At 60.7% G+C, this 57,252-nt stretch carries 49 protein-coding genes, 1 pseudogene and 1 riboswitch (1 of these 51 cut by a window edge); of the genes and pseudogenes, 20 read left to right on the top strand and 30 right to left on the bottom strand.

All coding sequences use genetic code 11. The annotated features are described in order from the left end of the window. Window positions 1-314, bottom strand: the 5' end (the start) of a protein-coding gene (locus tag ACWHXD_RS29180; RefSeq protein WP_032894775.1) for a 16S rRNA (uracil(1498)-N(3))-methyltransferase. It extends 406 nt beyond the left edge of the window; the window shows 314 of its 720 coding nt (coding positions 1-314); the start codon lies at window positions 312-314; the stop codon falls past the left edge of the window. 137 nt (window positions 315-451) lie between these two features. Continuing rightward, window positions 452-1,858: an adenosylmethionine--8-amino-7-oxononanoate transaminase gene (locus tag ACWHXD_RS29175; RefSeq protein ID WP_032894777.1), complete on the bottom strand. Its 1,407-nt coding sequence runs from the start codon at window positions 1,856-1,858 to the stop codon at window positions 452-454. 272 nt (window positions 1,859-2,130) lie between these two features. On the opposite strand from ACWHXD_RS29175, the gene ACWHXD_RS29170 reads away from it, so the two are divergent. Then, on the top strand, window positions 2,131-2,682 hold the full coding sequence (locus ACWHXD_RS29170) for a cytochrome b (RefSeq protein ID WP_032894779.1): 552 nt from the start codon (window positions 2,131-2,133) through the stop codon (window positions 2,680-2,682). 32 nt (window positions 2,683-2,714) lie between these two features. Continuing rightward, complete coding sequence (locus tag ACWHXD_RS29165; protein WP_032894782.1) at window positions 2,715-3,293, top strand: YceI family protein; 579 nt, start codon at window positions 2,715-2,717, stop codon at window positions 3,291-3,293. 187 nt (window positions 3,294-3,480) lie between these two features. Here ACWHXD_RS29165 and rhlE2 read toward each other — a convergent pair whose 3' ends face one another. The 5 genes from rhlE2 to ahcY all read right to left on the bottom strand — a co-directional run bounded on the left by rhlE2 (window position 3,481) and on the right by ahcY (window position 10,043). Further along, window positions 3,481-5,358, bottom strand: a complete 1,878-nt coding sequence (gene rhlE2, locus ACWHXD_RS29160) for an RNA helicase RhlE2 (RefSeq protein WP_044271888.1) — start codon at window positions 5,356-5,358, stop codon at window positions 3,481-3,483. Between the two features lie 222 nt (window positions 5,359-5,580). After that, a complete protein-coding gene (locus tag ACWHXD_RS29155) occupies window positions 5,581-6,384 on the bottom strand; it encodes a substrate-binding periplasmic protein (protein WP_098950143.1) in 804 nt (267 codons plus the stop codon). A gap of 63 nt (window positions 6,385-6,447) precedes the next feature. Then, complete coding sequence (locus tag ACWHXD_RS29150) at window positions 6,448-7,530, bottom strand: hypothetical protein (protein WP_032894791.1); 1,083 nt, start codon at window positions 7,528-7,530, stop codon at window positions 6,448-6,450. A gap of 79 nt (window positions 7,531-7,609) precedes the next feature. Beyond that, a complete protein-coding gene (gene metF / locus ACWHXD_RS29145) occupies window positions 7,610-8,455 on the bottom strand; it encodes a methylenetetrahydrofolate reductase [NAD(P)H] (protein WP_003194992.1) in 846 nt (281 codons plus the stop codon). 178 nt (window positions 8,456-8,633) lie between these two features. Then, a complete protein-coding gene (ahcY, locus tag ACWHXD_RS29140; RefSeq protein WP_003194990.1) occupies window positions 8,634-10,043 on the bottom strand; it encodes an adenosylhomocysteinase in 1,410 nt (469 codons plus the stop codon). A gap of 21 nt (window positions 10,044-10,064) precedes the next feature. Then, a riboswitch (S-adenosyl-L-homocysteine riboswitch) is annotated at window positions 10,065-10,171 on the bottom strand. 198 nt (window positions 10,172-10,369) lie between these two features. On the opposite strand from ahcY, the gene ACWHXD_RS29135 reads away from it, so the two are divergent. From ACWHXD_RS29135 to ACWHXD_RS29125, 3 genes are all read left to right on the top strand, one after another. Beyond that, window positions 10,370-10,774, top strand: a complete 405-nt coding sequence (locus tag ACWHXD_RS29135; RefSeq protein WP_003194988.1) for an acyl-CoA thioesterase — start codon at window positions 10,370-10,372, stop codon at window positions 10,772-10,774. Between the two features lie 100 nt (window positions 10,775-10,874). Further along, window positions 10,875-12,794 (top strand): patatin-like phospholipase family protein, encoded by a 1,920-nt coding sequence (locus ACWHXD_RS29130; RefSeq protein ID WP_138762891.1) that lies wholly within the window; start codon window positions 10,875-10,877, stop codon window positions 12,792-12,794. Between the two features lie 71 nt (window positions 12,795-12,865). Beyond that, window positions 12,866-13,756 carry a formate/nitrite transporter family protein gene (locus tag ACWHXD_RS29125; RefSeq protein WP_032894799.1) on the top strand — a complete coding sequence of 297 codons (891 nt, stop codon included), beginning with the start codon at window positions 12,866-12,868 and terminating at the stop codon, window positions 13,754-13,756. Between the two features lie 19 nt (window positions 13,757-13,775). On the opposite strand, the gene ACWHXD_RS29120 is transcribed toward ACWHXD_RS29125, so the two are convergent. Beyond that, window positions 13,776-15,065, bottom strand: a complete 1,290-nt coding sequence (locus ACWHXD_RS29120; RefSeq protein WP_238344579.1) for a cation:dicarboxylate symporter family transporter — start codon at window positions 15,063-15,065, stop codon at window positions 13,776-13,778. Window positions 15,066-15,099: 34 nt separating this feature from the next. Then, entirely contained in the window at window positions 15,100-15,513 is a 414-nt protein-coding gene (locus ACWHXD_RS29115) for a VOC family protein (protein WP_138762890.1), read from the bottom strand. A 92-nt stretch (window positions 15,514-15,605) separates the two neighbouring features. On the opposite strand from ACWHXD_RS29115, the gene ACWHXD_RS29110 reads away from it, so the two are divergent. Next, window positions 15,606-16,481 carry a LysR family transcriptional regulator gene (locus ACWHXD_RS29110; RefSeq protein ID WP_138762889.1) on the top strand — a complete coding sequence of 292 codons (876 nt, stop codon included), beginning with the start codon at window positions 15,606-15,608 and terminating at the stop codon, window positions 16,479-16,481. Here ACWHXD_RS29110 and ACWHXD_RS29105 read toward each other — a convergent pair. Beyond that, complete coding sequence (locus ACWHXD_RS29105; protein ID WP_138762888.1) at window positions 16,465-17,700, bottom strand: cation:proton antiporter; 1,236 nt, start codon at window positions 17,698-17,700, stop codon at window positions 16,465-16,467. The genes ACWHXD_RS29110 and ACWHXD_RS29105 overlap by 17 nt on opposite strands. A 103-nt stretch (window positions 17,701-17,803) precedes the next feature. Here ACWHXD_RS29105 and ACWHXD_RS29100 point away from each other — a divergent pair, with 103 nt between their 5' ends. Continuing rightward, window positions 17,804-18,637, top strand: coding sequence for an EamA family transporter (locus ACWHXD_RS29100; protein WP_032894898.1), 834 nt, complete (start codon window positions 17,804-17,806; stop codon window positions 18,635-18,637). 29 nt (window positions 18,638-18,666) lie between these two features. Next, window positions 18,667-19,053, top strand: a complete 387-nt coding sequence (locus tag ACWHXD_RS29095; RefSeq protein WP_003194977.1) for an MAPEG family protein — start codon at window positions 18,667-18,669, stop codon at window positions 19,051-19,053. 164 nt (window positions 19,054-19,217) lie between these two features. On the opposite strand, the gene mltA is transcribed toward ACWHXD_RS29095, so the two are convergent. Next, window positions 19,218-20,411, bottom strand: coding sequence for a murein transglycosylase A (gene mltA, locus ACWHXD_RS29090; RefSeq protein ID WP_138762887.1), 1,194 nt, complete (start codon window positions 20,409-20,411; stop codon window positions 19,218-19,220). 129 nt (window positions 20,412-20,540) lie between these two features. Between mltA and ACWHXD_RS29085 the strand changes: the two genes are divergently transcribed. Further along, window positions 20,541-20,990: a c-type cytochrome gene (locus tag ACWHXD_RS29085; protein ID WP_003194972.1), complete on the top strand. Its 450-nt coding sequence runs from the start codon at window positions 20,541-20,543 to the stop codon at window positions 20,988-20,990. Between the two features lie 6 nt (window positions 20,991-20,996). Here ACWHXD_RS29085 and ACWHXD_RS29080 read toward each other — a convergent pair whose 3' ends face one another. From ACWHXD_RS29080 to ACWHXD_RS29060, 5 genes are all read right to left on the bottom strand, one after another. Continuing rightward, on the bottom strand, window positions 20,997-21,392 hold the full coding sequence (locus ACWHXD_RS29080) for a DUF1090 domain-containing protein (RefSeq protein WP_032894900.1): 396 nt from the start codon (window positions 21,390-21,392) through the stop codon (window positions 20,997-20,999). Window positions 21,393-21,431: 39 nt separating this feature from the next. Further along, on the bottom strand, window positions 21,432-23,096 hold the full coding sequence (gene ligB, locus ACWHXD_RS29075) for an NAD-dependent DNA ligase LigB (RefSeq protein WP_192901659.1): 1,665 nt from the start codon (window positions 23,094-23,096) through the stop codon (window positions 21,432-21,434). Between the two features lie 95 nt (window positions 23,097-23,191). After that, the gene (locus tag ACWHXD_RS29070) at window positions 23,192-23,542 is read right to left on the bottom strand and encodes a DUF1090 family protein (RefSeq protein WP_032894904.1); all 351 of its coding nucleotides are present in this window, start codon (window positions 23,540-23,542) and stop codon (window positions 23,192-23,194) included. Window positions 23,543-23,753: 211 nt separating this feature from the next. After that, the gene (gene metK / locus ACWHXD_RS29065) at window positions 23,754-24,944 is read right to left on the bottom strand and encodes a methionine adenosyltransferase (protein ID WP_003194964.1); all 1,191 of its coding nucleotides are present in this window, start codon (window positions 24,942-24,944) and stop codon (window positions 23,754-23,756) included. Between the two features lie 19 nt (window positions 24,945-24,963). Next, window positions 24,964-25,959: an ArsR/SmtB family transcription factor gene (locus ACWHXD_RS29060; protein ID WP_003194962.1), complete on the bottom strand. Its 996-nt coding sequence runs from the start codon at window positions 25,957-25,959 to the stop codon at window positions 24,964-24,966. 260 nt (window positions 25,960-26,219) lie between these two features. Between ACWHXD_RS29060 and tkt the strand changes: the two genes are divergently transcribed. From tkt to fba, 6 genes are all read left to right on the top strand, one after another. Next, window positions 26,220-28,217: a transketolase gene (tkt, locus tag ACWHXD_RS29055; protein WP_034133964.1), complete on the top strand. Its 1,998-nt coding sequence runs from the start codon at window positions 26,220-26,222 to the stop codon at window positions 28,215-28,217. A 169-nt stretch (window positions 28,218-28,386) separates the two neighbouring features. Then, window positions 28,387-29,442, top strand: coding sequence for an erythrose-4-phosphate dehydrogenase (gene epd / locus ACWHXD_RS29050; protein WP_003194958.1), 1,056 nt, complete (start codon window positions 28,387-28,389; stop codon window positions 29,440-29,442). Between the two features lie 17 nt (window positions 29,443-29,459). Then, window positions 29,460-30,623, top strand: coding sequence for a phosphoglycerate kinase (locus ACWHXD_RS29045; protein ID WP_138762885.1), 1,164 nt, complete (start codon window positions 29,460-29,462; stop codon window positions 30,621-30,623). A gap of 31 nt (window positions 30,624-30,654) precedes the next feature. Continuing rightward, complete coding sequence (locus ACWHXD_RS29040; RefSeq protein ID WP_003194953.1) at window positions 30,655-30,882, top strand: hypothetical protein; 228 nt, start codon at window positions 30,655-30,657, stop codon at window positions 30,880-30,882. A 61-nt stretch (window positions 30,883-30,943) separates the two neighbouring features. Further along, window positions 30,944-31,276 carry an MliC family protein gene (locus tag ACWHXD_RS29035; RefSeq protein WP_032894907.1) on the top strand — a complete coding sequence of 111 codons (333 nt, stop codon included), beginning with the start codon at window positions 30,944-30,946 and terminating at the stop codon, window positions 31,274-31,276. 232 nt (window positions 31,277-31,508) lie between these two features. Beyond that, window positions 31,509-32,573: a class II fructose-bisphosphate aldolase gene (fba, locus tag ACWHXD_RS29030; RefSeq protein ID WP_003177554.1), complete on the top strand. Its 1,065-nt coding sequence runs from the start codon at window positions 31,509-31,511 to the stop codon at window positions 32,571-32,573. Between the two features lie 244 nt (window positions 32,574-32,817). On the opposite strand, the gene ACWHXD_RS29025 is transcribed toward fba, so the two are convergent. The 3 genes and pseudogenes from ACWHXD_RS29025 to ACWHXD_RS29015 all read right to left on the bottom strand — a co-directional run bounded on the left by ACWHXD_RS29025 (window position 32,818) and on the right by ACWHXD_RS29015 (window position 34,815). Continuing rightward, entirely contained in the window at window positions 32,818-33,396 is a 579-nt protein-coding gene (locus ACWHXD_RS29025; protein WP_138183513.1) for a hypothetical protein, read from the bottom strand. Between the two features lie 241 nt (window positions 33,397-33,637). Next, a pseudogene (locus tag ACWHXD_RS29020) lies at window positions 33,638-33,944 on the bottom strand (hypothetical protein); the annotation flags it as partial. Between the two features lie 205 nt (window positions 33,945-34,149). Next, window positions 34,150-34,815 carry a polysaccharide lyase family 7 protein gene (locus tag ACWHXD_RS29015; RefSeq protein WP_138762884.1) on the bottom strand — a complete coding sequence of 222 codons (666 nt, stop codon included), beginning with the start codon at window positions 34,813-34,815 and terminating at the stop codon, window positions 34,150-34,152. A gap of 312 nt (window positions 34,816-35,127) precedes the next feature. On the opposite strand from ACWHXD_RS29015, the gene ACWHXD_RS29010 reads away from it, so the two are divergent. The 3 genes from ACWHXD_RS29010 to ACWHXD_RS29000 are packed head-to-tail and all read left to right on the top strand — an operon-like array spanning window position 35,128 to window position 38,090. Continuing rightward, a complete protein-coding gene (locus ACWHXD_RS29010; RefSeq protein ID WP_138762883.1) occupies window positions 35,128-37,233 on the top strand; it encodes a putative bifunctional diguanylate cyclase/phosphodiesterase in 2,106 nt (701 codons plus the stop codon). A gap of 42 nt (window positions 37,234-37,275) precedes the next feature. Continuing rightward, complete coding sequence (locus ACWHXD_RS29005; protein ID WP_138762882.1) at window positions 37,276-37,776, top strand: M48 metallopeptidase family protein; 501 nt, start codon at window positions 37,276-37,278, stop codon at window positions 37,774-37,776. A gap of 17 nt (window positions 37,777-37,793) precedes the next feature. Next, on the top strand, window positions 37,794-38,090 hold the full coding sequence (locus ACWHXD_RS29000) for a winged helix-turn-helix domain-containing protein (protein ID WP_056782952.1): 297 nt from the start codon (window positions 37,794-37,796) through the stop codon (window positions 38,088-38,090). A 97-nt stretch (window positions 38,091-38,187) separates the two neighbouring features. On the opposite strand, the gene ACWHXD_RS28995 is transcribed toward ACWHXD_RS29000, so the two are convergent. Then, a complete protein-coding gene (locus ACWHXD_RS28995) occupies window positions 38,188-38,640 on the bottom strand; it encodes a GNAT family N-acetyltransferase (protein WP_098950154.1) in 453 nt (150 codons plus the stop codon). Between the two features lie 197 nt (window positions 38,641-38,837). Between ACWHXD_RS28995 and ACWHXD_RS28990 the strand changes: the two genes are divergently transcribed. Beyond that, a complete protein-coding gene (locus tag ACWHXD_RS28990; protein ID WP_138762881.1) occupies window positions 38,838-39,575 on the top strand; it encodes a substrate-binding periplasmic protein in 738 nt (245 codons plus the stop codon). A gap of 613 nt (window positions 39,576-40,188) precedes the next feature. On the opposite strand, the gene yccS is transcribed toward ACWHXD_RS28990, so the two are convergent. The 10 genes from yccS to betI form a co-directional block, all read right to left on the bottom strand. Then, entirely contained in the window at window positions 40,189-42,372 is a 2,184-nt protein-coding gene (gene yccS, locus ACWHXD_RS28985) for a YccS family putative transporter (protein ID WP_044271848.1), read from the bottom strand. Between the two features lie 143 nt (window positions 42,373-42,515). Beyond that, window positions 42,516-43,694 (bottom strand): BaiN/RdsA family NAD(P)/FAD-dependent oxidoreductase, encoded by a 1,179-nt coding sequence (locus ACWHXD_RS28980; protein ID WP_032897743.1) that lies wholly within the window; start codon window positions 43,692-43,694, stop codon window positions 42,516-42,518. A 156-nt stretch (window positions 43,695-43,850) separates the two neighbouring features. Beyond that, window positions 43,851-45,188, bottom strand: a complete 1,338-nt coding sequence (gene dbpA, locus ACWHXD_RS28975; RefSeq protein WP_232964675.1) for an ATP-dependent RNA helicase DbpA — start codon at window positions 45,186-45,188, stop codon at window positions 43,851-43,853. Between the two features lie 130 nt (window positions 45,189-45,318). Continuing rightward, window positions 45,319-46,746, bottom strand: a complete 1,428-nt coding sequence (gene mdtD / locus ACWHXD_RS28970) for a multidrug transporter subunit MdtD (RefSeq protein WP_032894917.1) — start codon at window positions 46,744-46,746, stop codon at window positions 45,319-45,321. Between the two features lie 36 nt (window positions 46,747-46,782). Then, complete coding sequence (locus ACWHXD_RS28965) at window positions 46,783-47,673, bottom strand: alpha/beta fold hydrolase (protein ID WP_138762879.1); 891 nt, start codon at window positions 47,671-47,673, stop codon at window positions 46,783-46,785. A gap of 197 nt (window positions 47,674-47,870) precedes the next feature. After that, window positions 47,871-49,187 carry a TldD/PmbA family protein gene (locus ACWHXD_RS28960; RefSeq protein ID WP_032894922.1) on the bottom strand — a complete coding sequence of 439 codons (1,317 nt, stop codon included), beginning with the start codon at window positions 49,185-49,187 and terminating at the stop codon, window positions 47,871-47,873. Next, window positions 49,187-50,629: a TldD/PmbA family protein gene (locus ACWHXD_RS28955; RefSeq protein ID WP_138762878.1), complete on the bottom strand. Its 1,443-nt coding sequence runs from the start codon at window positions 50,627-50,629 to the stop codon at window positions 49,187-49,189. Before ACWHXD_RS28955 ends, ACWHXD_RS28960 begins: the two co-directional genes overlap by 1 nt. Before the next feature lie 216 nt (window positions 50,630-50,845). Next, a complete protein-coding gene (betA, locus tag ACWHXD_RS28950) occupies window positions 50,846-52,540 on the bottom strand; it encodes a choline dehydrogenase (RefSeq protein WP_032894927.1) in 1,695 nt (564 codons plus the stop codon). Between the two features lie 171 nt (window positions 52,541-52,711). Continuing rightward, window positions 52,712-54,184, bottom strand: a complete 1,473-nt coding sequence (betB, locus tag ACWHXD_RS28945; RefSeq protein WP_032894928.1) for a betaine-aldehyde dehydrogenase — start codon at window positions 54,182-54,184, stop codon at window positions 52,712-52,714. Between the two features lie 110 nt (window positions 54,185-54,294). After that, entirely contained in the window at window positions 54,295-54,888 is a 594-nt protein-coding gene (gene betI / locus ACWHXD_RS28940; RefSeq protein ID WP_044271839.1) for a transcriptional regulator BetI, read from the bottom strand. 390 nt (window positions 54,889-55,278) lie between these two features. Between betI and ACWHXD_RS28935 the strand changes: the two genes are divergently transcribed. Continuing rightward, the gene (locus ACWHXD_RS28935) at window positions 55,279-57,213 is read left to right on the top strand and encodes a BCCT family transporter (RefSeq protein WP_238344580.1); all 1,935 of its coding nucleotides are present in this window, start codon (window positions 55,279-55,281) and stop codon (window positions 57,211-57,213) included. Window positions 57,214-57,252 lie beyond the last annotated feature (39 nt).

Below are 57,252 nucleotides of genomic sequence, written 5' to 3'. Positions count from 1 at the left end.
GCGTTGACGCCCAGTTCAGTGGCCTTCTGGATCGCCCAATCCATACGCTCGCCCCGGGACAGGCCCTGGCCGAGGTGAATGTGCAGGGGAGATTCGGCCTGGCCGGCAAAGCTTTCCGTGAGTTGCACGGTGACGCGTTTTTTACCGACTTCCAGCAAGGTGCCACGAAATTCCTGGCCAGAGCCGTCGAACAATTGCACGGCATCGCCCTCAGTCATGCGCAACACACGGCTGATGTAATGCGCCTGGGCTTCGGGCAATTCGTGATCACCGAGGCTCAGCGGGGTGTCGGTGAAAAAGCGGGACAGTCTCATGTCTGTTCTCTGCAGAGGTTGTTTATGTAGGAGCGAGGGGGACGTCTAGTTCTTGCTCGCGAAAAATGTACATCCGACGCAGCGGTGCGCCTGGAATGCCTTCGCGAGCAAGCTCGCTCCTACAAGGATTTGGGCAATCAGCCTGGGTCGCGGAAGCCTGGGTGAAAATCTTTCGGCACCGACACGCTGACCTTGCTGTTAGTGGCGATATCGATGCCTTCGCTGGCCACCTCGGCCAGAAAGTCGATCTGTTCGGGTGTAATCACATACGGCGGCAGGAAATACACCACGCTGCCCAGCGGCCGCAACAATGCACCACGTTCCAACGCGTGCTCGAAAACCTTCAAACCACGGCGCTCCTGCCACGGGTAGGCGGCCTTGGTGGCTTTGTCCTGCACCATCTCGATGGCCAGCACCATGCCGGTCTGGCGCACTTCGGATACGTGAGGGTGGTCCACCAAGTGCGCGGTGGCGGTGGCCATGCGCTGGGCCAGGGCCTTGTTGTTCTCGATGACGTTGTCTTCTTCAAAGATATCCAGCGTCGCCAACGCCGCCGCACAGGCCAGCGGGTTGCCGGTGTAGCTGTGGGAGTGCAGGAAGGCACGCAGTGTGGGGTAGTCGTCGTAGAAGGCGCTGTAGACCTCTTCGGTGGTGACCACGGCGGCCAGCGGCAGGTAACCGCCGGTAAGGGCCTTGGACAGGCACAGGAAATCCGGGCGGATGCCGGCTTGTTCACAGGCGAACATGCTGCCGGTACGGCCAAAGCCCACGGCGATCTCGTCGTGGATCAAGTGCACGCCATAGCGGTCGCAGGCTTCGCGCAGCAGCTTGAGGTACACCGGGTGGTACATGCGCATGCCACCGGCGCCCTGGATCAGCGGCTCGACGATCACGGCAGCGACGGTGTCGTGGTGCTCGGCCAGGGTCTGTTCCATGGCCAGAAACATGTTGCGCGAATGTTCTTCCCAGCTCATGCCTTCGGGGCGCAGGTAGCAGTCCGGGCTCGGCACCTTGATCGTGTCGAGCAGCAGCGCCTTGTAGGTCTCGGTAAACAGCGGCACGTCACCCACCGACATCGCGGCGATGGTTTCGCCGTGGTAACTGTTGGTGAGGGTGACGAAGCGCTTTTTATTCGGCTGGCCGCGGTTGAGCCAGTAGTGAAAGCTCATTTTCAGCGCCACTTCGATGCAGGACGAACCGTTATCGGCGTAGAAGCAGCGGGTCAGCCCTTCGGGCGTCATCGCGACCAGGCGCTCGGACAGCTCGATCACCGGCTGATGGCTGAAGCCGGCGAGGATCACGTGCTCCAGTTGATCGACCTGGTCCTTGATGCGCTGGTTGATACGCGGGTTGGCGTGGCCGAATACGTTGACCCACCAGGAACTGACGGCGTCGAGGTAGCGCTTGCCTTCGAAGTCTTCCAGCCATACGCCTTCACCGCGTTTGATGGGCACCAGCGGCAGTTGCTGGTGGTCTTTCATCTGGGTGCAGGGATGCCACAGCACCGCGAGGTCGCGTTGCATCCACTGGTTGTTCAAGCCCATCGGTGATCTCCTCGAAGCGGTCCTGCGGCCGGCGCAGGCGAAACAATCGCGCAAGCCTATGCAATGGTGGCTTGGCTCACAAGCCATTGTGGGGAAATTCGCGGTAAATGCAGGACGGTCTGTCACGTTTCTTGGGAATAGTCTTAATCCCTTGTTAATTTATTATGCATAGCCTCTTTATCGTATTTCTCGATATTTCAAAGCAAAATTTTCCGCTTTAATTCGATAGGTAAAGCGCTAGTCTTGGGCACAGTTCTTACGGGATTAAGTACATGCAGCTACGCAATTCGCCGGCCCGCTATGGTTGGGTCAGCATGGTTCTGCACTGGGGCGTCGCCCTGGTGGTGTTCGGTTTGTTTGCCTTGGGCTTGTGGATGGTCGGCCTCGACTACTACAGCGCTTGGCGCAAAGATGCGCCCGACTTGCACAAAAGCATTGGCATCACGCTGTTCGCCATCATGCTGGTGCGGATCGTCTGGCGCCTGGTCAGCCCGCCGCCACCACCGCTGACCAGCTATAGCCGCATGACGCGGATCGGTGCCGCATTTGGGCACGCATTCCTTTATGTTGGGCTGTTTGCCGTGATGATTGCCGGTTACCTGATTTCCACCGCAGACGGTGTCGGTATCCCGGTGTTTGGTCTGTTTGAAATTCCTGCCGTGGTTTCCGGTCTACCGGACCAGGCAGATACCGCCGGTTGGGTGCACCTGTACCTGGCCTGGGTGTTGGTGGTCTTCGCCGGCTTGCACGGCGTGGCGGCACTGAAACACCACTTTATCGATCGTGATGCGACCCTTACGCGAATGCTGGGACGCAAAGCCTGATGTTCAACCTCGACTCACAAGGAATAGAAAGCATGTTGAAAAAAACACTCGCTGCGCTGGCAATCGGTTCTGCCCTGCTGTCCGCAGGTTCGGCGATGGCCGCTGACTACAAGATCGATAAAGAAGGCCAGCACGCCTTTATCGATTGGAAAATCAGCCACCTGGGCTACAGCTACATCCACGGTACCTTCAAGGACTGGGATGGCACCTTCAGCTGGGACGCAGCCAAGCCTGAAGCCAGCAAAATCGCGGTCGACGTGAAAACCGCCAGCCTGTGGTCCAACCACGCAGAACGTGACAAGCACATCGCCAGCAAAGACTTCATCGATGTGGCCAAATTTGCCGATGCCAAGTTCGTGTCTACCGCCGTCAAATCCACTGGCGAAAAGACAGCTGATGTGACTGGCGACCTGACGTTCCACGGTGTGACTAAGCCTGTGACCTTCAAGGCCACCTTCAACGGTGAAGGCAAGGATCCATGGGGCGGCGAACGTGCCGGCTTCAACGCCAAGACCACGATTGACTTGAACGACTTCGGCGTGAAAGGCCCAGGCCCGACTTCGCAGACTGTCGACTTGGACATCTCGTTGGAAGGCGTGAAGCAGAAGTAATTTCTGCCTGGCAATAGGGGCCCTTGTGGGAGCGGGCTTGCTCGCGAAGGCGGTGTGTCAGTCGCCAGATACATTGACTGACACGCCGAATTCGCGAGCAAGCCCGCTCCCACATGTGATCTTTGTTGAAGCCAAAAAAATGCCCCGCCTCGAAAGAGGCGGGGCATTTTTTATGGCGTTTCGAAAATCAGCGGTTGCGAGTCAGCAGCGCTGGTTTCTCACCACGAGGACGGCCTGGCAGTTGGTCCAACTGCTCAGGTGTCGGGAAGCGATCCGCTTTCGACTCCTTGTGGATGATCTTCGGCGCCGGGCCACCACGCGGGTTTTGTACCGCAGGCTCGGACGAACGAGGCTGATCGTCACGGGCCGGGCGGCGGTTGTTGCTGCGCGAGTCTTCGCGACGGGCCTGGCCGTCACGCGGTGCGCCATTACGCGGGCCGCTGCGCTTGGCAGGCGGGGTACCGGTGGTGCCGCCGCTGCTGTTGCGCGGTGCGTTCTGACGACCGCCCTGTGGCTGGCCGCTACGTGGAGCGCCTGCACCCTGGGCCGGAGCCCCTGGGCGACGGCCACGGCCCTGAGCCGGTTTGGCCTGGGGTACGTAGTCAACGCGGTTACCGAAGTTATCGATATCGTCGTCAAGGAACTCGTCCGGGGCACGGTCGGCCGCGGCGCGTGGTGGCTGGCTCGGCTGGCGCTGTTCGCGGGCCGGGGTGCCTTCACGGGGCTTCTGCTCACGGGCCGGGCGTTCGCCACGGCTGCTGGTCGCGGATTTTTCCTTGCCCTTGTCCTTGCCTTTGTCGCGACGACCACCGCCACCACCGCCGCCGTTCGGGCCATCGCCTTTGGGGCCGCGTGGGTTGCGTGGGTTACGCACGTCTGGGCGTTCGCGCGCTTCTGGCTTCTCGGCCTCCACGGCGCTGGCATCGAAGCCCATCAGGTCGCCGTCGGCGATTTTCTGCTTGGTCATGCGTTCGATGCTTTTCAGCAGTTTTTCTTCGTCCGGCGCGACCAACGAAATGGCCTCGCCCGAACGACCGGCACGGCCCGTACGGCCGATACGGTGCACATAGTCTTCATCGACGTTTGGCAGCTCGAAGTTGACCACGTGTGGCAACTGGTCGATATCCAGGCCGCGCGCGGCGATATCGGTAGCGACCAGGATACGCACGGTACCGGCCTTGAAGTCGGCCAGGGCTTTGGTGCGCGCGTTCTGGCTCTTGTTGCCGTGGATGGCAACGGCGGTGAGGCCGTGCTTGTCCAGGTACTCGGCCAGGCGGTTGGCGCCGTGCTTGGTGCGAGTGAACACCAGCACCTGTTCCCAGGCACCGTGGGTGATCAGGTGCGCCAGCAGCGAGCGCTTGTGGCTGGCCGCCAGGCGGAACACACGTTGCTCGATACGCTCGACCGTGGTGTTCGGTGGCGTGACTTCGATGCGCTCGGGGTTGTGCAGCAGCTTGCCCGCCAGGGCAGTGATGTCCTGGGAGAACGTTGCCGAAAACAGCAGGTTCTGACGTTTGGCCGGCAGGCGGGCGAGGACCTTTTTCACGTCATGGACAAAGCCCATGTCGAGCATGCGGTCGGCTTCGTCCAGCACGAGGATTTCCACGTGGGACAAATCGACGCTGCCTTGGCCGCACAGGTCGAGCAAGCGACCCGGGCAGGCTACCAGCACGTCGACACCACGGGACATGGCCTGAACCTGTGGGTTCATGCCGACGCCGCCGAAGATGCAGGCGCTGACGAACTTCAAGTCGCGGGCATACAGCTTGAAGCTGTCGTGCACTTGGGCTGCGAGTTCGCGGGTTGGGGTCAGGACCAGTACACGCGGTTGACGCGGGCCGTGACGTTGGGATTTGTCCGGGTGACCGTTGGGAAACAACCGCTCCAGGATCGGGAGGGCGAAACCGCCGGTTTTACCAGTACCTGTCTGAGCCGCGACCATCAGGTCGCGACCTTGCAACACGGCGGGAATGGCCCGCTGTTGCACCGGAGTAGGCTCGGTATAGCCCGCTGCCTCGATGGCGCGGACTAAAGCCTCGGAGAGACCGAGGGAAGCAAAGGACATGAGTAATCCTGTTTTAGTTAGGGCTTGGCCCAAAGGGATAATCTTGCCGGGCGTGAATGGCGCTTAGGGGAGCGCAACCCCGTCCGGTCCTGCTGCGTCTGGCGGGCACTCCACCGGCTCGCGCGGGCCGCAAAGCTGCGCAGTAGCTGGGTTGGGTGCCGTTTTCAAGACCCGAGCGGCCGGGCGTAAGCCTGGCGGAAAGGCCGCAGTATAACAGAGCAATCACTGCGCGCTGCTTTCCTGCTGCTCAACGGCGTGTTCGGGGGCCGGTATGGGTGCCGTTTGCTCGTGCATCCGGCCATATTTAGCACTCAAGGTGGCATAGGCCGGCTCTTGCTTGAAGCGCTTGAGCTCGGCGGCAAAGCGTTGCACCAGCAGGTCCATGCCTGCGCCACGGCGTACCGCAAGAAATTGCTGCTGGCGACTGACCACCACCGACGCCTGGCTGACCTTACCTTCCAGGCCCAGCGCCTTGATCACGTAGTGCCCCACGCGCCGGTCAGTCACCACCATATCGACGCGCCCCAGCATGAGTTTGCCAAAATTGGCTTCATGGCTGGGCGCAGGTTCACGCTGGAAGGTGTTGGACCCACTGAACGCGTCGCCATAGAGGTAGCCGGGGGAAACGCCAACCGTCAGGCCACGCAGGTCGTCGAGGGCGGCGGCGGGGTGGGGGCGGTCGTTGGCATAGAACAAGACAAATTCGACTTCCGACAACGGCTCGCTGGGATAGAGCAGCAAGGCGTCGCGCTCCTGGCTGTGAAAAATATCCAGCGCGCCGTCGGCGTGGCCCTGCTCGAGCATCGCCAGGCAGCGCTTCCAGGGCAGGAACTGCCATTGCACCTCCACCCCCAGGCGCTGGAACACGATCAGGGTGGTTTCATAATCCAGGCCGGCCATGGTGCCGTTGTCTTCGTAGACATAGGGCGCCCAGGGTTCGGTGACAATGCGCAGCTTCTCGCCATGAGCGGCCAGGCTCAGGCAAGAAAACAGCACAGCGGTGAACAGCTTGAAGAGGACGGGCATACCCTGAGGTTACGACGCTGCCCACAGAAAGAGAAGCTCTGGCACGCGCATTGGCGGGCGGTCTTACTTCGCGGGAGCGTTCAACAGGTGTTCCTGGATCGCGGCGCGGCGTTCACCCAGAATCAAACGCACCACGGGGTTGGCGAACCAGTGTTGCAACTGGTGGGCATCAAGCGGGCGCTTCTGGCGTTCTTCCTGATTTTGTCGGGCTTTGTCCCACCAGACCGGGCCGCAGGCCTGGTCGAACTCGTTTTCGTGTTCGTAGCAGCCGTAAAGAATCTCGCGGATGAACTGTTGCTGATGCTTGGGCAACAGCAGGGTGATCAGCTTGTACATCAAACGCTGCAAACGCGGCGGGCGCGGCAGGTGCGAGGAGACCTGGCGCGTATCGGCCAGGGCTTGCGCACTGGTGGGCGCGCTGGCGTGCTTGGCGATCCACGCCTTGACCTTGGCCCGAAACAGCTGTTTGCGGCTCCAGTAATGGTGGATCAGGTCCGGGCACTCGCGCACCTTCACGGTGCGGTAGGCGGCGATGGACAGGCAGAACTCTTCCAGGGTGTAGGCGCCTTGGGCATGGGGGAACAGTTCATCCATCAACTCGATGGAGCGGTCGAGGATGTGCGCATCCTGTTGGGTCAGGCCCATGACGCCGGAGTTGAGGGTCATCATGTCATCGTCGGCCACGCCCATATCCAGCAGGCGCTGGCGCAGGGCGGTGTACAGGATGCTTTCGTGGTTGTCGCCGTACTTGGTGTAGAAGGCGTTGCACAACAGGGTGCCGGGCTGGACGCGTTCGAACAGGGCCATGGGCGAATGATGAAAGAAAGTGTCGGTGTCGATCAGCAGCGCCACCGGGGATTCTTGCAGCACTTGACGCAGCACCACGTGTTTGGTGCGAAAGTGATAGCCGTGAGGCTCGCTCCAGCGCTTGCGGGTGGCCTCGTCCAATGGGCGCACGCGCACCGGCAACAGGCGATAGGGCTCGGGGTTGTCGCTAAATACCTGGATGTCGATGTTCGCGTCCGGGGTGTCCTGCAGGAACGCCAGTGCGCTGGCGATGCTGAATACGGCTTCCTGATGGTAGGTGTCGGCGCCGAAGACCAGGTAAACCAGTTGCGGGCGGGACGTCGGGGGCACTGTATTCATGGACTGCGGGGTTCCGTGGGTAACGTAAAACGACAAAGGCCCTCGTCAGAACGAGGGCCTTGGTACAACCGGTCAAGCGTTAACGTGGCAGCTTGAGGTTGTTCCAGATGGCAAGGCTGGGTTCAGCCTGGTTCAGGGTATAGAAATGCAACCCTGGTGCACCACCTTGCAACAATTGCTCACACATCTCGGTGATGACCTGCTCGCCGAACGCCTGGATGCTTTTGACGTCATCGCCATAGGCTTCCAGTTGCTTGCGCACCCAGCGTGGGATCTCGGCGCCGCAGGCGTCGGAGAAGCGCGCCAGCTTGCTGTAGTTGGTGATGGGCATGATGCCCGGCACGATGGGGATGTTCACGCCCATCGCCCGTACACGCTCGACGAAGTAGAAGTAGCTGTCGGCGTTGAAGAAGTACTGGGTGATTGCGCTGTCGGCGCCGGCATTGGCCTTGCGCACGAAATTCTGCAAATCGTCTTCGAAATTGCGCGCCTGGGGGTGCATCTCCGGGTAAGCGGCCACTTCGATATGGAAGTGATCACCGCTTTCTTCGCGGATGAAACTCACCAGGTCGTTGGCGTAGCGCAGCTCTCCGCTGGCCATGCCCATACCCGATGGCAGGTCGCCACGCAGCGCAACGATGCGCTTGATGCCGGCGGCTTTGTATTGGGTCAGCAGGCTACGCAGGTCGGCCTTGCTGTCGCCCACGCACGACAAGTGCGGAGCGGCGGGAACTTTGACTTCACTTTCCAGCTGCAACACGGTGTTGATCGTGCGGTCACGGGTCGAACCGCCAGCGCCGTAGGTGCAGGAGAAGAAGTCAGGGCTGAAGCTGGCCAACTGCTTGGCAGTGGTCATCAGTTTTTCATGCCCAGCATCGGTCTTGGTCGGGAAGAACTCGAAGCTGTAGCGACGGTCTTGGGACATGGTCATACCCTTGGAAACTCGAAAGCCTGGAAGGCATACGCAATCGATGCGGGTGCCTGGCTTTCTGTGGGAGCTGGCTTGCCTGCGATAGCATCAGCTCGGTGTCACTGGAACACCGAGGCGTCTGCATCGCGGGCAAGCCCGGCTCCCACAGAAGAGCCGGCGCCAGCAAGGTCGATCAGTAGCGGTAAGCGTGCGGCTTGAACGGACCTTCAACCGTCACGCCGATGTAGTCGGCCTGGGTCTTGGTCAGCTGAGTCACCACGCCGCCGAAGCCGCGGACCATTTCCAGGGCCACTTCTTCGTCGAGTTTCTTGGGCAGTACTTCCACGGTCAGGCGCTCGGCTTTCTGGGCGGGCGACAGGTCGGCGTACTTCTGTTCGAACAGGAAGATCTGCGCCAGTACCTGGTTGGCGAACGAGCCATCCATGATGCGGCTTGGGTGGCCGGTGGCGTTGCCCAGGTTTACCAGGCGGCCTTCGGCCAGCAGGATCAGGTAATCATCGTTCTGCGGGTCGAAATCACCAGCGCCGGTACGGTGAACCTTGTGTACCTGCGGCTTCACTTCTTCCCATGCCCAGTTCTTGCGCATGAAAGCGGTGTCGATCTCGTTGTCGAAGTGACCGATGTTGCAGACAACGGCGCGCTTCTTCAAAGCCTTGAGCATGTTCGCATCGCACACATTCACGTTACCGGTGGTGGTAACGATCAGGTCGATCTTGCCCAGCAGGGCTGCGTCGATGCAGGCGGAGGTGCCGTCGTTCTGGCCGTTGATGAACGGCGAAACCACTTCGAAACCGTCCATGCAGGCTTGCATGGCGCAGATCGGGTCAACTTCGGAGACCTTGACGATCATGCCTTCCTGACGCAACGACTGGGACGAACCCTTGCCCACGTCACCGTAGCCGATTACCAGGGCTTGCTTGCCCGACAGCAGGTGGTCGGTGCCGCGCTTGATCGCATCGTTCAGGCTGTGACGGCAGCCGTACTTGTTGTCGTTCTTGCTCTTGGTCACCGAGTCGTTGACGTTGATGGCCGGGATTTTCAGCTCGCCCTTGGCCAGCATGTCCAGCAGGCGGTGTACGCCGGTGGTGGTCTCTTCGGTCACGCCGTGGACGCGGTCGAGGATCTGCGGGTACTTCTTGTGCAGCAGCTCGGTGAGGTCGCCGCCGTCGTCAAGAATCATGTTGGCATCCCAAGGCGCGCCATCTTTGAGGATGGTTTGCTCCAGGCACCACTCGTACTCTTCTTCGGTCTCGCCTTTCCAGGCAAATACCGGGATACCGGCAGCAGCGATAGCGGCGGCGGCCTGGTCTTGAGTCGAGAAGATGTTGCAGGACGACCAACGCACTTCGGCACCCAATGCAACCAGGGTTTCGATCAGCACGGCAGTCTGGATGGTCATGTGGATGCAGCCGAGGATCTTGGCGCCCTTGAGCGGCTGCTCAGCGGCGTACTTGCGACGCAGGCCCATCAGGGCTGGCATTTCGGATTCGGCGATAAAGGTTTCGCGACGGCCCCAGGCAGCCAGGGACATATCGGCGACTTTGTAGTCATTGAAATCAGCAGGCGTCATTACAGCGCTCATAGAGAGCCTCCATTCGTAGGGTGCGAATGGGCGCCGTTGTGCGTTTAGTATCAGGCCAGGGCAACCAGGCCGGACAACGCCCCATCCGAGCCTGACAGGTTGAACCTGCTGCAGCGCCCCTCGGACAGGTGGCGGGAGAACGGTATCAATCGAAGATGACCGTTTTGAAGCGGAGGCGATTATAGCCGTGTAAGCGGCACTTCCCAAGCCTTTCTGTCGGCGGCATGAAGATCGCGCATGGGCCTGATAGCTAATGGCTCATAGAGCTTGGGCCCTGGCTCTGCCATGATGTTGCCCATCATTTGGCAAGACGCTTTGGAGTGATCATGAACTTCCACACCCGCAAATGGGTAAAACCCGAAGACCTCAACCCCAACGGCACCCTGTTCGGCGGCAGCCTGCTGCGCTGGATCGACGAAGAAGCGGCCATCTACGCCATTGTCCAACTCGGCAACCAGCGCGTGGTCACCAAGTACATCTCGGAAATCAACTTTGTCAGCGCCTCGCGCCAGGGCGACATCATCGAACTGGGCATCACCGCCACCGAGTTCGGCCGCACCTCCATCACCCTGACCTGTGAAGTGCGCAACAAGATCACGCGAAAAAGCATCCTGACCGTGGAAAAAATGGTCTTCGTCAACCTGGGCGAAGACGGTTTGCCGGCACCCCACGGCCGTACCGAGATCAAGTACGTGAAGGACCAGTTCAAGGACGACAGTCTTCCCGAGTAACACCTACGTGGCGTGATTTTCTTTACCAAATCATTCCACATGGATCTATCCGAGGCTCTCTCATCACTCAGGCCTACACCCTGTAGAGAGAGCCTCGTGTATGAAAGTCTCCAGTTCTGTTGTGCAGAATCAGCCCCCTCAGCCTCAGACCGCCGGCCAGGACGTAAAGACGCCTCTGGTCAAAGGTGTGGGCGAGCGCAACCTGAGTATTTATCGTCACAGTGACGGGCGGGTGGAGGTGGTGCTGTCACCCCCGCCGCCCGCTCACTTGGTACTCAGTGGCGGTGGCGCCAAGGGCATCGCATTTCCAGGGATGGTGCAGGCGCTTGAAGAGGCCGACAAACTCAAAGGCGTCAAAGTGGTTTCCGGCGCTTCTGCTGGCGCCATTTCCGCCGCGCTGCTCGCCAGCGGCATGGATGCCAAGGCCTTTACGCAACTGTCGAATAACCTTGACCTGCCCAGCCTGCTCAATAGCAAAGACCCGGTCACGGCGTGGTTGCAGGAGGCCAGTTCCCAGATCGGCAAACTCGTCGGGAAAGTGCCAGGGCCGGCGGGTAATATCTCTCAACTGCTGCTGACGTTGCTGCCGCGCCTGCAAACCGAGGGGCAGCCGCTGGAAGACTTGATTCGTAATGAATCACGTAAGTCTGTTCTCGCCCATATCGCGGGTATGCCCGCAGCCAACCGCCCCCCGGAAGTCACCGCAATTGCCGAACGGCTCAGCGCTGGCGGTGGCCCCACTTTTCGCGACTTGGAGATCTTGAGCCGGCATATTCCGGCGATCAAGCAACTGAACATTACCGGCACGGGCATGTTCGACGGTCGCCCGCAGTTGGTGGTGTTCAATGCCAGCCTCACACCGGATATGGATATCGCCCGCGCCGCGCTTATTTCGGGGGCGCTGCCTGGGTTGTTCAAGAGCCCTTCCGAACAGGGCCACGGGTTTCAGGCTGCTTCAGAGGTCACGGCGTTTCAGGACGGTGGTTTGCTCCTCAATACCCCGGCGCCAGGCATTATTGAACGTTCTTTCCCGCAAAGCCCCCTGGGCAAGGACGAAGCCCTGATCGTCAAGTTCGAGTCTGACAAACCATCAGCGCCCCCCCAAAGCGGTGGTTTTTTCAGCTATCTGACCGACACGTTCACCGGCACGCCACACACCGCCGCTGAAAGCTATCAGGATGACCGGCTCAAAGCGTATTCGGAGCAAACCGTAACGTTGCCGTTGAACTCCGATAAAGGCGACTATCGCGGCCTGCTCGGTGGCACCGTCAACTTCACCATGACCGCCGAGCAGAAACAGCATTTGCAGGCCCAGGCCCGCCAGGCGGTGTCAGGGCACCTGCAAAAACGTGAGCTGGAGCGTGAGCGCCATGAATTCCCCTCGCTGAACGATGCCGTGATGGCGATGGATGATCAAATGCTCGCCAGCGCGCAGGACGAACTGCAAAAGGACCCGGCCGGCGCCGAGGCGTTGCGTTTTCGCAAAGACGCACAACAGGCGTTAAAGGCGTTGGACAGTGCGATTGCCGAAGCGAATCAATCCGACACGTCGCTGGTGATGACGCCAAAAATAGCCTCGGCGCTGCGCAATCTCGACGCCCTCGCCCGTAGACCCGAGGATATCGACTGGCTGGGCAAGCGCCTGAATGCGCCAGGCCAGCGTAATTTTCAGCAACTGCTGCAGGTGGGCGCCAAACGCGGGACGGGCAATGGCTCTGGCCTGTCCAAGGTGTTGAGCAGCGCCGTCACTGAAATGCAAAAACGCGATATCGGGGTGAAGGCAGCGAATTTTATCCGCGAAGTCATTTATCCCTCGCTATACCGCCCTGGTCAGCCGGCTGCCAACGTCGAGTTATTGCAACGCGCGGTGCGTGATTTGGGGGAGGCGACGACGCCGCACGAGTTCAACCGTGTGCTTGATGGCATCGTCAAACACTACCGGGCGCGCAATAAACCGTGGGGTAAACCCTTGAGCTCTACCACCGTGGAGCAGGCCAAGGCCTGGCGTATTCCGGTTTAGTTGCGGTGCCACTGAACAGCCATCGTCGCGGCGTGTCGTAGCTACAGGCACCCCTTGGACTCTGGTACATCATGGCCACTCAAGCAGACGGCAAGACCCCCAACCTGTCGCAGGAAGAGCAGCAGGACGTTGATGACAACCAGCCGCCTCGCGCGGCTGTATTACACGAAATTATCCGCACCCAAGGCGATCAGGAGCTGGAGCGCAATGTGGCCGCGCTGTGGTGGTCGGCGCTGGCCGCCGGCTTGACCATGGGCCTGTCGCTGATGGGTATGGGCCTGCTCAATTCGCGCCTGCCGGATGGTGAGGAATTCAAGGTGATCGCCAGCTTTGGCTATTGCGCAGGCTTTCTCGCGGTGATTCTTGCCCGTCAGCAGTTGTTTACCGAAAACACCCTGACCGCCGTGCTGCCGGTGATGAGCAAACCGACCCTGGCCAATGCCGCGCGCTTGTTGCGGCTGTGGACGGTGGTGCTGGTGGGCAACCTGTGTGGCACCTTGCTGGTGGCCTACGTGATGCTGCACCTGCCGATCTTCGATACCAAGACCGACCTGGCCTTCCTCGAGATCGGGCGCAAGGTCATGGAGAACGACCCTGCGCAGATGTTTGCCAAGGGCATCGTCTCCGGTTGGATGATCGCCACCATGGTCTGGATGATCCCGTCGATGGAGAGTGCCAAGGTGTGGATCATCATTCTGATCACCTACTTCATGGCGCTGGGGGACTTCACCCATATCGTCGTCGGTTCGGCCGAAGTGTCCTATCTGGTGTTTGCCGGCGAGTTGCCGTGGAAGGATTTCTGGCTGGTCTTCGCCGGGCCGACCCTGGCCGGCAACATCATCGGTGGTAGTTTCATCTTTGCGTTGATCAGCCATGCCCAGGTTCGCAGCGAGGCGTCCGTGCCTGCTGTTACTCAATCTCATACGCGGGCCAAGCCCCGTCAGGATAAGGACAAAGCCTGACATCACCCTGGCTGCCGCGTCAGGCCTTGAATGGCACGCTGGGAGGCTCGGAGGCCGGCGTGCTGTCGGGTGCCTTGAGCTGGCCTTCCCAGCGTGCGATGACCAAGGGTGCCAATGCGTTGCCCAGTACGTTCAGTGCGGTGACGGGCATATCCATCAGCCGGTAGATGCCTGCGATGATCGCCACGCCTTCCACCGGCAGCCCTGCGGCGGTCAAGGTCGCGGTCAGGATGATGAACATGAAGCCTGGCACGCCTGCCGCGCCCTTTGATGTCAGCACCATGATCAAGACCAGCATGCCTTGATCCGCCAGGCTCAAGTCGATGCCATACGCCTGGGCGATGAACAGCGTGCCCAGTGCGGCAAACAGCGATGCGCCATCCAGGTTGAACGAGTAACCCAGCGGGATCACCATGCTGGTAATGGGCCGAGGCGCGCCATAACGCTCCATCTTCTCGATCAGTTGAGGCATGACCGTCGCCGAGGCGGCGCTGCTGAAGGCCAGTAACAGTTCACTGCGTATTTCTCGCAGCAGGTGAAAAAAGCCGACGCCGGCCAGGCGTGCCACTGCCCCCAATACACACAGGGCAAACAAGAGCACCGCGACATAGGTGGTGCCGATCAGTTTGGCCAGTGGCAGCAACGCGCTGAGGCCAAAGCTGGCGACGGTGACCGCGATCAAGCCGAAAATACCTATCGGCGAGTAGTGCATAACCAGGTGGGTGACTTTGAACATGGTGTCGGAGACGCCCTGCATCACGCTGATCAACGGCGCTTTGCGCTCCTCGGGCAGCAACGACAAGGCACACCCGAACAGGATCGCGAAAAACAGCACCGACAGCAGTTTGCCCTGCGACATGGCCAGGACGATGTTGTCCGGCACGATCGCCAGCAGTATCTGGCCCAGGTTCTGTGGGGCGCCGCTGGAGGCCAGCCCCGTGGCCGGTGCCTGCAGCGTGCTGCCGAATTCGGCGCCCGAGCCCGGCTGCACCACATTGCCAACCAGCAGGCCGAAGACGATGGCGATGCTGGTGATGGTGAAGAAGTACACGAAGGTCTTCAGGCCGACGCGACCCAGGGCGGCCGGGTTGCCCATGCCGGCGATGCCGACGGTCATGCAGGCGAAGACGAGCGGCACGACGATCATCTTCATCAGCTTGATGAACAGGTCGCCCGCCGGTTGCAGCAGGTTGTCGATGAACCAGGCTTTTTGCTCGGGAAATTGGTTGAGCAGGATGCCGACGATTATCCCGGCAACCAGGCCGATCATGATACGGGTGATGAGGCTGGTGGGTTTTCTGACGGTCATGGCGGTGGCCCTTATTGTTGTGGTTGTCAGGGATTTACTGGGCGAACAATCCTTCGAAGTGCTTGAACCCTTTCACCTCGATGGGATTACCGCTGGGGTCGAGGAAAAACATCGTGCGCTGCTCGCCCGGTTCGCCGGCAAAGCGCGTCACGGGTGGGATCTCGAAGCGTGTGCCCAGGCGGGTGAGGCGTTCGGCAAGCGTTAACCACTCATCAAGTGGCAGCACCACGCCCAGGTGCGGCATCAGTACCCGGTGCTCACCGACCAGGCCGGTACGTGTAGTGGGGAAGGGCGTACCCAGGTGCAGTGAAAGTTGATTGCCGAAAAAGTCGAAGTCGATCCAGGTCGCGCTGCACCGGCCCTCGGTGCAACCCAAAACATCTCGATAAAAAATGCGCGCCTCGTCTAAGTCATAAACATGGTATGCAGCGTGGAAGGGTCTGTTCATGGCTGGCTCTCCAGATGGTGAGCTGTCAGGTTAAACAGGCGGTGCCGCCAGGGTAAAACGGGTTTGCCTTGGTCTGAGCGAAAGGAAAACTTATGGATGTTCGATTCCTGAGGAGCCTGGTCGCTGTCATTGAAACCGGGTCCATAGCCGCTGCTGCACGGCGTGAAAACCGCAGTGCGGCGGCGATCAGCCAGCGGGTCAAGGCGCTTGAGCGCACGCTGGGTTGTACGCTGCTCATGCGCACCGCACATGCCGCGTGGCCTTCGGACCAATGCTTGCTGCTTTTGCCCAGAATCCAGGCCGTCATTGAACAGGCGCGCCAGTTGCAGGAGCACCTGAGCCAGGACGAGTTATCGGGGGAGATTAACATTGGGGCCATTTCCACGGCGCTGACCGGCGTCTTGCCCGGACTGATCGAGCGGCTGACAGTGTCGGCACCCAAGTTGAGGCTGAAGATCACACCCGGCGATTCCAGAAGCCTCTATGAGAAGTTGCTCAACCAGGAATTGGATGCAGCGATACTGGTGCGACCGCCCTTTCAACCGCCCAAAGCCTTGTCGATGGCTTTGCTGCGTGCCGAACCCTTGATTCTGATTGCGCCCGCCGAGTGGGGTGCGCAGTCACTGGCAGCCTTGTTACGCGAATGCCCGTTTATCCGCTATGACGCTCGCTCCTGGGGTGGGCAGATCGCCCAGCGCTTTCTCGATGAACAGTCCTTCGAGCCCGAGGTGTTATGTGAGCTGGATGCGCTGGAAACTATCCTGATGCTGGTCGCCCAGGGGATGGGAGTATCGCTGGTGCCGCAGTGGGCGGGCATGCCCTGCAACGGCATCCGTGTGTTACCGGCCGGCGACCGGCTGTGCTATGCACGCGAGATGGTGGTCATGTACAGCTCGACACCGCGCCGCCCGTTGGCGATGCGGCATCTGCTTGACGTGTTGCGCGGCGCGGTTACTGCGGCGCAGTGACACGGCTGACAACGCGACCAATCGTCAACCCCTGCAACAGGATCGAAGACAGCACCACGATGTAGGTGATGCTCAGCAACAAGTCGCGCTCCGGGCCCAAGGGCAGGGCCAAGGCCAGTGCCACCGAGACGCCGCCACGCAGGCCGCCCCAGGTGAGGATGCGGATTGTGCCGCGTGGCACCGAGCGCCAACGGCGCAGCAACAGGATCGCCGGGGCCACGGTCAGCAGGCGCGAGAGCAGGATCGCCACCGCCAGCAGGCTGGCCGCGAACACGTGCAGCCAGTTGAATGGCAATAGCAGCAGCTCCATGCCGATCAGCGCAAACAGCAGCGCGTTGAGCATGTCATCGAGCAGTTCCCAGAAACCATCCAGATAGCGACGCGTCATGTCGTTCATCGCCAGCTTGCGCCCCAGGTTGCCGATGATCAGCCCCGCGACCACCATCGCAATCGGTGCGGACACATGCAGTTCCGAAGCCATGGCCGAGCCGCCGATCACCAGGGCGAGGGTCAGCATGACTTCGATCTGGTGCTGTTTGATGCTCTTGATCATCAGGTACACGAGGTAGCCGATCAGCCCGCCAAACAGCACGCCGCCAATGGCTTCGTGGGCAAACAGCATGGCCGTGGCGCCGACGGTGGGCGTTTCACCCAACTGCGCGATGCCCAGCAGCACGGTAAACACCACCACGGCGGTGCCGTCATTGAACAGCGACTCGCCGACGATGGTGGTTTTCAGCGGTTTGGAGGCATTGGCGGTCCGCAGCACGCCGAGCACCGCAATGGGGTCGGTGGGGGAGATCAGCGCGCCGAATAGCAGGCAGTAAAGGAAACTCACGTGCCAGCCAAACAGGGCGAAGATGTAGTACGCCAGGCTGCCGATCACCACGGTGGCGATCAACACGCCAAAGGTTGCCAGCAGGCCGATGGGCCAGCGGTAGCTGCGCAGGTCGTTCAAGTTGACGTGCAAGGCGCCGGCGAACAGCAGGAACGACAGCATCCAGTTCATCAGCAAATCGCCAAAGTCGATCTGGCCGATCAGCTGTTGGACGCGTTCCTCTAAACCTGGGTAGCCGAGCACGCTCAGGCCTTGCAGGATCAGCGAGAACAGCAGTGCAGTGACCATCACGCCGATGGTGGGCGGCAGGCCGATAAAGCGGAAGTTCACATAAGTGAGCAGGGTGGTGAGGCAGATGAAGGCGGCGACAAGTTCAAGCATCCGGGGTCCTTGGAGCAGGGAAATATAGGCGCACGGGGTGCGTCGAATCGGTGGTTAGTATAAACAGGTGCTGTTACATGACGTATCAATTAAGGAGGTTCGGGTGGTAGCGACAGCTCTGGTGCTGGTAGCGGCGCTGTTGCATGCGACGTGGAACACCTTGATCAAGTTCAGTGGCGAGCGCCTTTTGGTCATCGCCTGCATGGACAGCGTGGCGCTGCTGTTCGTGGTAGTGGCGGTGGGGTTCGTGTCCTTGCCGCCGCTGGACATTTGGCCGTGGATCGCGGCCTCGGCGCTGTTTGAATTGCTCTATCGCTATTTGTTGATCCAGGCCTATCGGGTGGGGGACCTGGGCCTGGTGTATCCGTTGATGCGCGGTTTGTCGCCGCTGGTGGTGCTGGTGCTGACGCTGGTGTTTGCTGGCGAAGTGTTGAGCACCCAGCAGATTCTGGGGATCCTGCTGATCCCGTTCGGCATGGTATGCCTGTTGTGGCAGGGCGGCGGCGGTGACCGGTTGCCCTGGTCGATGCTGCCGGTGGTGTTGCTGATCGGCCTGTGCATCGGCTCCTACACCTTTCTGGATGGGCAGGCGCTACGGCGCTGGTCGCATCCGCTGGATTACCTGGTGTGGCTGACGCTGGTCAGTGCGTGGCCGTTTCCGTTGCTGGCGCTGGTGCGCAAGCGTGCAGCCTTCAGCCTGTTCTGGCGCACCCAGTGGCGGTTGGGCTTGAGCGTGGGGCTGTGCGTATTGTTGAGCTACGCTTTGGTACTTTGGGCCATGCAGTTGGGCTCGATTGCCGAAGCCGCCGCGCTGCGCGAAGTCAGTGTGATCCTGGTGGTGCTGTTCGGCATGCGTTACTTGAAAGAACCTTTTGGCCGTCCACGGCTCATAGCCTGTGGGTTGGTGTTGATTGGCATGTTGGTGATGAAACTCTAACCGTCGGATAAAACTAAAAGGAATCGGTGATGACAGTCGCTTTATGGTGTGTGTTGATCGCAATTTTTCTGCCGTACATTTGCACCGGTGTGGCCAAGTTCAGTACAGGCAAGTTCGGGCCACGGGATAACCACGACCCGCGCGCCTTCCTCGATAGCCTGGAAGGCGTCGCCAAGCGTGCGCATAGCGCGCAACTCAACAGTTTCGAAGTGACACCGGCGTTTGCCGCCGCAGTGATCGTTGCGCACCTGGCCGGCAACGCCGACCTGGTGACGATCAACGTGCTGGCAGTGCTGTTTATCACCAGCCGCCTGCTGTACATCATCTGCTACCTGGCAGACTGGGCGATCTTGCGTTCGCTGGTGTGGGCAGTGGGTATGGCGCTGATTGCGAGTTTCTTCTTCGTTTCGATGTAAGTGGGGGGCGGCAAACCCGACTGTAGGAGCGAGCTTGCTCGCGAAGAACGTCAACGATTACGCGTGCTTGCTGAGTAAGCGCGGCGCCTGTGCGTTTTTCGCGAGCAAGCTCGCTCCTACATGGAATTAGGGCAAGTCCCTCCCACATTGATTACTAGCGGTTGTCAGGTTCCGGCAGGCGCATCCGGCACCTGGGGCAATGCCGCACCTTTGGGCCACAGCATCCAGATCTGCCCTTGCTGTTTCATATTTCCCGCCAACTCGCCTGCGGCATTGCCTGTGCCCCAGAACAAATCTGCGCGCACTTCGCCGGTGATTGCGCCGCCGGTATCCTGGGCTGCGACGGGGCGTGCCAGTGGCGTGCCGTCTGGCTTGGTGGTCGACAACCACAACAGGCTGCCCAGCGGAATCACCTTGCGATCCACCGCCACACTGTAGCCGGCGGTCAATGGCACGTTCAGCGAGCCGCGCGGGCCTTCGTTGCTGTCGGGGCGGGCACTGAAGAATACGTAGCTGGGGTTGCTCGCCAGCAGGTCTGGAATGCGCTGCGGGTGGGCCTTGGCCCAGGCGCTGATGGCGCCCATGGTCACGTCTTCTTTTTTCAGCTCGCCTTGCTCCACCAGCCAACGGCCGATAGGGCGGTACGGGTAGCCGTTCTGGTCGCCGTAACCCACACGCAGTTGACGCCCGCCGGCCAGTTGGATACGCCCCGAGCCCTGGATCTGCAGGAATTGCAGGTCCATCGGGTCGGTCAGCCAGGCGATCGGCTTGGCAGTGGAACCTTGGCTGTTGAGGGTGCTGGCATCGTCATACGGCTTGAGCACGCGACCTTCCAGGCGCCCGCGCAGGCGCTTGCCCTTGAGTTCCGGGTAGATGCTCTCGAGGTTGACGATGATCAGGTCATCCGGCACGCCGTATACCGGCACATGGGCGGTGGCGGTCTTGGTCAGGCTGCCGGGGTAGACCGGCTCGTAATAACCCGTGATCAAGCCGTTTGGCGTGTTGTCGGCCGAGCGCAGGCCGAAGACATCCAGGTGTTCCTTGAGAAAGCCGCGAACCGCCACGGCATCGCCCGGTACGCTGGCCGCGGCTGCACAGGTCGCGCCCCAGATCGGGTCGGCCTTGAGGCGCTGGCAGGCGCTGCGCCAGGATTCAAACCCGGCGAGCAAGTCGCTGTCGGAAACGCTCGGCAGGGCTTCCCACGGTGCGCTCACATAGGTGGCAACGGCGTGAGGCTTGGTTGGCTCCTGGGCAACTTCTTTGCCGGTGTCTTTACCGCCATCGCAGCCGGCCAGTAGCGCGAACATCGGCAGAGCCCACGCCAGGCGCCGGCCCCAGGGTTTGAAGATGACATTCATGTAGGTAGTTCCTGAAACGATTGCCCGTGCTTCACTGCATCCGGGCAACCCTTATTATTAATAGGGCTATTGGTCTTTGTAGGCGGTGCGAGGATACTGGCCGCCGTTTCCCGTGACCTTGAAGCCATGATGATGTTAAAAAAATTGACTGTTGTATTGCTGGCCTGCCTGGCGGTGTCTGCCTGTGGCGGTGTTGACCCCAATTCTCCCTTGGGCCAGCGCAAGGCGATCTTCAAGCAGATGCTCAAGACCGGTGAAGACCTGGGCGGCATGCTGCGCGGGCGTATCCCATTCGATGGCGCCAAGTTCGCCGAGGGTGCGGTCAAGCTGGATGCGTTGTCCCATGAGCCGTGGAAACATTTCCCGAGCGTGCGCGAAGAAGACCACACCAGTGCCAAAGATGATGTGTGGCAAAAACAGGCGCAGTTCCAGCAACTGGCCCGCGACCTTGAGGCGGCCACCGGTGAATTGGTGATCGCCAGCCAGGTGCAGCCTTATAAAGCCAGCAACCTTCAGCCTGCGGTGCAAAAAGTTGAAGATGCCTGCAGCGCTTGCCATAAACAGTTCCGCGATCATTGATCGGTTTTACTGGTCGAGTTCTTCCACCGCGTCTTGCAGCTCTTTGCGCGCTTCGGCCAGCTTCTCCTTGCGCTTGTTGATCTTGTCCGGGTCACCTTTTTTCATGGCCTTGTCGAGGTCGGCCTGACGGCGGCTGACATCATGCTTGGCGTCGAGCACCTTGTTTTCACGTTCTTTCTTCAAGCCGGCATCGGTGCAGTTGGCGGTGACTTCGGCCAGGGCTTTTTCCAGGCCGGCCTGTTGGTAGCTGTTGCCGTGGGCCTTGGCCTGTTCGATCTGGCTGCTGATGGCCTGGCGTTTGGCGGCGCAGCCTGTGAGGGGTTGCGCGTCTTCGGCGGCCAACAGTGGCGTGCTCATGAAGCCTGCGAGGGTCAGCAAGGCAAAGGGGGCGAGAAATTTCATATAAAGCTCCAGGTTCGCAATCAGGTGGTCGGGTGGTGTTCAAAACCCATCTACCCCGGCTGCGCGTAATGTTTCAGCCATGGCTTGTACCTGCGGGTCGCGAAAAAAAGCGCTGAGTTGCGCCGCGCGTCCCGGGCCGATGCCATCTGAGGCCAGCCAGGCTTGGGTGTCTTTGGCGACCAGCGTCTGCCAGTTGCCTTCCAGGTTGTTGCGCGCCGCTGGCGGTATGCCCAAGGCGCAGAGCCATTGTAAAAAAGGGCGTTGCCGGGCGCTTTGAATACTGTCGAGCATCCGTGCACGGGTACGCTCGCCTAAGCCCTCAATGGTAGCAAGCTCGGCCGCATCCAGGGTTAACCAATCGAGAAAGCCTGCGATTAGACCCGCCTGGATCAATACGTTCCAGGTTTCACGGCCCATATGGGGCAAGGCCAGGCCGTGTTTGCCGCTCAACCAGGTGAGGCGGGCGAGCAGTTGATCTTCGCAGCCGGGGTCCAGTTGCCAGCAGCTCAAGGCGTGGAAGTCTTGAGGGTCGGGGACCTGCACGTCCACGCGTGTCTTGTTGCGCAGGATGACTTCGTCCAGTCGCGGTATCACCTGGCCCGCCAGGCTGATCGACACATGATCGCCGGGGCGGATATCCAGGGCTTGCCAGCGCTTGAGCGAGCTGACGCTAACCCGGCTGATCTGCCGATCATCCAGCCGTACGGGCTCCAGTTCGAGGATTGGGGTAATCCGCCCGGTGCGCCCCACCCTGAACTGCACCTTGCGCACCAGTGCCAGTGCCTTGATGGCCGGGTACTTCCAAGCAACCGACCAGTAAGGCGCACTGGCTTGCCAGCGCTCGGCGGGCGCTCGCGCAGCCTGGTGCAGCACCACGCCATCGCTGGCGAAGGGCAACGGCGCGTTGTACCAATGGGTACGCCAATGCGCGGCTTCGCTGATGGTGCCGACGGGCTGGCTGTACTGTTGACTGTCGGTGAAACCCCAGCGCGCCAGGGTGGCCAGGCGTTCGGTGAAGTCCGTCGGGCCGTGGGGCCATGCCCAGACGAACAGGCCGATCCCGGCAGCCTCGGCATCGTTCAACTGGCGACGGTTCATCAGGCCGGCCACTTTGCTGCGGGCATTGAGCCCGCCCTTGAGCGATTGCACATGGTGGTCGAGGCGCCAATAGAGTTCGCCTTGCAGCACCACATCAACGGCGTCGGGCAGTTGCTGGACAATGCCGGGGATCTTGGCGGCGGAGGCCGACCAGTCGTGACCCAGCAGGCCGTCGCCCCGACTGATGAGCTGGTGCAAGCGGCCCTGGCGATACACCAGGGTCACCGCAACGCCATCCACCTTGGGTTGCACCCAGACATCCTGTCGAGTGCTGAGCCAGTCACTGACGGCCGGCTCGCTCGGCATCTTTTGCAAACCCGTGTGCGCGATCGGATGACGTAAGGTGCCGCGCGCCCTGGCCAGTGGGTTATCAGCCTTGGGTGTCTGCTGGCGGGCGCATTCCTGCCAATGCGCCAGGCGTGTGCGGGCCTGGTCGTAGAGCTCGTCGCTGATCAGCGATTGGCCCTGTCGATGGTAGCTGTCGTCCCACTGCTGGATTTGCCTGGACAAGGTTTCCAACTGTGAGTGAACGTCATCGGGGCAGGCTTCGGCCCAGGCCCAGGCCGGCAGGGCGCTTAGGAGAACAGCCAGTAATACGCGCATCATGAGCATCCTTGCTCGAAAAGGGTGCCCAGCCTAAGTGATCCACGCGCCCACAAAAAAGCCCCGACCGAGCGGGGCTTTTTACCGGGTATTTCTGTTTACTTGAACAGGCCGCCCAAGGCCTTCACCGCGTCGTTGTTTTCAGCCTTGGCCTGCTGCTTTTGCTGCTTGGCGTCGACTTTTGCCTGGCTGTCGGCGAGTTTGTTGCAAGCTTTGTTGACCTGCTCCAGCGCAGCCTCATACGCCCGCACTTTTAACAGATCGTTCTTGGCATTGGCCGCGTCGATCTTGGCTTGCAGGTCTTTGGGTTGCTGCTGGCAATCGCCGGCATTGCCGCCACCGAGCTGGGCACTCAGGGCGCCGCTCAGTGCGTTCAGGTCAGCGGCCTGGGCTGGCAGGGTGAACAGGCTGAGCAGAAGGGCGGCAGGGGCGAGTGTGGAAATGCGCATGAAAACCTCAATGTTCGATTGCCTGCGCGCTTATCCATCCCGGGCGGGCGCAGTGCAATATCCAGTAAGGTGAACGGCCCGAGAGGGCGCGGATTCTAGTGGGCCATCATTTGGCCTGCAAGCCTTGGATCCAAAAAAGCCCGAAGTGGCCCTGCAGACAACAAAAAGCCCCGCCAGGCAGGCCTGGCGGGGCTTTATTTACCGCGAACGATTACAGGCCGGCGGCGGTACGCAGGTCGTTGGCGCGGTCGGTTTTTTCCCAAGTGAAGGTGCTGAAGGTGTCATCGCCCACAGTCTTCTGCGCAGGGGTGCGGCCGAAGTGGCCGTAGGCTGCGGTTTCCTGATACATCGGGTGCAGCAGGTCGAGCATGGTGGTGATCGCGTAAGGGCGCAGGTCGAAGATCTCACGCACCAGCTTGACGATCTTGTCATCGCTGATCTTGCCGGTGCCGAAGGTATTCAGCGAGATCGACGTAGGCTGTGCCACGCCAATGGCGTAGGACACCTGGATTTCGCAGCGCTCGGCCAAGCCGGCAGCGACGATGTTCTTGGCCACATAACGACCGGCGTAAGCGGCAGAGCGGTCAACCTTGGACGGGTCCTTGCCGGAGAACGCACCACCGCCGTGACGGGCCATGCCGCCGTAGCTGTCGACGATGATCTTGCGGCCGGTCAGGCCGCAGTCGCCCACCGGGCCACCGATGATGAACTGGCCAGTCGGGTTGATGTGGAACTGGGTGTCCTTGGTCAGCAGTTCGGCAGGCAGCACGTGCTTGACGATCAGCTCCATCACGCCTTCACGCAGGTCGGCGTAGGACACGTCCGGGTTGTGCTGGGTCGACAGCACAACGGCGTCGATGCCCACCACTTTGCCGCCTTCGTAGCGGCAGGTCACCTGGGACTTGGCGTCCGGGCGCAGCCATGGCAGTACGCCGGATTTGCGCGCCTCGGCCTGGCGTTGTACCAGCTGGTGCGAGAAGGTGATCGGCGCGGGCATCAGCACGTCGGTTTCGTTGCTGGCGTAGCCGAACATCAGGCCCTGATCGCCCGCGCCCTGGTCTTCTGGCTTGGCGCGGTCAACGCCCTGGTTGATGTCCGGGGATTGCTTGCCGATGATGTTCATCACGCCGCAGGTCGCGCCGTCAAAGCCAACGTCGGAGCTGTTGTAGCCAATGTCGGTGATCACGTCACGTACGATCTGCTCCAGGTCAACCCAGGCAGTGGTGGTGACTTCGCCGGCGATGATCGCCACGCCCGTTTTCACCAGCGTCTCGCACGCCACACGGGCGAACTTGTCTTCAGCGATGATAGCGTCCAGCACCGCGTCAGAAATCTGGTCGGCGATTTTGTCCGGATGCCCTTCAGACACGGACTCGGAGGTGAAAAGGGAGTATTCGCTCATCTCGATGTTTTCCTGATATTTACCGATGGTGAGTGTCGCCAGCCGGTCGCTGAAAATGGCGGACCTGAATCTGGAAACCATTACGTAAACCTACATAGAGGCTTTCCCCGGGAACGAGTCCCGCAGCGGTGGCCCAACGGGCCAGATCGTCCTGTTCAAAACCCAGCCAGAGATCACCGCAGGCCTCCTTGGCCCAATTCTGGTTGTGGCTGCATAAATCCGTAACCAGCAGGCTACCGCCGGGGTGCAGCAACCCGGCCATTTGCTTGAGGGCTTCTGCCGGTGCGGCGAAATGGTGCAAGACCATGTTCAGCACCACGCAATCGGCCCGCAGGCCGGTGTCACTCAGGGCGTCGGCCAACTGCAGGCGCACATTGCCCAGGGCTTCGCGCTCACAGAGTTGGCGTGCCAGTTCAAGCATTGCCGGGCTGTTATCCAGCGCCGTGACCTGCTCGAAGCGGCGCGCCAGTTCGGGCAGGAAACCGCCGTCGCCAGGGCCGACTTCCAAGGCCGTGGCTTCTTCACTGAAGCTCAGCTTGTCCAACAGCGCCAGTACGCTTTCGCGGTACTGGGCCAAGCCGGCGATCAGGTCCTGTTGGGCGCGAAACTTGTCGGCCACCCGTGAGAAAAAATCCTGGCTGGCGGCGGCGCGTTGCCCGTGCACCTGGCCGATGCGCGACTGCACATCACCGGGCAGGCATAAGTTGTCCACTTCGTCGAGTAGGGCAGCGTGCAATTTGCCGCCAAGCAGTTCGGTATGGGGCAGGGCGCGTCGGTAGAAAATCGCATTGCCTTCACGACGGGTGGCCACCAGGTCGGCCTGGGCCAGCACCTTCAAATGGTGGCTCATGCCGGACTGGCCGATGGCGAAGATCTGCGCCAGCTCCAGTACCCCGAAAGAATCGTTGGCCAGTGCGCGCAATACGTTCAAGCGCAACGGATCGCCAGCGGCCTTGCACAAGGCAGCCAGTTCATCGCCGTCGTCAGGACGCAGGGAGGGCACGGGTAGGTTCATAAGGCCAGCAGTCTAGTGACGGGTGTAGATCCCCGCAAGGCCAATATCAAAAAGTTTTGATATTGATCGATAAGTGGCGGTTATAAGCCATCGCTATAACCTTTAGACGAACCGGTTAAAGGTTTCTGCAAGGGATTGGTGCCCAAAGCACAGGAAAAACGCCCACAAGTGACTATCTGTCATTGCCCGCAGGCGGTGGCTGAGGGAAAATGCCGGTCCTTTTTTCCGTTTCTTTATAAGCAAACTCCAGGAGATCAGCGATGCCCAGCCGTCGTGAGCGTGCCAACGCCATTCGTGCCCTCAGCATGGATGCCGTGCAAAAAGCCAACAGCGGCCATCCCGGTGCCCCGATGGGCATGGCGGATATCGCCGAGGTACTTTGGCGTGACTACCTGAAACACAACCCGAGCAACCCGTCTTTCGCCGACCGTGACCGCTTCGTGCTGTCCAACGGCCACGGCTCGATGCTGATTTATTCGCTGCTGCACCTGACCGGCTACGACGTCACCATCGACGACCTCAAGAGCTTCCGTCAGCTGCACAGCCGCACCCCGGGCCACCCGGAATTCGGCTACACCCCAGGCGTCGAGACCACCACCGGTCCCCTGGGCCAAGGCCTGGCCAATGCGGTTGGTTTCGCCCTGGCGGAAAAAGTCCTGGGCGCGCAGTTCAACCGCCCTGGCCACGACATCGTTGACCACCACACCTACGTATTCCTGGGTGATGGCTGCATGATGGAAGGCATTTCCCACGAAGTCGCGTCCCTGGCCGGCACTCTGGGCCTGGGCAAGCTGATTGCCTTCTACGATGACAACGGCATCTCCATCGACGGCGAAGTCGAAGGCTGGTTCACCGACGACACGCCAAAGCGTTTCGAAGCCTACAACTGGCAGGTGATCCGCAACGTCGACGGCCACGATCCGGAAGAGATCAAGACCGCCATCGACACCGCTCGCAAGAGCGCGCAGCCAACCCTGATCTGCTGCAAGACCACCATTGGTTTCGGCTCGCCGAACAAGCAAGGTAAAGAAGACTGCCACGGCGCCCCACTGGGTGACGCGGAAATCGCCCTGACCCGCGAAGCGTTGAAGTGGAACCACGGCCCGTTCGAAATCCCGGCTGACATCTACGCCGAATGGGATGCCAAGGAAAAAGGCCTGGCCGCCGAAGCCGAGTGGGACCAGCGTTTCTCGGCCTACTCCGCCGAATTCCCGGAATTGGCCAACGAACTGGTACGCCGCCTGGCCGGTGACTTGCCTGCCGACTTCTCGGAAAAAGCCTCGGCCTACATCGCTGAAGTCGCGGCCAAGGGCGAGACCATCGCCAGCCGTAAAGCCAGCCAGAACACCCTGAACGCCTTTGGCCCGTTGCTGCCTGAGTTCCTCGGCGGTTCGGCTGACCTGGCCGGTTCCAACCTGACCCTGTGGAAAGGTTGCAAAGGTGTCTCGGCCGAAGACGCCAGCGGCAACTACATGTACTACGGCGTGCGCGAGTTCGGCATGAGCGCCATCATGAACGGCGTATCCCTGCACGGCGGCCTGGTGCCTTACGGCGCGACCTTCCTGATGTTCATGGAATACGCACGTAACGCCGTACGTATGGCCGCGCTGATGAAGAAGCGCGTGATCCACGTCTACACCCACGACTCCATCGGCCTGGGCGAAGACGGCCCGACGCACCAGCCGGTCGAGCAATTGACCAGCCTGCGCACCACGCCGAACCTCGATTGCTGGCGCCCAGCCGACGCGGTGGAATCCGCCGTGGCCTGGAAGCACGCCATCGAGCGCAAGGACGGCCCTTCGGCGCTGATCTTCTCGCGTCAGAACCTGCAACACCAGGTGCGTACCGACGCGCAGATCGCCGACATCAGCCGTGGCGGTTATGTGCTCAAGGACTGCATCGGCGAGCCGGAGCTGATCCTGATCTCCACCGGTTCCGAAGTGGGCCTGACCGTTCAGGCGTACGACAAGCTGACTGCCCAAGGCCGCAACGTACGTGTTGTGTCCATGCCCTGCACCAGCGTGTTCGAAGCCCAGGACGCCGGCTACAAGCAATCGGTATTGCCGCTGCAGGTCAGCGCGCGTATCGCCATCGAAGCGGCCCACGCCGACTACTGGTACAAGTACGTGGGCCTGGAAGGCCGCGTGATCGGCATGACCACCTACGGTGAGTCGGCGCCGGCGCCAGCCTTGTTCGAAGAGTTCGGTTTCACCCTGGAAAACATCCTGGGTCAGGCTGAAGAGTTGCTGGAAGACTAAGGCGCTAACGCGGTGGCCAACTGGTCACCGCATCTACTGTAGGAGCGAGCTTGCTCGCGAAGATCGTTAACGATAACGCAGCGTTTCTGGTTTAACGCGGCGCTCTCAGGTTCTTCGCGAGCAAGCTCGCTCCTACAGTGGTTTGTGTCGCCCACAATGCGAGAACCCCATGCCTCAACCGCGTCCCTACAAAGTTGCACTCAACGGCTACGGCCGCATTGGTCGTTGCGTCTTGCGTGCTCTGTTCGAGCGAGGGGCGGCGGCCGGGTTTGAAATTGTCGCGATCAATGATTTGGCCGACATGGCCAGCATCGAATACCTGACACGCTTTGACTCCACCCACGGCCGCTTCCCGGGCGAAGTGCGGGTTGAAGGCGATTGTCTGCATATCAATGGCAACTGCGTGCAAGTGTTGCGCAGTGCCACCCCCGAAGGCATCGACTGGAAAGCACTGGGCGTCGACCTGGTGCTGGAATGCTCCGGTGTCTATCACACCCGTGCCGATGGCCAGCGTTTTCTCGACGCCGGCGCACCGCGTGTGCTGTTTTCCCAGCCGATGGCCAGCGAGGCGGATGTCGACGCCACCATCGTCTACGGCATCAACCAGGATTGCCTGACCGGCGATGAGCTGCTGGTGTCCAACGCGTCGTGTACCACCAACTGCAGCGTGCCGTTGTTGCGCCTGCTGGACCAGGCGATCGGCCTGGATTACGTGTCGATCACCACGATTCACTCGGCGATGAACGACCAGCCGGTGATCGACGCCTATCACCACGAAGACCTGCGCCGCACCCGTTCGGCGTTCCAGTCAGTGATTCCGGTGTCCACCGGCCTGGCGCGCGGCATCGAGCGACTGCTGCCGGAACTTGCCGGGCGAATCCAGGCCAAAGCCGTACGGGTGCCGACGGTGAACGTGTCTTGCCTGGATATCACCATGCAAACCGTGAGCGACACTGACGCGGCCGAGGTCAACCGGATCCTGCGCGACGCTGCCACCAGCGGCCCGCTCAAAGGCCTGTTGGCCTACACCGAGTTGCCCCACGCCAGCTGCGATTTCAACCATGACCCGCACTCGGCGATTGTCGATGCCAGCCAGACCCGCGTTTCCGGCCCCAGGCTTGTGAACATCCTGGCCTGGTTCGACAACGAATGGGGCTTTGCCAACCGCATGCTGGATGTTGCCGAACACTATCTGCACATCGCTTCTAAACAACCTCAACAGTAATTCAGGAACTGCGACCCATGACCGTGTTGAAGATGACCGACCTCGATCTGCAAGGTAAGCGCGTACTGATTCGCGAAGACCTCAACGTCCCCGTCAAGGACGGTGTTGTCACCAGCGATGCGCGAATCCTGGCCTCGCTGCCGACCATCAAGCTGGCCCTGGAAAAAGGCGCGGCCGTGATGGTCTGCTCCCACCTGGGTCGCCCGACCGAAGGTGAGTTCTCTGCCGAAAACAGCCTCAAGCCTGTCGCTGAGTACCTGAGCAAGGCCCTGGGCCGTGACGTGCCATTGGTCGCAGACTACCTGGGCGGCGTGGACGTGAAAGCCGGCGATATCGTGCTGTTCGAGAACGTGCGCTTCAACAAGGGCGAGAAAAAGAACAGCGACGAACTGGCCCAGCAATACGCCGCCCTGTGCGACGTGTTTGTGATGGACGCGTTCGGCACCGCCCACCGCGCCGAAGGTTCGACCCACGGCGTGGCCAAGTTCGCCAAGGTCGCAGCCGCTGGCCCGTTGTTGGCTGCCGAGCTGGATGCACTGGGCAAGGCCCTGGGCGCTCCGGCCCAGCCAATGGCCGCTATCGTCGCTGGCTCCAAGGTCTCCACCAAGCTGGACGTGCTCAACAGCCTGAGCCAGATCTGCAACCAACTGATCGTCGGCGGCGGCATTGCCAACACCTTCCTGGCCGCTGCCGGCCACCCGGTGGGCAAGTCCCTGTACGAGCCAGACCTGCTCGACACCGCCCGCGCCATCGCCGCCAAGGTCAGCGTGCCGCTGCCGGTAGACGTGGTAGTTGCCAAGGAATTCGCGGAAAGCGCCGCCGCTACCGTCAAGCTCATCGCTGACGTGGCCGAAGGCGACATGATCCTGGACATCGGCCCGCAAACCGCGGCCAACTTCGCCGAGCTGCTCAAGGCATCCCAGACTATCCTGTGGAATGGCCCGGTGGGCGTGTTCGAGTTCGACCAATTCGGCAACGGCACCAAAGTACTGGCTAAAGCGATCGCTGAAAGCTCGGCGTTCTCCATTGCTGGCGGCGGCGATACTTTGGCGGCTATCGATAAATATGGTGTGGCTGATCAGATCTCCTACATTTCTACCGGTGGTGGCGCTTTCCTCGAGTTCGTCGAGGGCAAAGTGTTGCCAGCCGTGGAAGTGCTGGAAACCCGAGCCAAAGGTTAAGGCTCGCGTGATCAGGAAAAGGAGCGTTCCCATGATCAAGTCGTTGGCACTGGTGATCGCAGCGGGCCTGTTGGCCGGCTGCGGCAGCACACCCAGCGCGGCGCCCGAGGCGGATAATGCCAAGGCACCGTTGAGAAAAAGCTGTTACCAGGCTGACTGGCAAGCCGAGACCATGCCGGTGATCAACAAGCGCATCGGCAACGAACGGCTGGAGAAATACGACTCCGCGCCCAACGGTCAGGAACAGGGTTGCCCATGACGGGTCTGATCCACTAACCGACAGCAACGGCGGCCCATAGGCCGCCCTGCGAGGATTGGCAATGAAAGGCGTTTTCGCCCTGGCAGCCCTGGCCCTGTTGGCCGGCTGCAGCAGCATGAACCTGTTCGACAAGGCCACGCCTGCCGACAAATGGACCACCTGGACCTGCGACAGCAAGGCCGAGGTGAACTGGCGCTTTGCCAACCCGGCCCGTTCCGAAGTGGATGTACGCCTCGGCGGTTCGGACCAGGTTTACCGGCTCAAGCAAGAAGTAGCCGCCTCGGGCGTGCTGTACAGCGACGGCCAGTTGGCGTTTCACACCAAGGGTGAGGAAGGCCTGGTTTACTGGGTGGCGACGGATGATTTGATTGGGCGGGGCTGTAAGGCCCAATAGGATTTTGGATTTGATGAGAAGCAAATGTGGGAGCGGGCTTGCTCGCGAATGCGGTGGGTAAGCTGACGAATCCGGTGACTGATACACCGCTTTCGCGAGCAAGCCCGCTCCCACATTGATCCGGTTCCAATCTCATAGAGGTTGTGCGCCGAGCACTGCAATAACTTGAATAGCAGCCGCCGCTACGGCAGGCTTGCACGATTAACGACCCTCGACCGGGAGAGACAACACAATGGCACTTATCAGCATGCGTCAAATGCTGGACCACGCAGCCGAGTTCGGCTACGGCGTCCCAGCCTTTAACGTCAACAACCTTGAGCAGATGCGCGCCATCATGGAAGCCGCTGACAAGACCGACTCCCCAGTGATCGTCCAGGCTTCGGCCGGTGCGCGCAAATACGCCGGCGCCCCGTTCCTGCGTCACCTGATCCTCGCCGCGATCGAAGAATTCCCACACATCCCGGTGTGCATGCACCAGGACCACGGCACCAGCCCTGACGTGTGCCAGCGCTCGATCCAACTGGGCTTCAGCTCGGTAATGATGGACGGCTCCCTCGGCGAAGACGGCAAGACCCCAACCGACTACGAGTACAACGTACGCGTGACCCAACAAACCGTGGCCATGGCCCACGCCTGCGGCGTATCGGTTGAAGGCGAACTGGGCTGCCTGGGGTCGCTGGAAACCGGCATGGCCGGCGAAGAAGACGGCATCGGCGCCGAAGGCGTGCTGGACCACAGCCAGATGCTGACCGACCCGGAAGAAGCCGCCGACTTCGTCAAGAAAACCCAGGTCGACGCCCTGGCCATCGCCATCGGCACCAGCCACGGCGCCTACAAGTTCACCAAGCCGCCTACCGGCGACGTGCTGGCCATCGACCGCATCAAGGAAATCCACAAGCGCATCCCCAACACCCACCTGGTGATGCACGGCTCTTCCTCGGTACCGCAAGAGTGGCTGGCGATCATCAACCAGTACGGCGGCGACATCAAAGAAACCTACGGCGTACCGGTTGAAGAAATCGTCGAGGGCATCAAGTACGGCGTGCGCAAGGTCAACATCGACACCGACCTGCGCCTGGCTTCTACCGGTGCGATGCGTCGCCTGATGGCCACCAACCCGAGCGAGTTCGACCCGCGTAAATTCTTCGGCGCCACCGTTACCGCGATGCGTGATGTGTGTATCGCACGTTATGAAGCGTTTGGTACTGCGGGCAATGCTTCGAAGATCAAGCCGATCTCGTTGGAAGCGATGTATCAGCGGTATTTGAAAGGTGAGTTGAACGCTAAGGTGAACTGAGTCTTAGGCGTTTGAAAGAAGCCCGCAGCGATGCGGGCTTTTTTGTAGGGGCTGCGTGATTTGTTATATGTAACGTCAGCTAGGGCCGGTATTTCATAGCATCCGTCGCAAAGTTTAGATATGGATGACATTGTTTAGATTGGCCTGTCGTTAGTGCGGGGCGAGATATCAAATCAAAAAAACCGCACTGATGCGGGTTTTTTTAAAGTGCTCGGCATGGTTGCTCGATTATGAAATGAATATATCAAACCTCTTCTGGGTTGCCCACGTAAGGTACGTTTGTTTCTACAATCTCAAAGTTAAACGGAATTGATTTTCTTCCTCCATGTGTAACAAGAAAGGAGTGTGAGAATGAGTGGTCACATGCTACGTAATCGTAGTCCTGAACCAGCCCTCGCTCACTTTGGAGACAAAGCTGCTGGCTGGTGGCGCCTGGGAAATCATCAAGTGTCATTACTTGGTTGTGATTGTTTGGATTTACCAAGTTGAATGATACTCCGTTGTCTCCAGCTAATAGCCAACCATTTGATTGATCTATCACTTTTCCATAGTGCGTTCCTTGCTCACGAACGTAGATGATGTATTTGCCATTTCTGTAGCGAAAATAAAAGAGGTCACCCTCGTTTGTGTACAGTTTATCGTTCAAGCATAGGTATTGGCTTGGTTTTAGGCCTGCAAAGCCACTAACGCCCTGCACTGTAGTTGGTCTACCTCTGAAATTTGCGGTAAACGAAACTGCCTCTAATGTAAGCTCATAGAAACACACGGCGAATGTGTTATGTGACAGGCGTGCAGTAAACGATTTTTGGCGATCGGTGCTCATGGCTTTGTCTCTCTAAAGTTGGCGATGATTGCGATTGTATGCAGGATGTTTTTGATGTCTGCGAAATAAAGGTAAAATATTTTTTAGGTTGGGGTACCTGTGAAAATTGACAGTTATTTATAATTTTTTGCTATTGGTGATATTTCCGTACTTATTTTGAGTGTGTAATTTTGATAGCTGGTGAACGCTGCCGGTCGATTTTTGCTCGCCAAAAAACCGCAAGAGTGCGGTTTGTTGTATAGCTTGCCGATAAAGTATCGAAACTACGGTTTTTCAATGACTCGAACCACATCACTCACATCCCGCACCAGAATACGTGCGGTATTGGCCACGTTATTCAGGTCGCGCTCGGCGAAGTCCGGCAGGCTGGAGCACGCCATCAGGTTTAGGTGTTCCAGAGCGGCGTTGAGACGTTCGCGCAGGCAGGCGTGGAGGTCGAGCAGTGGGGCTTCGCTGTCGATCAACAGTACGGGGTAGTCGGTGGCGGTTTCTGTGCAGGGGCTAAAGAGGCGATGTGGCTTGTCGCAATGGTGCTGTAGGACCCGCACAGGATCCTCAGGCCACACAGAACCTTTGTGGGAGCGGGCTTGCTCGCGAATGCGGTGTATCAGTCAATATAGATTTTGGCTGATCCTGCGCATTCGCGAGCAAGCCCGCTCCCACAGGGGGGGCAGTGGCTTTAAGTGATTGGATTACTCGCGAAGGATCCTTGTACTCATCGGGCATTGCCTACTTGAAATGAGGCCAATCCCCTTACTCATGATCAATATCCAACTTCGCAAACGTCACCCGCGCGCCCTCATTGGTGTCGCCCGAATTGTCCTGCACGTACACCCCCGCCTTGAAGTACAACGGCTTGTCGCCCCAGGCCGCGCCAATCCGTTCATTCCACTCGCTGTCGGCGGCATACACGCTGAGCAGCCCGGCTTTATTTAGGTTGATCACATAGGTGAAGCTCTTCTCCAGCGGCACATTGGAGGCGACGATGATCACCCGGCTTTCGGCCTCGTCCGGGCGCATGCGCACCTTGGCGACGATGTTGCCGGTCTGGGTTTTCTCCTTGAATTGGTACTCCAGCTTGATCAACGGTTTCTGGCTGTCGTACGCGTGGATCTGGCCGATCACGATCTTGCCGGAGGAGGGCACCTGGTTGACCGTGAGGGTGGCGCGCAGGAAGTTGTCGGCTTCGGGGTAGGTCCAGTTGCGCAGGCGGCCGTCGGCGTAGGTTTCGCGCAGTTCGCTGCGTGGGTAGATGGCGTTTTCGGTGCGCGAGCCCGTGACAGGGGTCCAGAACTGCACGTCGCTGTCTTTGGCCTGGAAGTATTGATCGTTGAAGCCGCTCATCAGCCTTGGCGTTTCAATGGTTGTGGGTGGGGAGCCGACCGGAATGCTCAGGTTCCAGGTGGAAAGGTCGATCATGGTGTTGGCCTTTTTACAGAGGGTGTAGGCATTGGCCCAAAGGGCCTTCCAGGTTCTTTATAGGCGGTGCTGGTGAGATTGTTAAACAATTGCTGGCAATTTATTGGCGTCAGAGGAATGCCAAAAAGCCATGTTGCCCGTGAACCGCGGGCTACAGGGCCTTACCGTTAGTCGGCTTCCTGGCCTTTGGCACAATGATGGCCCCTACGTCACTTCTGCTTTTTTGGCCGCGCGGCTAGAGTGAGCCCTCAGTGTTTATCCGGCCTTGGTAGCAAAAGTGACCGGTGTAGCTCCCTAAGGAAGAGACGTAGCATGGATGGCGCTCCACAACACGACGATGCAATTTCGGTTCTGTTGGTGGTCGATGACTACCCGGAAAACCTCGTCAGCATGCGTGCGCTGTTGCAGCGTGACGATTGGCGTGTGATCACCGCCGCGTCTGGCCTGGAGGCCCTGGAGTTACTGCTGGCCCACGACGTCGACCTGGTGTTGCTGGACGTGCGCATGCCGGGCATGGACGGCTTTGAGGTGGCACGCCTGATGCGGGGCAGCCAGCGCACGCGCATGACGCCGATTATCTTTCTGACCGCCACCGCCCATTCGCCCGACGCGGTGCTTGAAGGCTATGCCAGCGGGGCGATCGACTACCTGTTCAAGCCCTTCGACCCGCATATCCTCAAGCCCAAGGTGCAGGCGTTGCTGGAGCACCAGCGCAATCGCCGTGCCTTGCAGCGCCTGAGCCATGACCTGGAGTTGGCCCGCGCCTTTAATGCCTCGGTGCTGGATAACGCCGCCGAGGGCATTTTGGTGGTGAGCGAAGCCAGTGTGATCGAGTACGCCAACCCGGCCATTTCGCGGCTGTTGAATGCGACGATGGCTGAGTTGCAGGGCGAGAGTTTCCTCAGTTTTCTGCAAAAGCCCCATGTTCCAGCCTGGTTGGGTTTCCCCATGTACGAGGCGTATCGCCGGGGCGAGACGTGGCGCCAGCACGATGCCATTTTGCGCACCGGTCGGGGCCAGCAGGTGCCGGTGGCGTTGTCCTGCGCGCCTTTGCCTGCCGAGCAGAAGGCGATGGTGGTGACGGTGCTGGACATGTCTGAAGTAAGGCACCTGCACCAGCAACTGGAGTTCCAGGCCGTGACCGACCCGCTGACCGGGCTGTTGAACCGGCGTGGTTTCCATCAGGCGATGGAGAACATCTTGCTGCGCAGCGAACGTAGCGAGCAGGCGCTGGTATTGCTGTACCTGGACCTGGATGGCTTCAAGCGGGTCAACGATACGCTGGGCCATGACGCTGGGGATCGCGTGTTGCGTTGGGTCTCGGAGCAAATGCAGGCGTGCCTGCGTTCCTACGACATTCTGGGGCGCATGGGCGGGGATGAATTCACCGCGTTGCTGGAGCTGGAGTTTCCCGAGCAGGCCGCGAAGATCGCGGAAAAGCTCATCGAACGGGTATCTGTGTGCCAGCAGGTCGATGGGTTGGAGGTGATGCTTGGGGTCAGTATCGGCATCGCGACCTTCCCGGATTGCGGCTCGGACTTGAGCGGCTTGCTGCGGGCGGCGGATATTGCCATGTACGAAGCCAAGCGCGCCGGCCGTCAGCAGTATCGTTACTACGACCAGGAAATGAACGGCCGCGCCCGCTCGCGGCTGATGCTGGAAGACAGTGTGCGTACCGCCATTGCCAACAAGGATTTCACCTTGGTGTACCAGCCCCAAGTCTCCCTGGAAGACGGGCGTTTGCGCGGCGTCGAGGCGCTGTTGCGCTGGCAGCATCCCAGCGTCGGTGATGTGCCGCCGGGCCTGTTCTTGCCGCTGCTGGAAGAGGCGCGGTTGATCAACCAGTTGAGTGCCTGGATCTACCAGCAGGTCGCCGCCCAGCGCCAGGCCTGGCAAGCCACCTTCGACCCCGACCTGGTGTTGAGCGTGAGCCTGAGCAGCAGCCAGTTCAACATGCCCAACCTGGCTAACCAACTGCAGCAGGTGCTGGAGCGGCATGGGTTAGAGGGGCGGCAACTGGAGGTGGAAATCGGCGAGGACTGCTTGATGAGTAATCTTGCCGAGTCTACCAAGCAACTCCAGTTACTGCGCCGGATCGGGGTGCGGATTGCCCTGGACGACTTTGGCTGCGGCCAGTGCTCCCTGGCCCATTTGCGCGACCTCAAGTTCGATACCCTCAAGCTTGACCCTCAACTGGTGGCGCGCCTGCCTGGCTCGGCGCGGGATGCGGCGATGGCGCGCAGCATCATCCAACTGTGTGAGCATTTTGGTGTGCTGGTGATCGCCGAAGGCGTGGAGAGCCTTGAGCAAGCACAATGGCTCAAGGCCAATGGCTGCGCCCATATCCAGGGGCCGTGGGCGGCGCTGCCGTTGATGGCCGAAGACGTTGCCGGCTGGTCGTACCCTCGCGCGCTTTGAATTCGCTACACTGGCGCCCGTCCCAATTGCGTTGCCGAGCCCATGACCGCGTTGAAATACCTCCAGGCCTACCCCGCCGCGCTCCAGGAGCAAGTGCGCCAACTGATCGCCAAGGACCAGTTGGGTACGTACCTGGAACAGCGTTACCCCGAGCGCCATGCGGTGCAGAGTGACAAGGCCCTGTATGCGTACGCCCTGGCCTTGAAGCAGGAGCACCTGCGCAACGCGCCGTCTATCGACAAAGTGCTGTTCGACAACCGCCTGGACCTGACCCATCGTGCCTTGGGTTTGCACACCACGATTTCCCGAGTGCAGGGCGGTAATCTCAAGTCCAAGAAAGAGATCCGCATCGCTTCGCTGTTCAAGGAGGCGGCGCCGGAGTTTCTGCGCATGATCGTGGTACATGAACTGGCTCACTTCAAGGAGTCGGACCACAACAAGGCGTTCTATAAACTCTGCCAATACATGATGCCGGGCTACCATCAGGTGGAATTCGACCTGCGTGTGTACCTCACCTGGCGCGATTTGCAGGGCAAGCCCTAACCCCAAGGCGACTGACCATGGATGTGAGCAAGACCAAAAGCAGCTTCTACCGCCGCCTGTACGTGGCGTACTTGATCGACAGCCAACTGGCCAGCAGCGTCCCGGCGCTGACCGAGGCCACCGGCATGCCTAGGCGTACCGCCCAGGATACGATTGCGGCGTTGGCCGACCTGGATATTGTCTGTGAGTTCGAGCAGGAGGACGGTGCGCGTAACCATGCCGGGCGCTATCGGATTCGGAATTGGGGGGCGATTGATCGGGGGTGGATCGAGGCTAATCTGGCGTCGATCAAGCAGGTGTTGGGCTACCCCTGAGTTCAGCGGTGGCAGGGCTGATGCTATCGCGGGCAAGCCCGGCTCCCACAGTTGAATGCGTTCCAATGTGGGAGCTGGCTTGCCTGCGATGGCGCCCTCAGAGGCGCCGCATACCGATATGGGGAATATCGTCCTCCAGGTATTCCTCACCCGCCACCACAAACCCATACCGTCCGTAATACCCCTGCAAATGCGCCTGAGCTGACAGAAAGATCGGTGTCTCGGGCCAGATTTCTTCAATCTGCTTGAGGGCCTCTTCCATCATCGTGTGCCCCAACCCGGTGCCGCGTGCCGATGGCGCAACGATCACCCGGCCAATCACCACGTCGCCGCCCTGGGACTCCGGGTCCAGCAGGCGCAGGTAAGCCACTAGCTCATTATCCTGCCAGGCCATCAGGTGATGGGTATCACCCGCCAGGTCTTGCCCGTCGATGTCCTGATACGCGCATTTCTGCTCGACGACGAATACCTCGCTGCGCAAACGCAGGACGGCATATAGCTGGTCCTTGCCCAAGTCGTTGTGATGTTTACAAACCCAATCAACCGTCATGATGTGTGCTCTTATAAAGACGTGCCTGGATAGTAAGCGTGACGGGCGCCGCTGTCTAAAATTGGCAAATGTGTGAATGGCGTCAATTTGCCATCATTCAGTGCGTGCGCCGTTGGCTGCTTTGTGTAATCTGCAATGCAAGCTTATTGATGAGCTACTGTTATCAGGCCACCGCCTGCCCGCCAAGGACTTTGAGCATGCCGCGATTGACTCGTGCCGTTGCTTTGATCGCAGTGCTGTTGCTGGCCCAGCCGGTGCTGGCACAGCGTCTGCGCCTGGTGGCGGATGGCTGGCCGCCGTTCACCGATGCCACCTTGATCAATGGCGGCCTGGCCACCGATATCGTCAGCACCGCCCTGGCCCGTGCGGGGTACGCCAGTGATTTTGAGCAGGTGCCCTGGGCCCGTGCGCTCAAGGGCGTGGGGGATGGGCGCTACGATGTGCTGATCAACGCCTGGTACGACGAGGCCCGCACGCAGTTTGGCCAGTTTTCTGCTGAGTACCTGCTTAACCGCGTGCGCTTTCTCAAGCGCAGCGACGATGACATCGCTTATCAAAGCCTGGCCGAACTGCGCGACGAGACCATCGCCGTGGTACGCGGTTATGCCTATTCGGCGGCGTTCGATCAAGACACCCAGCTACAGAAAGTACCCGTGCACAACTTCGCCATGGCAGTGCGCATGCTCGCGGCGCGGCGGGTGCGGTTGACGCTGGAAGATGAATACGTGGCGCGTTATTACCTGGCTCGGGAGTCGCCGCGGGTGCGCAATACCGTGGCGTTTGTGGGCAAGCCTTTGAGCGAGAACAGCCTGCATATTCTGGTCAGTTTGAAGAACCCCGAGCATGCGCAGATTGTCGCCAGCTTTGATCGGGAGATCGCCAGGATGAAGGCTGATGGCAGTTATGCGCGGTTGATGAAGGCGCATGGGATGTAGCGTGCGGGCCTCATCGCGGCATAGTTATCTACACAACGTTGGTGCGACGCTGACCCTGTGGCGAGGGAGCTTGCTCCCGTGACGGCCGGATAGCCGACGCGGCTCTAACTGACGCACCGCGATCTAATTGTGGGAGCTGGCTTGCCTGCGAAGACGGCCTGACAGTCAAAACAGTTATACCGAGTACATATCGATTCCTGCGGTAACGGCCACTTAGGGTTCCGCCCTGACGGCGGCTCACTTTTGAAAAGCGCAAAAGTAAGCAAAACGCTCTTGCCCCACCACTCGGCACCTCGCTTAGGCTCGGTGTGCCCGTAATCCGCCAGTGATTTGGGGGGCCGCCGCCACGCGCCATCCATGGCGCGGGGCGGCTAAACCGGCATCCCTGCCGGTTTACCCCCCAAATCCCTGTCGAATTCCGGCCAGCGTGGTTTAACGGGGCGAGTAAGATCAAAAGCAGATCAAGATCAAGAGCGACTCGCTTCGCATCGTGGTTTCAGGAGGCTGCTGCGAACTACACAGTTGTGTAGATACCTATGCTCATCGCGGGCAAGCCCGGCTCCTACATGGGAATGCGTTCCAATGTGGGAGCTGGCTTGCCTGCGATAGCGGTCTAAGCCGCACCGGTATCCTTGATCAAATGCGCCGCCAACGTACGCAACGGCCCCAACTGCCGGCAAATCAACGCCAACTGCGTCTGTACCAACCGCTGCCCTTCGTCGATTTCATCAGGCATTTGCTCAAGCTCGGCGGCCAGCGCTTCCTCGGCATCACTCTGGATCGCAATCGACTGTTTGTTGGCCAGGCCGGTGGCGATCTCATCGATGCTCGCCGCCAGGCTGTTGCCCGCGCCTTCGATCAAGTGTTCACGCACATCGCTCGGTAGCGAAGTATCGCGATGCGCACCCAGCCCCGACAAATAGCTGAGCAAGGTGTGAGACAGCACCAGGAAGCGAAAACCCACATCGGCTTCCTTACGGAAGTGCCCCGGCTCCATCAGCATATTGGCCAGGGTGGTGGACAGCGCGGCGTCGGCGTTGTGGGCGTTGCGGCGGGCCAGGCGGTAAGCCAGGTCGTCGCTCTTGCCGGCGGCGTATTGCTGCATGATCTGGCGCAGGTAGATGCTGTTGCAGGTCAGGGTGTTGGCCAGCACTTTGTTCAAGCGTCGGCCTTGCCAGTCCGGCAGGAACAGGAACACCGCCAGGCCCGCGATCAGGCTGCCGAGCAAGGTATCGAACAGGCGTGGCAGGAATAGCCCGTAGCCATCGCCCACCTGGTTGAAGCAGAACAGCACCATCAAGGTGATTGCCGCCGTCGCCAGGGTGTAGCGGGTGGTGCGGTTGATAAAGAACACCAGGCCTGCGGCGATAGCGAACATCGACTGCACCACCGGGTTGGGGAACAGGTCGAACAGCGCCCAGGCCACGGTGAGGCCGATGGCGGTGCCGATGATCCGCTGGCCGAGTTTGCGCCGGGTGGCGCCGTAACTCGGCTGGCACACGAACAGGGTAGTGAGGATGATCCAGTAACCCTGAGACGCATGGATGGCATGCAGGGTGGCGTAGCCGACGGTCAACGCCAGGGACAGGCGCAGGGCGTGGCGAAACAGCAACGAAGTGGGCGTGAGTTGGGTGCGCAGGCGCGTCCACATTTCCTTGAGGTTGCGCGGTGCGCGGTCCAGCAGGTTGCTGTCGGTGGCGTCGGCCAGGGCATCCGGGTTGCTGGCGTCGCCCAGCAGGCGGTCGAGGGTGGACAGGTTAGCCGCCAGGGCGCGTAAGGAGCGCAGCAGGCCACGCCAGGCCGGGTTGCTCTGGATGCGCAGGTGCTCCAGGGACGCGTTGAGGTCGCCCAGGGCTTGGGCAAAACTGTCGTCATAGATGAATGGTTGGCGCAGTTGGATCGACTCGGCCAGGGTCTGACAGGCCTTGCCTTGCTGGCGCAGCAAGCGCTGGCAACGAAACAGTACATCGCTGTGGAAGAAGGCTTCGGTGAGGGCGTTGTAGGGGTAGTGGGAGGAACTGGCGCGCTCGTGGATGTCCTGGGCCAGGAAGTAGAGTTTCAGGTAACGGCTGACCTTCGAGCCCGGCCGGCCATTGCCGACGCGGTGCAGGATGATTTCCTTCGCGGCATTCAGCGCAGCCACTACCCGGCCATTTTGCTGGGCCAATTCCAGGCGCCGCGCTTCTACATCCAACTGCCGGATCGGTTCGAACAGGGAGGACTTGAGCTTGAGGTAACGCCCCAGCTCGCGGAACAACCGCGCCAGGCTCTGCTGCACCGGCTGGTTGGAAAACAGCGCCTGCCACAGCACCGACAACGCGCCGTACCAGGCGGCACCGGCGACCAGCAGCAGCGGCTCATGCCAGAAGTCCGTGACGGCGCCGCCGCGCTGGTCCACGCCGATCATGGTGTAGACCGACAGAATCAAGGTGGCCGAAGCAATCGCGCCATAGCGTTCGCCCAACGCGCCGAGCATGGTCAGGCCGAAACTGGCCAAGGCCAGGGCGATGGCAAATATCCAGGGGTAAGGGAACAGCAGCTCTACCGACAGCGCGGCGATGCTGAAACACACCAGTGTCACCGCCAGCGCGTTGAGGCGGCCTTGCCAGCTGTCATCGGTCTCGGCCAGGGCGCTGGCGATAATCCCCAGGAACAGCGGGATCAGCAGCGTCATTTCATCCTGGTACCAACACAACGCCATGCTGCCGGTGAGGGCGATGAACACCCGTACGCTGTAGCTGAATTTATCCAGCGCCCACAGGCGCCGCATGGACTGCTTGAACGAGGTCGATGACATGAAGTCTGGAGTCTTCCGGGACATTGTCGCTAAATTGAGCCAGTAATGACGCCACGGCAAGCGCGGCGATCACATCGGACAGCAAAATGTTCAGTATCACTGCAAAACCAGCTCCCACAGGGGATTGCATTTCAAAGTGCAAGTCAGGCGTATTGCGCGGCCGCGTAGCCCGAGGCCCAGGCCCACTGGAAATTGAACCCGCCCAGGTGGCCGGTCACATCCAGCACTTCGCCGATAAAGTACAGGCCGGGGCTTTTCAGCGATTCCATGGTCTTGGACGACACTTCCCGCGTATCCACCCCGCCTAATGTCACCTCGGCGGTGCGATAACCCTCGGTGCCGGCCGGTACCAGTTGCCAGCTCCCCAGTTTTTGCGCGATATCGGCAATTTCAGCGTGGGTGTACTGCTTCATCGGCTTGGATTCGAACCAGCTTTGGGCCAGCAGGTTGGCCATCTTCTTGGTGAAGATCTCGCCCAGCAGGGTTTTCAACTCGCTGTTGGGGTGTTCGGCCTGTTGCTGTTGCAGCCAGGCATGGGCGTCGTGGTCGGGCAGCAGGTTGATTTCTACCGTGTCGCCGGAGTGCCAATACGAGGAAATCTGCAAAATTGCCGGCCCGCTCAGGCCGCGGTGGGTGAACAGGATGTTCTCGCGAAAACTCTGGCCGTTGCAGCTCACCAGGCAGTCGACCGAGGTGCCGGACAACTCGCCGCACAGCTCCTTGAGCTGGTCGGTGATGGTGAACGGCACCAGCCCGGCGCGGGTCGGCAGCAGTTCGTGGCCGAATTGCTTGGCCACTTGGTAACCGAAACCGGTGGCGCCCAGTGTCGGGATCGACAAACCGCCCGTGGCGATCACCAGCGATTCACAGCGCAGTTCGCCCAGGGTCGTTTGCAGTTGATAGCCGCTTTCGAGCTTGGCGATGGCCTCGATGGAGGTGTCCAGGTGCAGGCTCACGCCGGTCTGGATGCACTCATCAAGCAGCATGCCAAGGATGTCGCTGGACTTGTTGTCGCAGAACAGCTGGCCGAGTTTCTTCTCGTGGTAGGGCACGCCGTGCTTGGCCACCAGCCCGATGAAATCCCACTGGGTGTAGCGGGCCAGGGCGGACTTGCAGAAGTGCGCGTTATGCGAGAGGAAGTTGGCCGGCTCGGTGTACATGTTGGTGAAGTTGCAGCGGCCGCCACCGGACATCAGGATTTTCTTGCCGGCCTTGTTGGCGTGGTCGATCAACATCACTTTGCGCCCACGCCCGGCGGCGGTCAGCGCGCACATCAAGCCTGCGGCGCCGGCGCCAATGATCACAACTTCGGTCGAGCGCACAGCCATGTCCTCACAAAAATTCTGAATTGAAATACAGTCAAATGTGGGAGCGGGCTTGCTCGCGAATGCGGTGGTTCAGTGACAAACATGTCGACTGATACTCCGCATTCGCGAGCAAGCCCGCTCCCACAATGGATCTCACCCATCGATAGATCTTTACAAAATACGCACGCGCAGCGAACGGCCTTTGATCTTGCCGTCATTCAAGCGCTGCAGCGCCTGCTTGGCGATGCCGCGTTCCACGGCCACGAAGGCCTGGAAGTCAAAGATCGCGATCTTGCCGACCTGGGCACCCGGAATGCCGGCTTCACCGGTCAATGCACCGAGGATGTCGCCTGGGCGAACCTTGTCTTTACGCCCGGCGGCGATGCACAGGGTGCTCATCTGCGGCAAGAGTGGGCCACCGCTTTGTGGCTTGAGGTTGTCCAGTTGGTCCCAGTTCAGCGGCGACTTTTGCAGTTGCTCGATGGCCTGGGCGCGGTGGGCTTCGGACGGCGCCACCAGGCTGATGGCGATGCCGGTCTCACCGGCACGGCCGGTACGGCCTACACGGTGGATGTGAATTTCCGAGTCGCGGGCCAGTTCGACGTTGATCACCATGTCCAGGGCGTCGATGTCCAGGCCACGGGCGGCAACGTCGGTGGCCACCAGCACCGAGGTGCTGCGGTTGGCAAACATCGCCAGTACCTGGTCACGGTCGCGCTGTTCCAGGTCACCATGCAGGCCAACGGCGGAGATGCCCTTGGCGGTCAGGTGGTCGACGGTTTCCTGCACTTGCTGCTTGGTAAAGCAGAACGCCACGCAGGAGGCCGGGCGAAAGTGCGCCAGCACCTTGGTCACAGCGTCCATGCGCTCTTCCGGGGAGATCTCGTAGAAGCGCTGTTCGATCTGGTCGTCGGAGTGGAACGCTTCGGCCTTGACCTGTTGCGGCGCACGCATGAACTTGGAAGCGAGCTGCTTGATGCTCACTGGGTACGTGGCCGAGAACAGCAGGGTTTGGCGGCGCGGCGGGGTCTTGCTGATGATGTCTTCGATGGCGTCGTAGAAGCCCATGTCGAGCATGCGGTCGGCTTCGTCGAGGATCAGGGTGTTCAAGCCGTCCAGCACCAGCGAGCCTTTACGCAGGTGCTGCTGGATACGGCCCGGCGTGCCGACGATAACGTGGGCGCCGTGCTCCAGGGAGGCGATCTGCGGGCCGAGGGACACGCCGCCGCACAGGGTCAGTACCTTGATGTTGTCCTCGGCACGGGCCAGGCGGCGGATTTCCTTGGCCACCTGGTCGGCCAGCTCGCGGGTCGGGCACATCACCAGCGCCTGGCAACCGAAGTAGCGCGGGTTGATCGGGTTCAACAGGCCGATGCCGAATGCAGCGGTCTTGCCGCTGCCGGTCTTGGCCTGGGCAATCAGGTCCAGCCCTTTGAGGATCACCGGCAAGCTTTGCGCCTGGATCTGCGTCATCTCGACATAACCCAGCGAGTCGAGGTTAGCCAGCATGGCGGCGGACAGGGGCAAAGTATTAAAAGCGGTGGCGATGGTAGTCACGGGACTGGCTCTGCAAAACAAAATGTCGCGCAGTGTACCAGTCTCGTGGGATTTTCCCCGCAAGTTCTCGACGAGACGCCCATTAGTGCTCGATATCGTGCTCGCGGCTGACCACGCGTTTGCCGTCCTTGGGCGACAGTTGCAGGAAGATCGCCGCCGCCAGCATCGCCATGATGCCCACGGTGAGGAAGGTCAGCTGGAAGGCGCCCAGCACCGTATTGACCCCGTCATTGCCGGCTTCGGCGGTAAAGCCGCCGAGCAATGCACCGGCACAGGCCACGCCCAGGCTCAGGGACAACTGCGCCACCACCGACAGCAAGCTGTTGCCGCTGCTGGCCTGGGCGTCGTCGAGGTCGATCAGGGTGACGGTGTTCATCGCGGTAAATTGCAGGGAGTTGATGGCCCCCAGTACTGCCAGCATGCCTAGTAGTAACGGGTAGGGCGTTTGTTCGCTGACCAGGCCCATGCTCGCCAGCATCAGGCCCAGGGCCAGGGTGTTGCCGGTCAGGACGATGCGGTAGCCGAGGCGCTCGATAAGCGGGCGCGCGATGGACTTGGCGAACATCGCCGCCGCCGCCAGCGGCAGCATGCTCATGCCCGCTTCTGACGGCGAATAGCCCAGCGCCACTTGTAACAGCAGCGGCACCAGGAACGGCAGTGCGCCGCTGCCCAGGCGCGCAAACAGGTTGCCGAGGATCCCCACGGCAAAGGTGCGCGTCTTGAACAGCACCGGCGAGAACAGCGGGTTATCGATATGCCCGGCGCGCAGCCAGTACGCCGCCAGGCAGGCAAGCCCGCCGAACAACAGCAACATCACCCGCAGGTGCGGCAGGTGCAGTTCGCCCAGGCCCTCCATGGCGATGGTGATCAGCACCATCGCCGCGCCGAACAGCAGAAAGCCCAGGCCGTCGAAGCGCGTGCGCTCGCTGCCGCGCAGGTCGGGGATGAATTTCCACACGGCATAGCAGCCGATCATGCCCACCGGCAGGTTGATCAGGAAGATCCAGTGCCAGGTCAGGTATTGCACCATCCAGCCGCCCATCGTCGGGCCAAGCAAGGGGCCGAGCAGGCCGGGAATGGTGATAAAGCCCATGATCCGCACCAGCTCGGAGCGCGGATAAGCGCGCAGTACCACCAGCCGCCCGACCGGCAGCATCAGCGCGCCGCCCAGGCCCTGGACCACCCGTGCGCCCACCAGCATGCTCAGGCTACTGGACAGCGCGCAAAGCAACGACCCGATGCTGAACAGCATGATCGCGCCAAAGAAAATCTTCTTGGTGCCAAAGCGGTCGGCGATCCAGCCCGAGGCGGGAATCAGCAAGGCCACGGTGAGCATGTAGGCAATCACCACCCCCTGCATGCGCAGCGGGTTTTCCGCGAGGTCCTGGGCCATCGCCGGCAGCGCGGTGTTGAGAATCGTCCCGTCCAACGACTGCATGAAGAAGGCAATCGCTACCACCCAGGGGAGCCAGCGGGCGGTCTTGGCATCGAGAGGGGCACGATTCGGCATGGGATCCCTTTTTATTAGCAGGCTATGTGTTGGCGATTATGCGCCATCCGTCGCCCCTTTTCCCACTGGCGGTTCGTCTATAGCTGACAACGTCGCATGCTCGCCCACCAGGAAGTCCAGCAAGGCCCGATGCACTGCCAGCGCGGCTTCGCGGGACTCCAGGTCCAGCAGATGGCCGGTGTGTTCGGCCACGGCAAAGCTGCTGCGGCCTACATAGTGTTTGAACAACTGGGCCTCGTCGGCCGGGGTGTATTCGTCCAGCGCGCCGTTGAGAAAGTGCACCGGTGTTTCAATCTGCTTGAGCGCCGGCAGGTAATTGCCATCGCCCAAGGCCAGCACCTGATGGATATGAAAGCGCGCCTGGCGGTACTCGGTGGTGGCCATGGTCGACAGGTGCCGATGGTTATTGCGCTTGAGGCGCGGCGACAGGTATTTGCCCACCGTTTCGTTGAGCAGATGGCCGACCGCCGACTTGTCATCGGCCTTGATCAGCACACGCACGCGCTCGACATACTCCAGCATCGCCTGGTTGAGGTTGGGCGCCAGGGCCATCACCACCGAGCTTTCGATGGAGGGCGGGTTGTGCGCCAGGGTCAACAGGGTGGAAATGCCACCCCATGACGCCGAGACCAGATGGTTGACCGCAAAGCGCGCCACCAAGGCACGCAGGATTTGCACTTCGTCGTCCTTGGTAACCAGGTCGAGTTCGGTGTTGTGCTCGCGTGACAAGCCAGAGAAGGGCAAGTCGAACAGCAGCACATTGAAGTGCTCGGCCAGGCACTTGCTGGTGCGAGCAAAGGAGCGCGTAGTGGATAGCGCGCCGTTGACCATCAGTACGGTTTTTCTGTGCGGGTCGTTACCCAGTTGCTCTACGTGAACGTTGTAGTGCTTGTACAACTTCTCAATGACAAAACTTCCATGGTTCATCTCAAGACTCCAGCTTGCCTTTCCCAGGCAAGGTTATGCTCTCGTGGGCAGGGGTGGCGGGATAGACGTTTCTTTGCAGTGCAGGTTATTGCTCTGTAGGAGCGAGCTTGCTCGCGAAAAACGCCAACGATAACGCAGCGCTGACAGCCAGCCCGCAGTGTCTGTACGTTCTTCGCGAGCAAGCTCGCTCCTACGGTTTATAAGGTCAGCGTCAGGCGTTTTACCAAAGCGCCTGGCAACAGGTTGGAAGCGGTATTGCGCTGGCTGTAGGTACTGGCCGACAACAGCAGCTCCCGATCAGCAGTCAGCGCTTCCAATTGCGAACCGAGCAACTGATAGACACTGTCATCAAAGCGCATGGTGCTGACCGGCGCCTGGATCTCGCCGTTTTCCACCCAGAAGGTCGCAAAGCGCGTCATGCCGGTCAGACGCGCTGCCGGCAGGTCGGAGTAGTTCAGGTACCACAGGTTGCTGATATACAGCCCAGTGCCCAACTGCTTGAGAATATCGGCCTGGGCCAGGTTGCCGGCCGCCATTTGCAAGGCGCTGGGCGACTCGTCGCTGCTGGCGCCGTTGGTGTTCAAGCCGTATTCGGCGGCGCTGCGCGAGTTGATCAACTGCCCCTCGGCCTGGCCTGCGTTGATCAGGGTGACATCCTTGCGCGGGTAGCCTTCAGTGGAAAACGCCTGGCTCAGGGAGCCGCTGATCTGCTCATCCACCGTCACCAGCGGGCTCAGTGACTGATCACCCGCGTACAGGCGTTGCAACGAACTGCCTTTGCTGGCAATGGCCTGGGCCGAAAAACCACCCCAGGTGATGATGCTGATGATTTCTTCCAGCGCTGCCGGCGCCAGGTAGGCGCGGTATTGGCCGGGCGCCAGGTTGTGCAGCGGGCGCCCGAGAAACGCCAGTTGCTCCCGGGCCTGTTGGAAACGCGCGGCGAAGTCAGCGCTGTTCCAGGTGTGCCCGGCGTAGCTGGCTTTGACCGCTTCGCCATTGGCGTGGAACAGGCTGAAATCGAAATTGAAGCTGTTAGCCCGGTGCCAGCCGAACGCGCCCGTTGAGCTGGCGAAACCACGGCTGATGGGGCCTGCGGCGTAGAAACCGACCAGGTCCACGCCGTCGGCGGCCTGGCTGATATCGTCCAGCACCTGGGCCAGTTCCGGCAGCGGGCGCAGCTGTTCGTTATGGTTGTGCCAGGAGTCTGGGTTCAACCTCAAGTACGGGTCTGGCGGCAACAGCGGCAAGGTCTCGCGCAGTTGTTGCAGGCCATTCGCCAGGCGCTGGCGATCCAGCTCCGCCTCGCCCGACAGGGTGATACCCAAGTCGGCGTGGCGCCCATCGTTGATCAGCTTGAGGTTCAGGCTGGCCTGCTGTACCTGGCCGGCCTGGCGCACCTGCGCGTGGTTGAAGCGCACGAACTCGGACGCTTCATCCGCGTAGCCGAGTTGAAAGTGTTCCTTGTCGGTGATGGCTTGCTGGAGCCAGTCCACCAGTGCCTTGAAGTGGTTCATCAGGCATCTCCCCCAAATACATCGACATTGCTGAATACACAGGCCGGCGACGCATGGCCGACGCGGATCACCTGGTTGGGTTCGCCCTTGCCGCAGTTCGGCGTGCCCAAGACCTTGAAGGTGCTGGCATCGCCTACCGCGCTGAGCTTGCGCCAGAACTGCGCGGAGATCGCCCGGTAGTTGGGGTTCTTTACCACGCCCTTGAGCTCGCCGTTTTCGATCAACTGGCCCCACTCGCAGCCGAACTGGAACTTGTTGCGCGCATCGTCGATGGACCACGAACGGTTGGTCGACATCAGGATGCCGCTTTCAATTCCGCCCACCAGTTGCGCGAGGCTTTTATCCCCGGGCTCGATATTCAGGTTGGCCATGCGGTCGATGGGCGCACGGTTCCAGCCGCAGGCGCGGCTGTTGGCAACGCCTGGCAGGTTGGCGCGAAATTGCGACAAGGCCCCGCCCAACGGCTTGAGCAGCAGGCCCTCGCGAATCAGAAATTGCTTGCTGACAGGCGTGCCGTCGTCGTCATGGCCGTAACTGGCAAGCTGTTCGGGAATGTCCGGGTCGAAGGTCACGTTGAGCAACGGTGAGCCATATTGCAGGTGGCCGAAGTCGCTGGCCTTCACAAAACTGGTGCCGGCGTAATTGCGCTCGTCACCGAGGATGCGGTCCAGCTCCAGCGGGTGGCCGATGGACTCGTGGATCTGCAGGATCATCTGGTCGGGCATCAGCAGCAGGTCACGCGGGCCGTGGGGCGTATTCGGTGCGAGCAGCAATTGCAGCGCTTCGTCGGCCACTTTACGGGCGGCGCCCACCAGGCCGAAGCGCTGGATCACGCCGGCACTGCCTTGCTGGCCGAAGTTGGTACCGCCCAGGGTGCGGGTCTGGCTGTCGTTGCCGTCGAAGGCGGTCACACTCAAGCCGGGGAACACGAAACGCTGGGCCTGACGCAATTGCGCGCCGGCGCTGTTGAGGTAGATCTGTTCGACCCGCGTGGTGCCCAAGCTGACTTCCCAACTCACCAGGCGCTCATCCTTGGGCACGGCGGCGGACTCATCGCCGAGCAATTGGTAGCAGTCGCTCAGGGACGGGAAGGGCTGGTCGAGGTCGGGCGACAGGTAGTCGGCGACGTCGCTGGACACCGGTTGCTGGTGCAGGTCGAGCAGGGCGTGGGGCTTGATCAACCGGGCTTGCTGTTCAGCACGCTCAAGGGCGGCTTGCAGGCCGGCAAGGGAAATATCGTTGGTCGCGGCGTAGGCTTCCACGCCGTTGAGGCGCACGGTGAGCATGGCGCCTTCGTCGTGGCCCAGGTGAGGCGGTTCGGCGACGTTCTTGCGCACCGACAGGTACTGGCCGGATTCGCGTACGTAGCGCAGGGAGAAAAATTCGGCAGTGGTGCGCAGGGCACCGAAGTGTTTCTTGAGCGTGGCGTGGTATTCGAACATGGGGCCTTCCTTGTGGGCGGCTCGGCGCGGGCAGGCCAACAGAGTAGGCCTGGGCGGGGAGCTGATCAAGGGAGGTTTTGTTGTGTGATCGTTCCCACGCTCTGCGTGGGAATGCCACCCCGGACGCTCTGCGTCCGCTCTTGAAGGGCGTGACGCGGAGCGTCACAGGATGCGTTCCCACGCGGAGCGTGGGAACGATCAACCGCGGTGTTTCAGTTACTGCGCAATCTCACGCAGCGGCTTGCCACGCACCGGCGCATCGCCTGCCACGTAGTAATCGGCGGTGCTGCGCGGCAATGGCTTGCGGCCACGGATCTTGTCGGCGATTTTCTCGGCGATCATGATCGTCGGCGCGTTGAGGTTGCCGGTGGTGATGATCGGCATGATCGAGGCATCGACCACACGCAGGCCCTGCATGCCATGCACACGGCCTTCGCCATCCACTACAGCCATCTCGTCGGTGCCCATCTTGCACGAGCAGGACGGGTGGAACGCGGTTTCGGCGTGCTCGCGGATGAACTTGTCCAACTGCTCATCGGTTTGCACGTCGATGCCCGGGCTGATTTCGCGGCCACGGTATGGGTCCAGTGCAGGCTGCTGCATGATTTCACGGGTCAGGCGGATGCCATCGCGGAACTCCTGCCAGTCCTGCTCGGTGGCCATGTAGTTGAAGAGGATGCTCGGGTAGTCCCGTGGGTTCTTCGACTTCAGCTGGATACGGCCACGGCTTGGCGAACGCATGGAACCCATGTGCGCCTGGAAACCGTGCTCTTTCACACCGTTGCTGCCGTTGTAGTTAATGGCTACCGGCAGGAAGTGGTACTGGATGTTCGGCCACTCGAATTCTTCACGGGTACGGATAAACCCGCCCGCTTCGAACTGGTTGCTGGCGCCGATGCCGGTGCCGTTGAACAGCCATTCGGCACCAATCGCCGGCTGGTTGTACCAGAGCAGCGAAGGGTACAGCGACACCGGCTGGGTGCACGCGTATTGCAGGTACAGCTCAAGGTGGTCCTGCAGGTTTTCACCCACGCCCGGCAGGTCGTGGACCACGGGGATGTCGAGGCTTTCCAGCAGTTTGGCCGGGCCGACGCCGGAGCGTTGCAGCAGTTGCGGCGAAGCGATTGCGCCGCTGCACACCAGTACTTCTTTACGCGCACGGGCTTCAACGCGTTCTTCGGCGGCGCCGATCAGGTAACGCACGCCCACGGCACGCTTGCCTTCGAACAGTACTTTGTCGGTGAGGGCATGGGTGACGATGGTCAGGGTCGAACGCTTTTTAGCCGTGTCTAGGTAACCGCGTGCGGTGCTGGCGCGACGGCCGTTCGGCGTGACGGTACGGTCCATCGGGCCGAAGCCTTCTTGCTGGTAGCCGTTCAAGTCTTCGGTACGTGGGTAACCGGCCTGTACGCCCGCTTCAACCATGGCGTGGAACAGCGGGTTGTTGCCCGCTTTCGGCGTGGTCACGCTGACCGGGCCGTCGCCACCGTGCCAATCGTTAGGGCCGATGTCGCGGGTTTCGGCTTTGCGGAAATACGGCAGGCAGTCCAGGTAGGTCCAGTCTTCCAGGCCCGGCAGCTTCGACCAATTGTCATAGTCCATGGCGTTGCCACGGATGTAGCACATGCCGTTGATCAGGGAAGAGCCACCCAGGCCCTTGCCGCGACCGCATTCCATCCGGCGGCCGTCCATGTGTGGCTCTGGATCGGTTTCGTAGGCCCAGTTGTAGCGGCGGCCTTGCAGCGGGAAGGCCAGTGCGGCTGGCATCTGGGTACGGAAGTCGAGGCGGTAGTCCGGGCCACCGGCTTCCAACAACAGGACGGTGACGCCTTCGTCTTCGGTCAGACGGGTCGCCAGGGTGTTACCGGCGGAGCCGGCACCCACAATGATGTAATCGTATTCTTGGGACATGAATGTACCCTCTTTGAAGTATGGTCAGGTCTGGCGAGTGCTTCGCACTCGATCGCAGGCAAGCCAGCTCCCACATTTGATCGGGTTCACACAGAACAAATGTGGGAGGCGGGCTTGTCGAGTCGTCGCACCGCCGCGATGGCCTCACGGGCAATACAAGACTCGCTGGTGTTAGAACACCGAGGCGTAATCGCCCAATTCAACCTGTACCGATTTGATGCGGGTGAAGTTGTTCAGCGAGCTGATGCCGTTTTCACGGCCCACACCCGACTGCTTGTAGCCACCGACCGGCATTTTCGCGTCGGACTCGCCCCAGGCGTTGATCCAGCAGATACCGGCTTCCAACTGGTGAATCACGCGGTGGGCGCGGTTCAGGTCCTTGGTGACCAAGCCAGCGGCCAGACCGAAGTCGGTGTCGTTGGCGCGGCGGATCACTTCTTCTTCGGTATCAAAGGTGAGGATGCTCATCACCGGGCCAAAGATTTCTTCACGCACGATCACCATGTCGTCGGTGCAGTCGGTGAACACGGTCGGGGCCACGAAGGCGCCTTTGGCGAAGTCGCCGTCGGTCAGGCGGTCGCCGCCGCACAGCAGGCGTGCGCCTTGCTCTTTGCCTTTGGCGATGTAGCCCAGCACGCTTTCCATGTGGGCGAAGCTGACCAGCGGGCCGAAGTTGGTGTTTTCGTCTTCCGGGTTGCCGATGCGAATACGCGCAACACGCTCAACGATCTTGGCTTCGAACGCGGCTTGCAGGTGCTTGGGCACGAACACGCGGGTGCCGTTGGTGCAGACCTGGCCGGAGCTGTAGAAGTTGGCCATCATCGCGGTGTCGGCGGCGCGGTCGAGGTCGGCGTCGTCGAAAATGATCAGCGGGGACTTGCCGCCCAGTTCCATGGTCACGTCTTTGAGCGAGGAGCTCGACGCGCTGGCCATGACTTTCTTGCCGGTGTCGGTGCCGCCGGTGAAGGAGACTTTTTCAATGCGCGGATGCTCGGTCAGCCAGGTGCCGACTTCACGGCCGCTGCCGGTCAGTACGTTGAACACGCCCGCTGGAACGCCAGCCTCGGTGTAGATCTCGGCCAGTTTCAGGGTGGTCAGCGAGGTGACTTCGCTTGGCTTGAAAATCATCGCGTTACCGGCAGCCAGGGCTGGTGCGGATTTCCACAGGGCGATCTGGATCGGGTAGTTCCACGCGCCGATACCGGCAACCACGCCCAGCGGCTCGCGGCGGGTGTAGACAAACGAAGTGTCGCGCAGTGGGATCTGCTCGCCTTCGATGGCGGGCACCAGGCCGGCGTAGTATTCCAGCACGTCAGCCCCGGTGACGATGTCGACGTACTTGGTTTCGGAGAAGGCTTTACCGGTGTCCAGGGTTTCCAGGGCGGCCAGTTCATCGTTGCGCTCGCGCAGGATGTCCACGGCACGACGCAGGATGCGCGAACGCTCCATGGCGGTCATGGCGGCCCAGATTTTCTGGCCTTTTTCAGCGCTGACCACGGCACGTTCAACGTCATCGAAGGTGGCGCGTTGCACTTGGGCGAGAACTTCACCGTTAGCCGGGTTGATGGCTTCGAAGGTGGCATCGCTGCCAGCGTCGCTGTAGCCGCCGTCAATGTAGAGTTTTTGCAGGTCGAAACGGGCCATAAAGTCCTCGCAAGTGCATAAGTGGTTGGCGTTACCCGCCGAACAGTGGGCCATGGGGTTGTGGCAACACTGAGCGGCGGACGTTCAGGGGTTGAGCGGTTATGTGGGCTCTAACTCACCTGCTTGGCCAATTGGAAATCCATGTATTCGTAAGCGATCCGTTGCGCCTGCGCCGTGTCGAAAGCGTCTCCCGACAGGGCGCCGCGCAACCACAAACCGTCGATCAGGGCCGCCAGGCCTCGGGCTGCTTTGCGTGCGTGCGGCAGCGGCAGCACTCGGCGGAACTGGCAGCACAGGTTGGAATACAGACGTTGATCGTTGATCCGCTGCAACCTGTGCAATGACGGGTGGTGCATGCTGGTGGCCCAGAAGGCCAGCCAGGTTTTCATTGCCGGGCCGTTGACCTGGCTGGCGTCGAAGTTACCTTCGATGATCACCTGAAGGTGCGCCCGTGGACTGTCATCCTTCAAGGCACGCCTGCGTTCTTGCACGTTCTCGATCAGCGCATTCATCAGGTAGCGCATCGTCGCTGCGATCAGGCCGTTCTTGTCCTGAAAGTAGTGGCTGATGATGCCGTTCGAGACGCCGGCCAGACGGGCGATCAGCGCAATGCTGGCATCTCCCATCCCGACCCGATCGATGGCCGTCAACGTGGCTTCGATCAACTGCTGGCGGCGTATGGGTTGCATACCGACCTTGGGCATGTAGCACCTCTCCTTAGGCCTGCCGATGGGCGATCCACGTCCGTCGGCTTGAGGGCCAGTCTATTTTGTTTTGATTGAACGTTCAATCAACAAAGAATAAGATCTGCGACAAATGGTCGCTGCCTAAAGATATTTCCTACCTGCGAGCTGCAACCTTCGACACCTGCAAAAACCCTTGAAACAGGCCACTTCAGAGCCTGATCACCGCCTTGGCGGGCTCAAGAATTTTCGGGGTGTCTTTATAACACCCGTCCGTCGACTGCCGAAAAATCGATGTCCCGGGATAACCGTTGCCTTGTGTTTCTCTCTCGCACTGCCTGGAGCATCTGCGCCATGAGTTCTGCCTCTCTTATAAAGACCCCACCGGAAAAGGTCCGGGTCAACGGTTGGGTGTTCTACACCTCCACCGCGCTGATTTTATTGTTGACCGCCATTCTGATCGTCGCCCCGCAGGAGGCCGGGCGCCTGCTCGGTGTAGCACAGGCCTGGCTGTCGAAAAGCTTTGGCTGGTACTACATGGTGGTCATCGCCGCCTACCTGGTGTTTGTGGTCGGCCTGGCGTTTTCGTCCTATGGGAAACTTAAGCTGGGTGCGAAGGACGATACCCCAGACTTCAGCTACGGCGCCTGGGCCGGCATGTTGTTCTCGTCGGGTATCGGCATCTCGCTGTTGTATTTCGGTGCGTCCGAGCCGTTGGACCACTACTTCAACCCGCCCGAAGGCGCTGCGGCCAGCAATGGCGCGGCACGCCAGGCGCTGCAACTGACCTTCCTGCACTGGGGCCTGCACGGCTGGGCGATCTATGCGCTGGTGGGTCTGGCCGTGGCGTACTTTGCCTACCGCCACAACCAGCCGCTGGCCTTGCGTTCGGCGCTGTACCCGCTGGTAGGCGAGCGCTGGGTGAAGGGCGCGGCCGGCCATGCGGTAGACGGTTTCGGTATGTTCGTGACCCTGCTGGGCCTGGTGACCAACCTGGGGATCGGCTCGATGCAGGTGTCGTCGGGGCTGGAAAACCTGTTCGGCATGGAGCACAGCAATACCAATTTGCTGATCGTGATCATCGTGATGAGCACCGTGGCGACCATCGCCGCGGTGTCGGGTGTGGAAAACGGCATTCGTCGCCTCTCCAACCTCAACATCGTGCTGTTCAGCGGTTTGCTGATTTTTGTGCTGCTGTTCGGCCCTACCTTGCACCTGCTCAATGGCCTGGTGCAGAACACTGGTGATTACCTCAACGGGATCGTGCTCAAAACCTTCGACCTGTATGTGTACGAAGGCGACGGTGCCAAGACCGAACGCTGGATGGGCCTGTGGACCCTGTTTTACTGGGCCTGGTGGATTTCCTGGGCGCCATTTGTAGGCATGTTCATCGCGCGTATTTCCCGTGGGCGTACCGTGCGTGAACTGGTGGCTGGAGTATTGCTGATCCCGTTGGGCTTTACCCTGGCGTGGCTGTCGATCTTCGGCAACTCGGCCCTGGATTTGGTGTTGAACCATGGGGCGGTGGAGTTGGGCAAGACGGCGCTGGAGCAACCGTCCATGGCCATCTACCAACTGCTTGAGCATTACCCGGCGTCGAAAGTGGTGATCGGCGTGTCGATCTTCGTGGGCTTCGTGCTGTTCCTGACGCCTGCGGATTCCGGCGCGGTGATGATGGCCAACCTTTCCTGCAAAGGCGGCAACGTGGATGAAGACGCGCCGCACTGGTTGCGTATCTTCTGGTCGGCGGTGATCACCCTGGTGACCATCGGCCTGCTGTTTGCCGGTAACTTCGAAGCCATGCAAACCATGGTGGTGCTGGCGGGGCTGCCGTTCTCGGTGGTGCTGGTGTTCTTTATGTTCGGTTTGCACAAGGCCATGCGCCAGGACGTGGCCATCGAACAGGAGCAGGCGCAATTGGCTGAACGCGGGCGTCGTGGTTTCAGCGAGCGCTTGACGGCGCTGGACCTGCAACCGAGCCAAGCCACCGTGCAGCGCTTTATGGACAAGCACGTAACGCCGGCGTTGGAAGAAGCCGCGATTGCGTTGCGTGATCAGGGGTTGGAAGTGCAGACCTTGCTGGGCAAATCCAAACGCTGCATTGGTGTGCGAATCGAGATGGACGAGGGCAACCCGTTTGTCTACGAAGTGAGCCTGGATGGCTACTCGGCGGCGCCGGCTGATCTGCCTGAAGAAGAGCGCACCCGTTACTACCGTGCCGAGGTGTACCTGCACAACGGGCCGCAGGAGTATGACCTGATGGGCTTCACCCAGGAGCAGATCACCCGGGATGTGCTCGATCAGTTTGAAAGCCATCGGCAGCTCCTTGGCCGGGTCTATAGCTGATGCTTGAAGGCCGGTGGCGTCGTCCTGACGCCACCGGCT

Source organism: Pseudomonas fjordensis (genome assembly GCF_976987115.1).
Note: the sequence above shows the minus strand (reverse complement) of the source record. Positions and strands in the feature narration are given on the sequence as shown.

Excerpts from the sequence above, each read along its gene's own strand:
- ACWHXD_RS29175 (WP_032894777.1), bottom strand. The coding sequence starts at position 1,858 with ATGGGCTTGAACAACCAGTGGATGCAACGCGACCTCGCGGTGCTGTGG.
- ACWHXD_RS29170 (WP_032894779.1), top strand. The coding sequence starts at position 2,131 with ATGCAGCTACGCAATTCGCCGGCCCGCTATGGTTGGGTCAGCATGGTT.
- ACWHXD_RS29165 (WP_032894782.1), top strand. The coding sequence starts at position 2,715 with ATGTTGAAAAAAACACTCGCTGCGCTGGCAATCGGTTCTGCCCTGCTG.
- rhlE2 (WP_044271888.1), bottom strand. The coding sequence starts at position 5,358 with ATGTCCTTTGCTTCCCTCGGTCTCTCCGAGGCTTTAGTCCGCGCCATC.
- ACWHXD_RS29155 (WP_098950143.1), bottom strand. The coding sequence starts at position 6,384 with ATGCCCGTCCTCTTCAAGCTGTTCACCGCTGTGCTGTTTTCTTGCCTG.
- ACWHXD_RS29150 (WP_032894791.1), bottom strand. The coding sequence starts at position 7,530 with ATGAATACAGTGCCCCCGACGTCCCGCCCGCAACTGGTTTACCTGGTC.
- metF (WP_003194992.1), bottom strand. The coding sequence starts at position 8,455 with ATGTCCCAAGACCGTCGCTACAGCTTCGAGTTCTTCCCGACCAAGACC.
- ahcY (WP_003194990.1), bottom strand. The coding sequence starts at position 10,043 with ATGAGCGCTGTAATGACGCCTGCTGATTTCAATGACTACAAAGTCGCC.
- ACWHXD_RS29135 (WP_003194988.1), top strand. The coding sequence starts at position 10,370 with ATGAACTTCCACACCCGCAAATGGGTAAAACCCGAAGACCTCAACCCC.
- ACWHXD_RS29130 (WP_138762891.1), top strand. The coding sequence starts at position 10,875 with ATGAAAGTCTCCAGTTCTGTTGTGCAGAATCAGCCCCCTCAGCCTCAG.
- ACWHXD_RS29125 (WP_032894799.1), top strand. The coding sequence starts at position 12,866 with ATGGCCACTCAAGCAGACGGCAAGACCCCCAACCTGTCGCAGGAAGAG.
- ACWHXD_RS29120 (WP_238344579.1), bottom strand. The coding sequence starts at position 15,065 with ATGACCGTCAGAAAACCCACCAGCCTCATCACCCGTATCATGATCGGC.
- ACWHXD_RS29115 (WP_138762890.1), bottom strand. The coding sequence starts at position 15,513 with ATGAACAGACCCTTCCACGCTGCATACCATGTTTATGACTTAGACGAG.
- ACWHXD_RS29110 (WP_138762889.1), top strand. The coding sequence starts at position 15,606 with ATGGATGTTCGATTCCTGAGGAGCCTGGTCGCTGTCATTGAAACCGGG.
- ACWHXD_RS29105 (WP_138762888.1), bottom strand. The coding sequence starts at position 17,700 with ATGCTTGAACTTGTCGCCGCCTTCATCTGCCTCACCACCCTGCTCACT.
- ACWHXD_RS29095 (WP_003194977.1), top strand. The coding sequence starts at position 18,667 with ATGACAGTCGCTTTATGGTGTGTGTTGATCGCAATTTTTCTGCCGTAC.
- mltA (WP_138762887.1), bottom strand. The coding sequence starts at position 20,411 with ATGAATGTCATCTTCAAACCCTGGGGCCGGCGCCTGGCGTGGGCTCTG.
- ACWHXD_RS29085 (WP_003194972.1), top strand. The coding sequence starts at position 20,541 with ATGATGTTAAAAAAATTGACTGTTGTATTGCTGGCCTGCCTGGCGGTG.
- ACWHXD_RS29080 (WP_032894900.1), bottom strand. The coding sequence starts at position 21,392 with ATGAAATTTCTCGCCCCCTTTGCCTTGCTGACCCTCGCAGGCTTCATG.
- ligB (WP_192901659.1), bottom strand. The coding sequence starts at position 23,096 with ATGATGCGCGTATTACTGGCTGTTCTCCTAAGCGCCCTGCCGGCCTGG.
- ACWHXD_RS29070 (WP_032894904.1), bottom strand. The coding sequence starts at position 23,542 with ATGCGCATTTCCACACTCGCCCCTGCCGCCCTTCTGCTCAGCCTGTTC.
- metK (WP_003194964.1), bottom strand. The coding sequence starts at position 24,944 with ATGAGCGAATACTCCCTTTTCACCTCCGAGTCCGTGTCTGAAGGGCAT.
- ACWHXD_RS29060 (WP_003194962.1), bottom strand. The coding sequence starts at position 25,959 with ATGAACCTACCCGTGCCCTCCCTGCGTCCTGACGACGGCGATGAACTG.
- tkt (WP_034133964.1), top strand. The coding sequence starts at position 26,220 with ATGCCCAGCCGTCGTGAGCGTGCCAACGCCATTCGTGCCCTCAGCATG.
- epd (WP_003194958.1), top strand. The coding sequence starts at position 28,387 with ATGCCTCAACCGCGTCCCTACAAAGTTGCACTCAACGGCTACGGCCGC.
- ACWHXD_RS29045 (WP_138762885.1), top strand. The coding sequence starts at position 29,460 with ATGACCGTGTTGAAGATGACCGACCTCGATCTGCAAGGTAAGCGCGTA.
- ACWHXD_RS29040 (WP_003194953.1), top strand. The coding sequence starts at position 30,655 with ATGATCAAGTCGTTGGCACTGGTGATCGCAGCGGGCCTGTTGGCCGGC.
- ACWHXD_RS29035 (WP_032894907.1), top strand. The coding sequence starts at position 30,944 with ATGAAAGGCGTTTTCGCCCTGGCAGCCCTGGCCCTGTTGGCCGGCTGC.
- fba (WP_003177554.1), top strand. The coding sequence starts at position 31,509 with ATGGCACTTATCAGCATGCGTCAAATGCTGGACCACGCAGCCGAGTTC.
- ACWHXD_RS29025 (WP_138183513.1), bottom strand. The coding sequence starts at position 33,396 with ATGAGCACCGATCGCCAAAAATCGTTTACTGCACGCCTGTCACATAAC.
- ACWHXD_RS29015 (WP_138762884.1), bottom strand. The coding sequence starts at position 34,815 with ATGATCGACCTTTCCACCTGGAACCTGAGCATTCCGGTCGGCTCCCCA.
- ACWHXD_RS29010 (WP_138762883.1), top strand. The coding sequence starts at position 35,128 with ATGGATGGCGCTCCACAACACGACGATGCAATTTCGGTTCTGTTGGTG.
- ACWHXD_RS29005 (WP_138762882.1), top strand. The coding sequence starts at position 37,276 with ATGACCGCGTTGAAATACCTCCAGGCCTACCCCGCCGCGCTCCAGGAG.
- ACWHXD_RS29000 (WP_056782952.1), top strand. The coding sequence starts at position 37,794 with ATGGATGTGAGCAAGACCAAAAGCAGCTTCTACCGCCGCCTGTACGTG.
- ACWHXD_RS28995 (WP_098950154.1), bottom strand. The coding sequence starts at position 38,640 with ATGACGGTTGATTGGGTTTGTAAACATCACAACGACTTGGGCAAGGAC.
- ACWHXD_RS28990 (WP_138762881.1), top strand. The coding sequence starts at position 38,838 with ATGCCGCGATTGACTCGTGCCGTTGCTTTGATCGCAGTGCTGTTGCTG.
- yccS (WP_044271848.1), bottom strand. The coding sequence starts at position 42,372 with ATGTCATCGACCTCGTTCAAGCAGTCCATGCGGCGCCTGTGGGCGCTG.
- dbpA (WP_232964675.1), bottom strand. The coding sequence starts at position 45,188 with ATGCTGGCTAACCTCGACTCGCTGGGTTATGTCGAGATGACGCAGATC.
- mdtD (WP_032894917.1), bottom strand. The coding sequence starts at position 46,746 with ATGCCGAATCGTGCCCCTCTCGATGCCAAGACCGCCCGCTGGCTCCCC.
- ACWHXD_RS28965 (WP_138762879.1), bottom strand. The coding sequence starts at position 47,673 with ATGAACCATGGAAGTTTTGTCATTGAGAAGTTGTACAAGCACTACAAC.
- ACWHXD_RS28960 (WP_032894922.1), bottom strand. The coding sequence starts at position 49,187 with ATGAACCACTTCAAGGCACTGGTGGACTGGCTCCAGCAAGCCATCACC.
- ACWHXD_RS28955 (WP_138762878.1), bottom strand. The coding sequence starts at position 50,629 with ATGTTCGAATACCACGCCACGCTCAAGAAACACTTCGGTGCCCTGCGC.
- betA (WP_032894927.1), bottom strand. The coding sequence starts at position 52,540 with ATGTCCCAAGAATACGATTACATCATTGTGGGTGCCGGCTCCGCCGGT.
- betB (WP_032894928.1), bottom strand. The coding sequence starts at position 54,184 with ATGGCCCGTTTCGACCTGCAAAAACTCTACATTGACGGCGGCTACAGC.
- betI (WP_044271839.1), bottom strand. The coding sequence starts at position 54,888 with ATGCCCAAGGTCGGTATGCAACCCATACGCCGCCAGCAGTTGATCGAA.